This is a genomic window from Aquirufa sp. TARAVU-A1A, assembly GCF_054558675.1.
In genome coordinates this window covers 31098-88768 of record NZ_JBPXKP010000001.1, presented here as the reverse complement: position 1 = coordinate 88768, position 57671 = coordinate 31098, and the positions used below count along the sequence as shown (strand labels likewise).

Annotated in this window: 57 protein-coding genes and 1 pseudogene (1 of these 58 only partly in view); 21 read left to right on the top strand and 37 right to left on the bottom strand. The window is 41.0% G+C overall.

Annotation, left to right across the window (positions count from 1 at the left end; translation table 11 throughout):
• Both V7S75_RS00435 and V7S75_RS00430 read right to left on the bottom strand, forming a co-directional pair.
• Positions 1-1010 carry the beginning of a S8 family serine peptidase gene (locus V7S75_RS00435; protein ID WP_459510741.1) on the bottom strand. Its footprint begins 2893 nt before the window's first position, so the window shows 1010 of its 3903 coding nt (coding positions 1-1010); its start codon is at positions 1008-1010; its stop codon lies off the left edge, out of view.
• A gap of 56 nt (positions 1011-1066) precedes the next feature.
• The gene (locus V7S75_RS00430) at positions 1067-1675 is read right to left on the bottom strand and encodes a ribonuclease HII (protein WP_459510740.1); all 609 of its coding nucleotides are present in this window, start codon (positions 1673-1675) and stop codon (positions 1067-1069) included.
• Between the two features lie 81 nt (positions 1676-1756).
• Between V7S75_RS00430 and V7S75_RS00425 the strand changes: the two genes are divergently transcribed.
• Complete coding sequence (locus V7S75_RS00425) at positions 1757-2431, top strand: outer membrane beta-barrel protein (RefSeq protein WP_459510739.1); 675 nt, start codon at positions 1757-1759, stop codon at positions 2429-2431.
• Positions 2432-2436: 5 nt separating this feature from the next.
• On the opposite strand, the gene V7S75_RS00420 is transcribed toward V7S75_RS00425, so the two are convergent.
• Both V7S75_RS00420 and V7S75_RS00415 read right to left on the bottom strand, forming a co-directional pair.
• Positions 2437-3777: a dihydroorotase gene (locus V7S75_RS00420; protein WP_459510738.1), complete on the bottom strand. Its 1341-nt coding sequence runs from the start codon at positions 3775-3777 to the stop codon at positions 2437-2439.
• 1 nt (position 3778) lies between these two features.
• Positions 3779-5785 carry an OmpA family protein gene (locus tag V7S75_RS00415; protein WP_459510737.1) on the bottom strand — a complete coding sequence of 669 codons (2007 nt, stop codon included), beginning with the start codon at positions 5783-5785 and terminating at the stop codon, positions 3779-3781.
• Positions 5786-5908: 123 nt separating this feature from the next.
• Here V7S75_RS00415 and V7S75_RS00410 point away from each other — a divergent pair, with 123 nt between their 5' ends.
• Positions 5909-7519, top strand: coding sequence for a pseudouridine synthase (locus tag V7S75_RS00410; RefSeq protein WP_459510736.1), 1611 nt, complete (start codon positions 5909-5911; stop codon positions 7517-7519).
• A 61-nt stretch (positions 7520-7580) separates the two neighbouring features.
• On the opposite strand, the gene V7S75_RS00405 is transcribed toward V7S75_RS00410, so the two are convergent.
• Positions 7581-8507, bottom strand: a complete 927-nt coding sequence (locus tag V7S75_RS00405) for an AraC family transcriptional regulator (RefSeq protein WP_459510735.1) — start codon at positions 8505-8507, stop codon at positions 7581-7583.
• A 322-nt stretch (positions 8508-8829) separates the two neighbouring features.
• Here V7S75_RS00405 and V7S75_RS00400 point away from each other — a divergent pair, with 322 nt between their 5' ends.
• The 8 genes from V7S75_RS00400 to V7S75_RS00365 all read left to right on the top strand — a co-directional run bounded on the left by V7S75_RS00400 (position 8830) and on the right by V7S75_RS00365 (position 15380).
• Positions 8830-9855, top strand: a complete 1026-nt coding sequence (locus V7S75_RS00400; protein ID WP_315574959.1) for a rod shape-determining protein — start codon at positions 8830-8832, stop codon at positions 9853-9855.
• A gap of 19 nt (positions 9856-9874) precedes the next feature.
• Positions 9875-10714 carry a rod shape-determining protein MreC gene (gene mreC, locus V7S75_RS00395; RefSeq protein ID WP_459510734.1) on the top strand — a complete coding sequence of 280 codons (840 nt, stop codon included), beginning with the start codon at positions 9875-9877 and terminating at the stop codon, positions 10712-10714.
• Position 10715: 1 nt separating this feature from the next.
• Complete coding sequence (locus tag V7S75_RS00390; RefSeq protein ID WP_459510733.1) at positions 10716-11225, top strand: hypothetical protein; 510 nt, start codon at positions 10716-10718, stop codon at positions 11223-11225.
• A gap of 84 nt (positions 11226-11309) precedes the next feature.
• Positions 11310-11894, top strand: a complete 585-nt coding sequence (locus V7S75_RS00385) for a sigma-70 family RNA polymerase sigma factor (protein WP_459510732.1) — start codon at positions 11310-11312, stop codon at positions 11892-11894.
• A gap of 79 nt (positions 11895-11973) precedes the next feature.
• On the top strand, positions 11974-12246 hold the full coding sequence (locus V7S75_RS00380; protein ID WP_459510731.1) for a hypothetical protein: 273 nt from the start codon (positions 11974-11976) through the stop codon (positions 12244-12246).
• Positions 12247-12266: 20 nt separating this feature from the next.
• On the top strand, positions 12267-12833 hold the full coding sequence (gene gmk / locus V7S75_RS00375; protein ID WP_459510730.1) for a guanylate kinase: 567 nt from the start codon (positions 12267-12269) through the stop codon (positions 12831-12833).
• Between the two features lies 1 nt (position 12834).
• Complete coding sequence (nadD, locus tag V7S75_RS00370; protein WP_377974748.1) at positions 12835-13407, top strand: nicotinate (nicotinamide) nucleotide adenylyltransferase; 573 nt, start codon at positions 12835-12837, stop codon at positions 13405-13407.
• A 17-nt stretch (positions 13408-13424) separates the two neighbouring features.
• Positions 13425-15380 carry a ComEC/Rec2 family competence protein gene (locus tag V7S75_RS00365; RefSeq protein ID WP_459510729.1) on the top strand — a complete coding sequence of 652 codons (1956 nt, stop codon included), beginning with the start codon at positions 13425-13427 and terminating at the stop codon, positions 15378-15380.
• A 33-nt stretch (positions 15381-15413) separates the two neighbouring features.
• On the opposite strand, the gene typA is transcribed toward V7S75_RS00365, so the two are convergent.
• The 5 genes from typA to cysS form a co-directional block, all read right to left on the bottom strand.
• Positions 15414-17222 (bottom strand): translational GTPase TypA, encoded by a 1809-nt coding sequence (gene typA / locus V7S75_RS00360; protein WP_459510728.1) that lies wholly within the window; start codon positions 17220-17222, stop codon positions 15414-15416.
• Positions 17223-17337: 115 nt separating this feature from the next.
• Positions 17338-19296, bottom strand: coding sequence for a 1-deoxy-D-xylulose-5-phosphate synthase (gene dxs / locus V7S75_RS00355; RefSeq protein WP_459510727.1), 1959 nt, complete (start codon positions 19294-19296; stop codon positions 17338-17340).
• A gap of 56 nt (positions 19297-19352) precedes the next feature.
• Positions 19353-20207 (bottom strand): rhomboid family intramembrane serine protease, encoded by an 855-nt coding sequence (locus V7S75_RS00350; protein ID WP_459510726.1) that lies wholly within the window; start codon positions 20205-20207, stop codon positions 19353-19355.
• Between the two features lies 1 nt (position 20208).
• The gene (locus tag V7S75_RS00345; RefSeq protein WP_459510725.1) at positions 20209-20946 is read right to left on the bottom strand and encodes a rhomboid family intramembrane serine protease; all 738 of its coding nucleotides are present in this window, start codon (positions 20944-20946) and stop codon (positions 20209-20211) included.
• A 4-nt stretch (positions 20947-20950) separates the two neighbouring features.
• Positions 20951-22438, bottom strand: a complete 1488-nt coding sequence (gene cysS / locus V7S75_RS00340; protein ID WP_459510724.1) for a cysteine--tRNA ligase — start codon at positions 22436-22438, stop codon at positions 20951-20953.
• Between the two features lie 142 nt (positions 22439-22580).
• On the opposite strand from cysS, the gene V7S75_RS00335 reads away from it, so the two are divergent.
• Entirely contained in the window at positions 22581-23750 is a 1170-nt protein-coding gene (locus V7S75_RS00335) for a hypothetical protein (protein WP_459510723.1), read from the top strand.
• A gap of 10 nt (positions 23751-23760) precedes the next feature.
• Positions 23761-24669, top strand: a complete 909-nt coding sequence (locus V7S75_RS00330) for a PfkB family carbohydrate kinase (RefSeq protein ID WP_459510722.1) — start codon at positions 23761-23763, stop codon at positions 24667-24669.
• On the opposite strand, the gene V7S75_RS00325 is transcribed toward V7S75_RS00330, so the two are convergent.
• From V7S75_RS00325 to V7S75_RS00275, 11 genes are all read right to left on the bottom strand, one after another.
• Complete coding sequence (locus tag V7S75_RS00325) at positions 24666-25937, bottom strand: M16 family metallopeptidase (RefSeq protein ID WP_459510721.1); 1272 nt, start codon at positions 25935-25937, stop codon at positions 24666-24668. The genes V7S75_RS00330 and V7S75_RS00325 overlap by 4 nt on opposite strands.
• A gap of 66 nt (positions 25938-26003) precedes the next feature.
• The gene (porV, locus tag V7S75_RS00320; protein ID WP_459510720.1) at positions 26004-27185 is read right to left on the bottom strand and encodes a type IX secretion system outer membrane channel protein PorV; all 1182 of its coding nucleotides are present in this window, start codon (positions 27183-27185) and stop codon (positions 26004-26006) included.
• 104 nt (positions 27186-27289) lie between these two features.
• Positions 27290-30535 (bottom strand): type IX secretion system sortase PorU, encoded by a 3246-nt coding sequence (gene porU, locus V7S75_RS00315; RefSeq protein ID WP_459510719.1) that lies wholly within the window; start codon positions 30533-30535, stop codon positions 27290-27292.
• Complete coding sequence (locus tag V7S75_RS00310; protein ID WP_459510718.1) at positions 30507-31124, bottom strand: SprT-like domain-containing protein; 618 nt, start codon at positions 31122-31124, stop codon at positions 30507-30509. The genes porU and V7S75_RS00310 overlap by 29 nt, the downstream gene beginning before the upstream one ends.
• Before the next feature lie 59 nt (positions 31125-31183).
• Positions 31184-31357 carry a hypothetical protein gene (locus V7S75_RS00305; RefSeq protein WP_315574991.1) on the bottom strand — a complete coding sequence of 58 codons (174 nt, stop codon included), beginning with the start codon at positions 31355-31357 and terminating at the stop codon, positions 31184-31186.
• Between the two features lie 198 nt (positions 31358-31555).
• The gene (locus tag V7S75_RS00300) at positions 31556-32047 is read right to left on the bottom strand and encodes a GtrA family protein (protein WP_459510717.1); all 492 of its coding nucleotides are present in this window, start codon (positions 32045-32047) and stop codon (positions 31556-31558) included.
• Entirely contained in the window at positions 32048-33445 is a 1398-nt protein-coding gene (locus tag V7S75_RS00295; protein WP_459510716.1) for an NADH-quinone oxidoreductase subunit N, read from the bottom strand.
• Positions 33446-33475: 30 nt separating this feature from the next.
• Entirely contained in the window at positions 33476-34921 is a 1446-nt protein-coding gene (locus V7S75_RS00290) for a complex I subunit 4 family protein (RefSeq protein ID WP_459510715.1), read from the bottom strand.
• Positions 34922-34942: 21 nt separating this feature from the next.
• Positions 34943-36823, bottom strand: coding sequence for an NADH-quinone oxidoreductase subunit L (gene nuoL, locus V7S75_RS00285; RefSeq protein WP_459510714.1), 1881 nt, complete (start codon positions 36821-36823; stop codon positions 34943-34945).
• A 28-nt stretch (positions 36824-36851) separates the two neighbouring features.
• On the bottom strand, positions 36852-37181 hold the full coding sequence (nuoK, locus tag V7S75_RS00280) for an NADH-quinone oxidoreductase subunit NuoK (protein WP_377974778.1): 330 nt from the start codon (positions 37179-37181) through the stop codon (positions 36852-36854).
• A 63-nt stretch (positions 37182-37244) separates the two neighbouring features.
• Positions 37245-38054 (bottom strand): exonuclease domain-containing protein, encoded by an 810-nt coding sequence (locus V7S75_RS00275; RefSeq protein ID WP_459510713.1) that lies wholly within the window; start codon positions 38052-38054, stop codon positions 37245-37247.
• Between the two features lie 52 nt (positions 38055-38106).
• Here V7S75_RS00275 and V7S75_RS00270 point away from each other — a divergent pair, with 52 nt between their 5' ends.
• On the top strand, positions 38107-38796 hold the full coding sequence (locus V7S75_RS00270; RefSeq protein ID WP_459510712.1) for a YjjG family noncanonical pyrimidine nucleotidase: 690 nt from the start codon (positions 38107-38109) through the stop codon (positions 38794-38796).
• Here the strand turns inward: V7S75_RS00270 and V7S75_RS00265 are convergent.
• Genes V7S75_RS00265 through V7S75_RS00245 form a run of 5 tightly spaced genes read right to left on the bottom strand, consistent with a single transcriptional unit; the run spans position 38785 to position 41473 of the window.
• Positions 38785-39408, bottom strand: coding sequence for a hypothetical protein (locus V7S75_RS00265; RefSeq protein ID WP_459510711.1), 624 nt, complete (start codon positions 39406-39408; stop codon positions 38785-38787). The two genes, V7S75_RS00270 and V7S75_RS00265, sit on opposite strands and share 12 nt — an antisense overlap.
• A 10-nt stretch (positions 39409-39418) precedes the next feature.
• A complete protein-coding gene (locus V7S75_RS00260; RefSeq protein ID WP_459510710.1) occupies positions 39419-39721 on the bottom strand; it encodes a (2Fe-2S) ferredoxin domain-containing protein in 303 nt (100 codons plus the stop codon).
• Between the two features lies 1 nt (position 39722).
• Positions 39723-40493: an exodeoxyribonuclease III gene (locus tag V7S75_RS00255; protein WP_459511141.1), complete on the bottom strand. Its 771-nt coding sequence runs from the start codon at positions 40491-40493 to the stop codon at positions 39723-39725.
• 6 nt (positions 40494-40499) lie between these two features.
• Positions 40500-40859, bottom strand: a complete 360-nt coding sequence (locus tag V7S75_RS00250; protein ID WP_459510709.1) for a hypothetical protein — start codon at positions 40857-40859, stop codon at positions 40500-40502.
• A complete protein-coding gene (locus tag V7S75_RS00245) occupies positions 40859-41473 on the bottom strand; it encodes a hypothetical protein (protein ID WP_459510708.1) in 615 nt (204 codons plus the stop codon). Before V7S75_RS00245 ends, V7S75_RS00250 begins: the two co-directional genes overlap by 1 nt.
• A 206-nt stretch (positions 41474-41679) precedes the next feature.
• On the opposite strand from V7S75_RS00245, the gene V7S75_RS00240 reads away from it, so the two are divergent.
• Entirely contained in the window at positions 41680-42918 is a 1239-nt protein-coding gene (locus tag V7S75_RS00240) for a 4-hydroxy-3-methylbut-2-enyl diphosphate reductase (RefSeq protein ID WP_459510707.1), read from the top strand.
• Here V7S75_RS00240 and V7S75_RS00235 read toward each other — a convergent pair.
• From V7S75_RS00235 to rpmH, 6 genes are read right to left on the bottom strand one after another with little or no spacing between them, the layout of a single operon-like run.
• The gene (locus V7S75_RS00235) at positions 42915-43799 is read right to left on the bottom strand and encodes a fructosamine kinase family protein (protein WP_459510706.1); all 885 of its coding nucleotides are present in this window, start codon (positions 43797-43799) and stop codon (positions 42915-42917) included. The genes V7S75_RS00240 and V7S75_RS00235 overlap by 4 nt on opposite strands.
• A gap of 39 nt (positions 43800-43838) precedes the next feature.
• Positions 43839-44345: a DUF2480 family protein gene (locus tag V7S75_RS00230; protein ID WP_459510705.1), complete on the bottom strand. Its 507-nt coding sequence runs from the start codon at positions 44343-44345 to the stop codon at positions 43839-43841.
• 2 nt (positions 44346-44347) lie between these two features.
• A complete protein-coding gene (gene tsaB, locus V7S75_RS00225) occupies positions 44348-45031 on the bottom strand; it encodes a tRNA (adenosine(37)-N6)-threonylcarbamoyltransferase complex dimerization subunit type 1 TsaB (RefSeq protein ID WP_459510704.1) in 684 nt (227 codons plus the stop codon).
• On the bottom strand, positions 45028-46698 hold the full coding sequence (locus V7S75_RS00220; protein ID WP_459510703.1) for a S41 family peptidase: 1671 nt from the start codon (positions 46696-46698) through the stop codon (positions 45028-45030). Before V7S75_RS00220 ends, tsaB begins: the two co-directional genes overlap by 4 nt.
• Positions 46689-47084, bottom strand: a complete 396-nt coding sequence (locus tag V7S75_RS00215; protein ID WP_459510702.1) for a ribonuclease P protein component — start codon at positions 47082-47084, stop codon at positions 46689-46691. Before V7S75_RS00215 ends, V7S75_RS00220 begins: the two co-directional genes overlap by 10 nt.
• A 58-nt stretch (positions 47085-47142) precedes the next feature.
• Positions 47143-47298: a 50S ribosomal protein L34 gene (gene rpmH / locus V7S75_RS00210; RefSeq protein WP_127802947.1), complete on the bottom strand. Its 156-nt coding sequence runs from the start codon at positions 47296-47298 to the stop codon at positions 47143-47145.
• A gap of 154 nt (positions 47299-47452) precedes the next feature.
• Here rpmH and V7S75_RS00205 point away from each other — a divergent pair, with 154 nt between their 5' ends.
• A complete protein-coding gene (locus V7S75_RS00205; RefSeq protein ID WP_459510701.1) occupies positions 47453-48193 on the top strand; it encodes a glycosyltransferase family 2 protein in 741 nt (246 codons plus the stop codon).
• Positions 48194-48248: 55 nt separating this feature from the next.
• Here V7S75_RS00205 and rpsJ read toward each other — a convergent pair whose 3' ends face one another.
• Together rpsJ and V7S75_RS00195 are read right to left on the bottom strand one after the other, a co-directional pair.
• Positions 48249-48554 (bottom strand): 30S ribosomal protein S10, encoded by a 306-nt coding sequence (rpsJ, locus tag V7S75_RS00200; protein ID WP_315575090.1) that lies wholly within the window; start codon positions 48552-48554, stop codon positions 48249-48251.
• 109 nt (positions 48555-48663) lie between these two features.
• Positions 48664-50814 carry a tetratricopeptide repeat protein gene (locus V7S75_RS00195; protein WP_459510700.1) on the bottom strand — a complete coding sequence of 717 codons (2151 nt, stop codon included), beginning with the start codon at positions 50812-50814 and terminating at the stop codon, positions 48664-48666.
• A gap of 177 nt (positions 50815-50991) precedes the next feature.
• Here V7S75_RS00195 and atpD point away from each other — a divergent pair, with 177 nt between their 5' ends.
• The 6 genes from atpD to V7S75_RS00165 all read left to right on the top strand — a co-directional run bounded on the left by atpD (position 50992) and on the right by V7S75_RS00165 (position 56631).
• Positions 50992-52509, top strand: coding sequence for a F0F1 ATP synthase subunit beta (atpD, locus tag V7S75_RS00190; RefSeq protein WP_459510699.1), 1518 nt, complete (start codon positions 50992-50994; stop codon positions 52507-52509).
• 8 nt (positions 52510-52517) lie between these two features.
• Positions 52518-52748 (top strand): F0F1 ATP synthase subunit epsilon, encoded by a 231-nt coding sequence (locus tag V7S75_RS00185; protein ID WP_459510698.1) that lies wholly within the window; start codon positions 52518-52520, stop codon positions 52746-52748.
• Between the two features lie 4 nt (positions 52749-52752).
• On the top strand, positions 52753-53289 hold the full coding sequence (locus V7S75_RS00180) for a hypothetical protein (RefSeq protein WP_377974806.1): 537 nt from the start codon (positions 52753-52755) through the stop codon (positions 53287-53289).
• Between the two features lie 93 nt (positions 53290-53382).
• Entirely contained in the window at positions 53383-53847 is a 465-nt protein-coding gene (locus V7S75_RS00175; RefSeq protein ID WP_459510697.1) for a MarR family winged helix-turn-helix transcriptional regulator, read from the top strand.
• A gap of 2 nt (positions 53848-53849) precedes the next feature.
• A complete protein-coding gene (locus V7S75_RS00170) occupies positions 53850-55640 on the top strand; it encodes an acyl-CoA dehydrogenase family protein (protein WP_459510696.1) in 1791 nt (596 codons plus the stop codon).
• A gap of 88 nt (positions 55641-55728) precedes the next feature.
• Positions 55729-56631 (top strand): OmpA/MotB family protein, encoded by a 903-nt coding sequence (locus V7S75_RS00165; protein WP_377974812.1) that lies wholly within the window; start codon positions 55729-55731, stop codon positions 56629-56631.
• A gap of 50 nt (positions 56632-56681) precedes the next feature.
• Here the strand turns inward: V7S75_RS00165 and V7S75_RS00160 are convergent, their stop codons facing one another.
• The 3 genes and pseudogenes from V7S75_RS00160 to V7S75_RS00150 form a co-directional block, all read right to left on the bottom strand.
• Positions 56682-56993, bottom strand: coding sequence for a LytR/AlgR family response regulator transcription factor (locus V7S75_RS00160; protein WP_459510695.1), 312 nt, complete (start codon positions 56991-56993; stop codon positions 56682-56684).
• A 232-nt stretch (positions 56994-57225) separates the two neighbouring features.
• The gene (locus V7S75_RS00155; RefSeq protein ID WP_459510694.1) at positions 57226-57483 is read right to left on the bottom strand and encodes a GIY-YIG nuclease family protein; all 258 of its coding nucleotides are present in this window, start codon (positions 57481-57483) and stop codon (positions 57226-57228) included.
• Positions 57484-57582: 99 nt separating this feature from the next.
• A pseudogene (locus V7S75_RS00150) lies at positions 57583-57671 on the bottom strand (GIY-YIG nuclease family protein); the annotation flags it as partial.

Sequence of the window (57671 nt, the reverse complement as noted above, 5' to 3'; positions counted from 1 at the left end):
TTGATGCGGCCATCGTCGGTAGGTCCCCAACTTGAAAAATTACTTACGCGGATTTCAGAGGCAAGGTTAGGCGTTTGTTGGATGGATTCAATCGCTCCAACGGTCAATATGTTTTTGGCGGTTCCTGTGGTTGAAATGATATCATAGCCATCATTTTTGGCCCGAATGATATTGCTTGAATCCCGTGTGTTTTTGAGAAAATAGTATTCACCTTTGGTAAAATCAGGGCCATTTTCGGAACGGCTATTCCCTGCTGATTTAGTAATGAGGTAATAAGGAGCATTGAAAGCGATCTTGTCCAATGCTTGCGTGTTGCTGTCATAAAAGCCAAATTTATAATCCTCTAAGGTGCTGATTGCATCGTTGCCCCACCATTGCCATTTGTTTTTCGTTGAATCATAAACCCAGCCTGACTGGTATCCATAGGAGTGATTGCTGATCAATAAGTTGGGCGAAGCTGTACTGATTTCTGCATTATCATTATTATAATCCCACACTTTTAAATCGGCTCCAAATGCCATTCCACGTGCCGAAGCAATTACGCCACTTGCTATCATCGTTCCCGCTACGTGCGTCGCATGCAGGTCGGAAGTTATTGCACTCTCTTGTGATTTTATGCGACTGCCAAATTCCTGATGCGTCGTCATAGCACCTCCGCCATCCCAAAGGGCTAGTTTTCCAGCTAATGTATCTGATTTTCCTGTTAATGCTAAGCCTAATCCGCCCGTACTATATAGTTGATCGGTGCGGGTGATTTGTGCTGACCTTTTATTCGACTCAACACCTAAATAAAGTGCTTCTCCAATTGAATTAATTTGTTGAAGTGTTATTTTTCGATCACCCACTTGATCTTCGACCTTTATCCCTTTTTGTTTGGCTAAGTTCAAACTTTGGGTATAGCGATTGCTTTGTTCTCTGCTGAAATCCTCCGCATACGCTTGAATACGTCTTTTGTTTTCCGTCGTATATAAATCATGTTGGGCTTGAATCCTCAGGGAGAAAACAAGCATCACAATCAGTATCGCTCGTATGTTTTGTGGTCGCATGGTGTGGTCAAAGAACTAATTTAGGCTTTTTCCTTTAATTCTACACGAAAGGTTTTTCGGTGGATTTCTGTGGGCCCTAGGCAGAGCACAGCCTTTCGATGTTCTAAGGTTGGATAGCCCGCATTTCGCTCCCAGCCATAACCTGGGTATTTTTCTGCGGCTTTTTGCATCCATTCATCTCGGTGGGTTTTAGCTAAAATAGATGCTGCAGCAATGGAAAAGTACTTGGAATCTCCCTTCACGACACAGGTATGCTGGATAAATGGGTAGCTTATAAAGCGATTTCCGTCGACCAACAAATGCTCTGGCTTTATCCGAAGTTTGTCTACTGCTAGATGCATAGCCATCACGCTAGCTTTGTAGATGTTTATCTGATCAATCATCGCATGATCGACCTCTGCAATTGCATAGTCAATGGCATAATTTTTGACGACTTCGATTAACTGCTGACGTTGCTTCGCATTCAATTGTTTGGAATCAGTTAATAGTTTGTCATGAAAGTCTTTTGGTAAAATTACTGCCGCTGCAACAACCGGGCCCGCCAAACATCCACGACCTGCCTCATCGAGGCCTGCTTCTATCCCTTCAGGTTGAAAATAGGGCAACAAAGCATGTTTGATTCGTGACATAATTCAGGTCGAATGATGATTTTTGTTGGTGTTTCCACAAATATGGCTTAAAATTGCTAATTATTTTCAAAGATTCCTCCTATGATCAAGCACCTCGTTTTCACTTTTTTAGGTATCTGCCTTTTGGTAAACTCTGTGTCTGCTCAGAAAAGTCGAACTAAAAAGATCTTTCATTTCGAAGCGAAGTCGGCTCGATTCAGCGGTGATGGTGTGGGCGGTGAGACTTATTTTTTTAAACCCGCGTTTGAAGTTGGTTTTGGAATAAAATACCCATTAACATCCCGTGTGAGTTTTAATCCGGAATTAACCTTGGCGCAAAAAGGATTTCACGGCAAGACAAATTACTCAGATTCTACCTACACGGAACGTAATTTGTCCTTAAATTACCTCGATATTAGTCCTAATTTCGAAATAAAATTAGGTTCTGTTTCAGAGTACTCGACAGGTTTTTCAGTTTGGGCCGGCCCTTATATGGGTGTCGGATTATGGGATAATGCTTCTTATACTATCCGTACCGCGAACCCTACAAAACCAGGAGCCTATGTGTTGAACACGACTTCAGGAGAAAGTTTTTCACGTGACATTCGCCGACTGGACATGGGCTTTAAAGTGGGCGTTGGCGTAGTCTCGCAAAATTTTGTGTCGGTAGGTTTAACATACCAAGCCGGACTGATGAACATCGCTACGGATTCTAAATCCTTATATAATCAATCGCTAGGCTTCTATATGCGTGTTTTCTTTGACGATATACTCTAATTTGATTATCGTTCAAATAGCAAACGTTCTCCTTTTTTACTCATGTCAAATTGTCCATTTGCATAGGCTAAATGCCCTGAAACAATGGTATGTGTAATGCTCGCGGGGAATTGGTGCCCCTCCAAGGGTGACCAAGCGCATTGATAATGTAACGATGATTTTGCCACCTCATGCGATTGCTGCAAATCCACAATGGCCAAATCAGCCCAATAGCCTTCTCTGATGTATCCGCGATCTTGAATTTGGAAACACTCCGCCAAATTATGCGCTGTTTTTTCTGCTATTTGTGTCAAACTTAATACGCCATCTTGGCTCATTTCTAAGAGCATCAATAAGGGGTGCTGAACCAAGGGAAGGCCAGATGGTGATTTCCAATATCCTTGTTGTTTTTCTTCCCAGGTATGTGGTGCATGATCGGTGGCAATCACATCAATGGCTCCCGTTTGCAGTGCTTTTCGAATCGCCGTGCGATGTCTTGCGTCTTTAATTGCCGGATTACATTTGATTTGATTACCCAAACTTTCATAAGCAGATGCATCGAACCACAAATGATGCACACAGGCCTCAGCCGTAATTCGTTTGTCTTTCACAGCCTTCCCGGTTTCGAATAAGGCTAGTTCTTCTTCTGTACTAATGTGTAAGATATGTAATCGCGTATTTGATTTTTTCGCCAAATCTACCGCCATGGATGAAGATAAGTAACAAGCCTCTTCGTTACGAATTAACGGATGAATAAAAGCAGGCGCATCTTCACTTGGGTATTTTTCTCTGAATAATTCCAATCGCGCGCGAACGGTCGCTTCGTCTTCACAATGCGTTGCAATTAATAATTCGCTGGAATTGAAAAGAGTTTCGAGGGTTTTTGTATTATCGACCAACATGTTTCCCGTGCTGGAGCCCATAAATACCTTAATCCCACAAACATTGTTTTTGTTCGTCTTTAATACTTCTTCCAAATTGTCATTGGCAGCCCCCATGAAAAAGGAGTAGTTGGCCAATGAGCTCTCGTGTGCTATATGGTATTTGTCTGAAAGTAATTCTTGCGTCAGCGCATTCGGAACGGTGTTCGGCATTTCCATGAAACTCGTTACTCCCCCAGCAACTGCCGCGCGTGCTTCGCTCGCGATAGTGGCCTTGTGTGTTAGCCCAGGCTCACGGAAATGAACTTGGTCATCAATCATACCCGGAAAAACATGCTTGCCGTTCAGTTCAATGATCTGTTCGTTTCCTTCCGGACTTATGCTTGTTCCGATTTTCTCAATCCGGCCATTTTTGATACGAATATCTCCGGTCGTGATTTGCCCTTCGTTGACGATTTGACCATTTTTCAATAAATATGCCGACATATTATTCCTGATTTATTTGGATGATTTTAAACTCTGTCCGACGGTTCTGCTGATGCATTTCCTCTGGGCAATCTACGCCGTCTGAACATTCATTGATTAATTGGCTTTCGCCATACCCTTTCGGTTTGATTCGGTCTTTCGCAATTCCGCGTTGCAAGATGTATTTTACAGCTGATTCCGCGCGGCGTTGTGATAATTTCTGATTGTATGCTGCCGTTGCACGCGCATCCGTGTGGGCACCCAATTCTAAGTTAACTTGAGGATTGTCCAGCAAGAAATTGACGATTTTGTCTAATTCAACAGCTGCATCTGGTCGGATATCTGCTTTGTCTAAATCGTAATAAATGGAATTTAACTGGTAAAATTGACTGATTTCTTTCCCGATTTCTGGCTGGTCCATCACGATCTTAAACGCAAATGTCGTGTCCGTAAGTTCCTTTTTTAGCAAGGCTTGAGGAATTTCTCTGCCCTCCAACGAAAAGCTTGAACGTGCGGAAATATATCCATCTTTTTCAAGTTTGAATTGAATTTCATCGCCTGAATTTAGACTGAATGGATCAATATTGCCTAGCTTGTCACTGGTGAAAACCTCACTTGATTCCCCATTTCTTCGGGCACTCACCTGCACGCCTTGAATCGGTTTCCCATCAGGTTGTACGACTTGGACGGCTAGGGAATAATTAACCGTTTTCAAGGTCTGGTTGGTAGCTGTTTTTGTGCTGTCATTTGACCACCAATGATCCTCATTCCCGCTAGATTTAAAGAAATAGATGTCATCATCTCCTTTGCCTCCTGGACGATTGGAGCTGATATAGCCAGAAACTGGGTCTGAAAGATTGATGGCAAAATCATCCCCGATTGAGTTCATGGGAACGCCTAAATGTTCAATACTAATTTCATTGTCATTTCGACTCGCTACATAAAGATCTAAGCCGCCAATACTCGGATGTCCATCCGAAGAAAAATAGAGTTTCCCATTCTCACTCACAAAAGGGAATATCTCATCGCCGGGCGTATTGATGATGGAACCTAAATTAATCGGTCTGCCAAAGCGGCCTGAATTATCAATCGGTACGCGATATAGATCTAGTCCCCCTTTGCCGCCTCTTCTATTTGAGCTGAAATAGAGCGTTCGGTCATCAAATGAAAAACAGGGGCTACCATCCCATGCAATGGAATCTGAGATGGCTAAGCGTTCCGGCTCCGACCAATCTTTTCCATTTTTTTTCGAAATGTATAAGTCTACATCGGGAGAAGGGTCCTTGCTTTTGCCGGTATTTCCACGTGCGAAAACAACTGTTGTGCCATCGTGCGAAAACGCTGGAGTTCCGTCATTGGCATTTTCTTTGTAAAGTTTATCGCTAAATAAATGTGGCGTGGTGATTTCATTTTCTTTTAACAAGGGGGCGCTGTATAAACCCAAGAAAGGAAGTCCATTGTTTTTGTAAATCAAGGGTTTGCTTGAACTGGTGAAGAGCAATTCGTTGCCTATTTTTTGGGCTGCAAATTCTGTTTTAGACGTATTCCCCAATAATGGGAAGAGGGCAACTGGGCTTTGCTTTTGAACGAGGGAAGGGATTTTATCCAAATTCTCTAATTCAATTTCAGCTTTTATTTGGTAGAAGCGGTTCGGTTTGCTTTGAAGAAATTTAGTCAAATAAGTTTTGCATAGGGAATAATCTCCTAGCGATTTTGCTGCTAGTGCAATGTGATAATTGACTAAAATGTCGTCGATTCCTTTTGATTGGGCTTTTTGGTAATAAGGGAGCGACAATCCAATCCGATTAGAGAGTCGGTAAGATTCCGCCACATAATAGGCGCTTTTATCTCCTTCGATACCTTGATCTGCCAAAGGTTTGAGCGCTTGAATGGCCCATTCATATTCGCCTCTTTCAAAATATTTCAAGCCTTTTTTGCTTGTTTGACGCGTAGGATTACAGCCAAATATCGTTGTGAGAACGATAAAAAAAGCGAGTAAACGGACGATTTGAGTTGATTTTGCTAGCATGGCCCTTAAAGATCTTTCAAATGTAATAAGCTATGCTCGTTTTTTTGATGTACCTTTGCATAAATTATCAATCAGTCAAGGAAATAAATCCTTGTCAAATCCAGCAGTGATGTTGCATATTTTATGAGAAAAAGAATTCAGAAAGACGACAACCGTCGTTCAGATGCGCCACGTAGTAATTCAGGTGGTCGCTCAACAGCAAGAAATTTTAGTGATCGTTCTTCAGGGCCTAATCGGGCTTCTGCAGGTGACCGTAAACCTTTTGAAGGTGGAGATCGTCCATATACACCTCGTGCACCACGTGAAGGTGCTGAGCGTCGTCCTTACAACCGTGAAGGATCTAGTGATCGTCCATATACGCCTCGTGCACCACGTGAAGGTGCTGAGCGTCGTCCTTACAACCGTGAGGGATCTAGCGATCGTCCGTATACACCACGTGCACCTCGTGAAGGTGGCGAACGTCGTCCTTACAACCGTGAAGGATCTAGCGACCGTCCATATACTCCTCGTGCACCTCGTGAGGAGGGTGAGCGTCGGCCTTTCAACCGTGAGGGATCTAGCGATCGTCCGTATACGCCACGTGTACCTCGTGAAGGTGGCGAACGTCGTCCTTACAATCGTGAAGGATCGAATGATCGTCCATATACACCTCGTGCACCTCGCGAAGATAGTGAGCGTCGTCCATTCAATCGTGAGGGATCTAGCGATCGCCCATATACGCCACGTGCTCCTCGTGAAGAGGGTGAAGCTCCACGCGCACCTTTTAGAAGAACGGGTGGTGATTTTTCACCGCGTCCAGTACGCGATGAGGCGCCTCGTAATTTTGAAGCTCGAGAGGAACGTAAATTTACCCCTCGGGAAGATGATCGTGGACGAACAGCCAAGTTTTCGAAGCGCGATACGTTCAAATCGCGTAATCGCCATGATCAGGCACCAGCCTTTTCTCCAGCCTATAAATTAGATCGTTACAAAGAAAATGCTCCTGCTAAAATTCAAAAGAAAATTGCGCAGACTGAGCGTCGTGGTGATGAAGTTCGATTAAATCGTTTCATCGCGAATGCAGGTATATGTTCTCGTCGGGATGCGGATAAGTTGATCGAAGCGGGTGAAATTAAAGTGAACAATAAGGTTGTTACGGAAATGGGTTACCAAGTGGCTCCAACGGATGTCGTGAAATACGGTAATCGTCGTTTGAATCGCGAGAAGCCTGCCTATGTCTTATTGAATAAGCCTAAAGATTTCTTAACTACGACGGAAGATCCTCAAGATCGTAAAACGGTGATGGAATTAGTGAAAAATGCGGGCGAATCTCGTATTTATCCCGTTGGACGTTTGGATCGAAATACAACAGGCTTAATTTTATTGACAAATGATGGCGAATTAGCGGATAAATTGACGCACCCATCGAATGAAATTGAAAAGATTTACCAAGCGGAATTGGATAAGCCATTGACCGACGAGGATTTTGAAAAAATCGTTGCGGGTTTAAAATTGGAAGATGGTGAAATTAAGGTAGATGATTTGGCCAAAGTTACACCAGACGGTTATGTGATTGGGGTGAAAATTCACTCAGGTAAGAACCGTATCGTTCGTCGTATTTTTGAACATTTGGGCTACGAAGTAACCAAACTTGACCGAACAACCTTTGCGGGCTTGACCAAAAAAGATTTGCCTCGTGGCAGCTGGCGTTACCTAACAGAGCGCGAGTTAGTGAAGTTGAAATACTTGTTATAGTATTTGCAAAAGAAAAGGCCCAGTGAAAACTGGGCCTTTTTTATGTTTATAGTGGAATCGCTTAGATGTTCATCAACGATTCGCGGCGTCTCATTTTTCCTGCTGGAATTCCAAACATCATTTTGAAACGACGACAGAAATAGGCGGTGTCTTTGTAGCCAACTTCTGAACCAATCGCACGGATGGATTTCTTGGTTGTTCGTAATAAGCCTACAGCCGCTTCCATTCGTTGGTATTCGATGTAATCTTGTGGATTAATACCAGTCAACATTTTGAAATATTGACCTACATAATCTTCAGATACATTCGCGACGTTTGCTAGGACCTTGTTAGATAAGTCACCTCCGATATGATCTTTGATGTAGGCAAAAATATCGATTAAGCGAGGGTCTTTGAAATAGGTGCTGTTTGTGGCTAATTGCTCAACGAAAAGACGGTTTTGGATGATGTAACGGATGACCTCAATCACGATTTCTTCCGTTTTAATTTTGATGATACGGCCTTTACCAATCTCATCAGACATATCCTCTAACAAAATCTCTTTGATTGTTTGAGCTAATTTTTCATCCTTCTTGATTAAAAAAGGAGGGATATCTAAAGAGGTGAAGAAGTTGACAGAGTCAAATACTTTCGCTTCAAAGGCAACCATTCCGAAAGAATTTTCATGGCTACCGATATTTTGCGAATCCATGTTCAAGTCGAAGTACATTTCGCGGTGGGTCATGAACTCCTCATTGTTAACAGCTTTTGGTTTTTCAGCGTTTCCATAAGTTACGCTGACCATTTTACCTCCAGGGATAAAAAGCATGTCGCCTTCCTCTACTGGGGTATCTTCCTCACCAAAAGAAACTTCGCCTTTGTACAATATCAAGAGCGAGTTTTCCACATCGTAGTAATTCTTAATACGAATAGGTTGTAATATTCTTATGTTGCGTGCTTTGATGAATTTGACCCCAAGGGACTCAATGATCTTGTTGTAATCTTCCATTTTATTCCTGATTATCCACCGAAAAACACGGTTTTAACTTTTTAATTTGGACAAAACTAATAAATCAGATAATAATTCCAAATTATTTTATGTTAATTTTTGTCCATTTGGCGAAATGTGTCGACCAGCATTAATTGTAATATACCTATATATCCCGCTGGCGGGGTGGGAGCGGTTTGAAATTCTGTGCTAATCTGTTTTTTATAATTATTTTTAGGGAGATTAGAAATTTGATATAAAATCAATCATTAGGTCATTTTTTATCTGTAAATTTGTTTTCTAGAGCATGTATAGCTTTATTATTTCCCCTATTTGAAACACCATGGGACTATTTAATTTCCTGACCAAGGACATCGCCATTGATTTAGGTACAGCGAATACCTTAATTATTCACAAAAATCAAGTTGTTGTCGACGAGCCGTCGATTATTGCTTTAGACCGTAACACAAACAAGGTGTTAGCTGTAGGTCGACAAGCGATGATGATGCACGAAAAGACAAATGATAATATCAAAACGATTCGTCCATTGAAAGATGGAGTAATCGCCGACTTTACCGCAGCGGAATTAATGTTGCGCGGGTTGATTAAAATGTTGGATCGTGGAAATTCATTTTTCTCACCTGCACTTCGCATGGTGATCTGTATCCCATCAGGTATAACGGAGGTAGAGAAACGTGCGGTAAAGGATTCAGCGGAGCACGCAGGTGCTCGTGAAGTTTACATGGTACATGAGCCTATCGCTGCTGCGATTGGTATCGGAATAGACATTGAACAGCCCAATGGTTCATTGGTTGTAGATATTGGAGGGGGTACCACGGAGGTTGCTATTATTTCCTTGAGCGGTATCGTGGTGGAAAACTCGATTCGTGTGGCTGGTGATGAATTTACACGTGACATTAAAGATTACTTGTTGCGCGAACACAAATTGGTTATCGGTGAGCGTTCTGCAGAGCAAATTAAAATTCAAGTCGGAGCGGCATTACCTGAATTAGAAAACCCACCAGCCGATTTTGAAATTCGTGGTCGTGATCAAATGACGGGTATCCCGAAAGAAATTTTGATCAATTATTCTGAAATCGCCTATGCTTTAGATTCGTCAATCACGAAAATTGAGGTAGCGATTATGGAAACCTTACAACGAGCTCCAGCGGAACTTTCGGGTGATATTTTCCACAATGGTATTCACTTAGCCGGTGGTGGTGCGATGTTACATGGTTTAGATAAACGTATCGAAAAGAAAACGCAATTGAAAGTCCATGTAGCTGACGATCCATTGAAAGCAGTTGTACGCGGAACGGGTGAAATTTTGAAGAACCTTGAGAAATACAAACCTGTTTTAATTACCTAGTTTTCAATCGCGATAACTCATGATTCAATTGTTCCAATTTTTAGCGCGTCAAAGGGTTATCCTTTTGTTCTTGTTGCTTGAATTGGTCAATGTTTGGGCCGTATTTAAATACAATGCATACCAGCATTCGCTCTATTTTAATACGACAAATCTATGGGCCGCTTCCATTTTGTCTACGACACAAGAAGTAAAAACCTATCATCAACTGCGTATTGTTAACGGTACACTCGCCCAAGAAAATGCGCGTTTGCGGACTGAATTGTTGCGTTTGAAAAGCCAACAACAGCCATTGACAAAACTTCCCTATTATGTTTCTGAGGCGATGCTGAATCGCTATCAAGCTGTTGCCACCCGCGTTATTGATCAATCGACACGCATGTCGCAGAACTATTTAACCATAGACAAAGGGCGCGCAGATGGTATATTGCCCGGAATGGCCGTCATTTCGTCCACCGGTGTTGTGGGGAAAGTCATGTCTTGTACGGAAAATTTAGCTTTGGTTGTATCCATCCTGCATACGAGTAACTCAGTTTCGGCCAAATTAAAGCGCAGCGGGGAATTAGGCTACATTAAATGGCCTGGTTATCAAAGTGAGGTTGCGGACATGATGGATGTCTCCAAATATAAAAAAGTTGTCAAGGGTGATACCGTTGTTACCTCTGATTATAATGCCGTGTTTCCGCCCAATATTCCCATTGGTATCGTCGCGAAAGTAGGTCTCGAAAAGGACGATACGTTCCATGACATTAAAGTTATGTTGTTCACGCAGTTCGCTACGCTGCAATATGTCTATGTTATCAAGAATCGTTTGGCAGGCCAACAAGCTCAATTAGAAACGACTAAACCGAAAGCAGAATAACATGAATTTCACATTTAATTTTAAATGGTTTTTCTCGGTCGTTTTTGCGATTGCAATTCAGGTATTGTTCTTACGAGATATTGCCATTGCGAATGTAGCCTTCTGTTTTATCTATATTTGGTTTTTGGTAAAAGCGCCTATGCAAACAAATACATGGATCTTATTAGTAGGTTCAATGTTTGTAGGATGGCTAATCGATATTTTTTATAATACCCATGGCATGCATGCCTTCGCATGTGTTTTAGTGGCTTGGTTGCGTCCTGTGTATTTCCGAATTCTTACGCCGGCGAATGGTTACGATGAGCGTTCCAGCATTTCATTAGCCGAAATGAAGTGGCTTTGGTTCTTTCCTTATTTATTCCTCATGTTGATGTCGCATCATTTACTGCTGTTTATATTGGAAGCAGGAGACTGGACCCTATTGGGCTTTAGTCTGTTGAAAGCCTTATCATCTACGTTATTAGGCATGGCAGTCTTTGGAATTTTAGAATTTTTCAACCGACCGGAATAGGTCTTTTTGGCAGATTAATTTTTGGTCTTAGATTTGTAGGCATTCGTATGCACATATCAAATTCGATGTGCTTAATTGCCTACCATGGAAACACCTACAATAACAGTTTCGATGCCTCAAAATAATGCGCAAGCCTTATTTGAGAAAGAGTTTATGCCGCATCTTGATGCGATGTATAACTTTGCTCTCCGACTTACTAATGATGAGGATGATGCGCAGGATCTTGTTCAAGATACCTGCATGAAAGCCTTTCGGTTCATCGATTCATTCGAACCAGGAACCTATGCCAAAGCCTGGTTATTCAGAATTCTGAAAAATAATTTCATTAACGATTACCGGAAAAAATCGCGTGGCCCCTCAAAAGTGGAGTTTGAATGGGTTGAGCAATCCTTTTCGGGTGATGAAGATCAAGAACCTGCGATGCATGCCGACTTGCATGCGGAAACGGTTAATGAGATGCTTGGCGATGAAATTACGGCAGCCATTCAAGCCTTACCCGTAGACTTTCGAATGATTATTATTCTCTGTGATTTAGAAGAATTTAGTTACGAGGAAATGGCTCGTATATTGGATATTCCGATTGGAACTGTTCGTTCACGACTCCATCGTGCACGTGCCATTTTGAAAGAGAGTTTAGCCTCTTACGCAAAAAGTAAAGGTTATCACTGACAATGTGTCACCCGTAAGCAAATGAACTTTTTATCCCTTCCTCGTTGTTAAAAAAATAGTGCATTAAGCATGTAAACTCATGAAAAAGAATTGTAACCATCAGGCTGATTGTTTAAAGTTAATTCAACGTATCGTCGACCGTGAAGCTTCGCCCGAAGAGGAGGCAACTTTTCTAGCCAATAAGGAACAATGTATCCCTTGCCAAGAAGGATATGAACTCGAGCAATCTTTGCGTAATGCGATTAAATCAAGCTGTTCTAGCAAATGTCCTGAAGCACTTTTCGCACGCATCAAATCAAAACTTTTTGTCGTTTTAATCCTTATTTCCATACTTATTCCGTTATTTTGCTAGCTAATTAAATCAAGCTGCACTTGGAAGGTAAACTCATTATTTTTTCTGCCCCATCCGGATCCGGTAAAACAACCATCGTAAAAGAATTATTGGCCAATAATCCCAATTTAGGATTTTCTATTTCCGCTTGTACACGAGATAAACGTGGACGTGCCGAGGCGAATGGTCAGGATTATTATTTCATGACACCTGATGAGTTTCGTGCCAAAATCGATGAGGATGCATTTGTCGAGTGGGAGGAAGTTTACCCTGGCGCTTATTATGGGACATTGAAGTCTGAAATTGAGCGCATCTGGGCATCAGGAAAACATGTCATTTTTGATGTGGATGTAAAAGGCGGTCTGGCGTTGAAAAACTATTACAAGGAGCGTGCATTAGCCATTTTTGTCAAAGTTCCTACCCTCGAAATGCTCGAAGATCGTCTCCGTGCGCGCGGCACCGAAACCGAAGAATCACTTTCTAAACGAATTTTCAAGATGAAATTTGAATGGGCTTTCCAAGACAAATTTGATGTGATTCTCGTGAACGACAAATTAGAGGATGCCGTCAAAGAGGCACAAAGTTTATTCGATAATTTTACGCGATAAAATGAAGATTGGCCTATTTTTCGGATCATTTAATCCCATTCATCATGGCCACCTCATTATTGCTCAAGCAGTATTAAATCAAACGGATGTAGACCAAATCTGGTTCGTTGTTTCTCCTCAAAACCCGCATAAGCACAGCAAAACACTTTTGCACGAATTCGATCGATTGGATTTAGTCGATCGTGCCATCGCAGATAATTATCATTTTAAGAGCTCTGATATCGAATTTCATTTGTCCAAGCCTTCTTATACAATACATACGCTGACGCATCTATCAGAGAAATTTCCCAACGATTCATTTCGCTTAATATTGGGAGGTGATAACCTCGAGCAATTCAAAAGTTGGAAGAACTACGATAAGATACTTGATTATTTTGGCCTCTACGTTTATCCCCGCGGTGAGCAAAAACAGAGTGATCTGTGGCAGCATCCGCAGGTTACACGCATTGAAGCGCCATTATTGCAAATTTCGGCGACGTATATCCGGCAATGTATCCAACAAGGTCAGTCGATAAAATATCTAGTTCCTGATACCGTGGAGGAATTAATCCAATCAAAAAAATTCTACATTTAGGCCTTTTCGCCTAAGCTGTGTTTTCATTTTTTAGTCCTTTCCCTTTTCTGCGAATTTTAGGCCTGTGGATCATCGGCTTTTTGGTCGGTCCTTACGGATTGGTTGCATTGGCTTTGAGCTTACTGCTGGTCTTCCGACAGTGGAGAATTTTTAGCCTTATATTTATTATGGGCGTATCCTATGTTCGATTTGCCCAACTCGCTGAACGAAAGTCCTCTATTCCGAATCACGATTCCTTTGTATTTCAAATCGACCAGGAACCTGTTGCTGGAGCTAAATCTTGGAAAATTCGGGCGAAGGTAATTTCCGTTCGACATAAATATCAATGGATTCAAGTTCAATTTGCATCCATCGTATATGTTCCGCTGAAGGGATTTGCACCCCGGAGTGGCCAGGTATATCAAGTTTACGGAAGTTTGAAACCCATACGAGAGGCTTTGTTGCCTGGGGCATTTGATTGGAAGACTTATTATGCCCGACAAGGAATCTATGCCACAAGTTTTGTCGCATCGAAAAGTATGAACTTGTTGCGAGATGCAAAAATTCGTATCCATTTTATCGATAAGCTTAGAAATCAGGCCGTATTTTATTTGCATCAAGCATTGCCGGTAGGCGTTCATCGCAATGTGGCTGAGGCAATGTTTTTAGGAATTGGAAACACAATCGATTTTGAGACACGACAATCCTATGCGGCATTAGGGGCGATTCATATTTTGTCGGTGTCTGGCATGCACGTTGGCTTACTTTATTTGGGTTTGCAATTCTTATTTGGGTTCTTAACGCGTTTTCGGCCCTATGGCCCACATACCTATTTTACCCTGATTATGCTTGTCTTGTGGACGTATGCGGCGATGTCAGGATTTTCTGCACCCGTATTGCGTTCGGCTTGGATGTTTTCGGTATTGCTCTTTGCGCAGGTGTTTCGCTTGCGATCACATCCGTTGAATATTTGGGCGTTTTCTTGTTTAGTTATCCTCGTGATTCAACCGAATGAATTGTTTCAAGTGGGTTTCCAACTGTCTTATGCGGCCGTGCTTGGACTAATTCTATTTCAAAGCAAACTCGTCCAATTATGGAAGCCAAAAACTTGGTTAGCCCAACAAGCATGGGAGTTGACCTGTGTCGCCATTAGTGCCCAAATTTTCACATGGCCCTTAATTATCTTTTACTTTCATCAATTCCCAAATCCTTTTTATTTCTTTTTGCTCAACCCGGCATTGGTTTTGCTTTCAACACTCACCTTAGGAATGGGGTTTTTGTATCTGATTTTAGCTCCTTTCATCAGTCATATACCATTCGTTTTTTCTGCCTTAGGTCATTTGTTTTTATTCAGTTTTGAGCTTTTACATGGCCTCATGTTTTATACCACGGGGCGCTTTCAGACAGTGATTTCCTTTGTCCGAATGAATGGATTTGAATTAGGAGCCTATTATTTGGGAATCAGCTTGATTTGGTATTGGTGGGCAATGCGCAGGGTCTGGGTGATCTACCTTGGAATAGGCCTCTTGAGCTTTGTTCTGATTTATCGTTTGATGGAGCCTTGGCAGGATGAAGCCTATTTAACCGTGGCAGAAAAGCAGTTGGTATTTCTCAGAACTAAAGGGATATATGGGCAAAGCTATGGCGCAGTGAGTGAAGCATGGTTACAGGCAAATGCTAGTCCTTGGTGGGCAAGGAATCAAGTGGTTGATACCTTGTCTCGAAAATGGCCACAAGGTAGTTTTCAGTGGAAGTATCAGGGCAATGAATTTGTTTATCTGGCGAAACCGAGTGTTCAACGAAATATTCACAAAAGCAATTTGATTTTAGCCGCAGATTTAGATTTGAGAGATCCTCGATTTTTGAAATCTTGGCAGGGGGCAACTTGGTATTTTATTCGTAAACCGAGCAAATATCGAATGGCTAAACTCAAGCCTTTTTGGCCTAAAAAAGTATATTATTTAGCCGAGCAAGCAGCAATTCGTTTTCCATAAAAAAAGGCCGCCCGTTTAGGCAGCCTTCTAAGATTAGCTAGGTTTCTTCTCGTTACGTTTACGCTCGTTTGGATCTAAGAAGATCTTACGCATACGTAAAGATTTCGGAGTGATTTCTAAGTATTCATCCTTTTGGATAAACTCCATACACTCTTCTAATGAGAAGTTTAATTTCGGAGCAATTTTGGTATTTGAATCCGTACCTGAAGCACGCATATTCGTTAATTGCTTCGAAGCTTGAAGGTTCACTTCGATGTCATTTTGGCGATTGTGCTCACCTACAACCATTCCTGTGTAAACTTCTTCACCTGGATCGATGAAGAACACCCCTCTGTCTTGTAATTTATCGATTGCATACGGAATCGCAGGGCCTGTATTCATCGAGATCAATGATCCGTTGATACGACCTGGAATAGCTCCTTTGAACTCTTCGTAAGCAATAAAACGGTGTGCCATGATTGCCTCACCAAATGTAGCTGTTAACACTTTCGAACGTAAACCAATCAATCCACGAGATGGAATGTTGAATTCTAAGTGTTGCAAGTCACCTTTCGGTTCCATGATCAATAACTCACCTTTACCTTGTGTGGCTAATTCAATTACTTTACCAGCAACTTCCGCAGGTACGTCTACTACTAAAGATTCAATGGGCTCTAAACGCTCACCGTTAGGACCTTCTTTGAAGATAACTTGTGGCTGACCTACTTGTAATTCGTATCCTTCGCGACGCATGGTCTCGATTAATACCGACAAGTGGAGAATACCACGTCCAAATACCAAGAATTTATCTTCGCTTTCTGTAGGAACTACTTTCAAGGCTAAGTTTTTCTCCGTCTCTTTGAATAGACGTTCACGGATGTGACGAGATGTTACTAATTTACCTTCTTTACCAAAGAATGGCGAGTTATTGATGGTGAACAACATGTTCATCGTAGGCTCATCGATTGCGATACGCTCTAATGCCTCTGGATTTTCTGCATCAGCAATTGTATCACCAATTTCAAAATCTTCGATACCTGTTACTGCGCAAATCTCACCGCATTCTACTTTGTCAACTTTAACTTTGCCAAGTCCTTCAAATACTTGAAGTTCTTTGATACGCATTTTCTTCGTCGAGCCATCTGCTTTACATAAAGAAATTTGCATTCCTTCTGTCAACGTTCCACGCTCTAAACGTCCGATCGCGATACGACCTACGAATGAAGAGTAGTCCAAAGACGTAATCTGCATTTGTGGTGTTCCCTCCTGAACTTTAGATGCAGGGATGTGCTCGATGATTGCATCCAATAATGGGATGATGTTGTCGGTTGGTTTTTTCCAATCGTCACTCATCCATCCTTGTTTCGATGAACCGTAAACACATGGGAAATCCAATTGATCTTCCGTTGCATCTAAGTTGAACATCAAGTCAAATACACTTTCGTGTACCTCATCTGGACGACAGTTTTCTTTATCTACTTTATTCACTACTACGATAGGCTTAAGACCTAAAGCGATTGCTTTTGATAATACGAAACGTGTTTGTGGCATCGGGCCTTCAAAGGCGTCAACCAATAAAATAACACCATCCGCCATACGAAGTACGCGCTCCACTTCACCGCCAAAGTCGGCGTGACCTGGTGTATCAATGATGTTGATTTTTACTCCATTATAACGAACCGATACGTTTTTAGAAACAATCGTAATACCGCGTTCACGTTCTAAGTCGTTATTATCTAGGATCAAATCTCCAAATTCCTGGTTCTCACGGAAGATTTTAGAGGCATGAATAATTTTGTCCACAAGTGTCGTTTTACCGTGGTCAACGTGGGCAATGATGGCAATGTTACGAATGCTTTGCATAAAAATGTAGGCGTTGAATGAATTAAAATTCTCCCAAGTCGGGGAATTTAAGGTGCAAAGGTACGGATTATTTCTTTGAAAAGTGCTAATTGATTAAAAATCAGCTGCGGGGAATTTATTCCGTCAGGGCCTTTGATGCCTTGACGCTTGCTTTCGCGCCTAATTGCTCAGCTATTTTTTGTGCAATTCCGACCGAATCAATCCCACAAAGTGCATATAATTCACTCTGTTCGCCATGCTCCACAATATGGTCTGGGATTCCCAAACGGATCATGTTGGCCTGATATTGATGATCTACCATGAATTCCGCAATGGCAGAACCAAAACCGCCAACGATGGATGCGTCTTCTACCGTTAAGATGGTCTTAAATTTGCTAAAAATCTCATGCAAAAGTTTTACATCTAAAGGTTTGGCGAAGCGCATGTCATATAATGCTGCTTGGATTCCTTGATTGGCTAATAGTTCAACGGCTTTAATCGCTTCGTTCCCGATATGTCCTAAGCTTAAAATGGCGATATCTTCGCCGTTAGTAAGTTGAACGCCAGAGCCGATTTCAATTTGCTCAAAATTTGTACGCCAAGCGGGCATAACGCCCTGGCCTCTTGGATAACGAATGCTGATGGCTTCTCCTCGTTCTTTGAATGAATCTAGCGAAGCTGTGTACATGATATTTCTTAATTCTTGCTCATTGCGTGGTGCTGCCACAATCATGTTAGGTACACAACGCATCATCGCAATGTCCAAATTCCCATGGTGCGTAGGGCCGTCTGCTCCTGCTAAACCTGCACGGTCTAGGCAGAAAATTACCGGTAACTTTTGCAAACACACATCATGTACAACTTGGTCATAGCCCCTTTGCATAAAGGAACTGTAGATATTACAGAATACAGTCAATCCTTGGGTGGCTAATCCCGCCGAAAATGTAACGGCATGTTGCTCGGCAATTCCCACATCGAATGCTCGGTCCGGCATCGCCGCCATCATGATATTCAATGATGAACCGGAAGGCATCGCTGGAGTAATCCCCATGATTTTAGGGTTTTGCTCAGCAAGTTCCAATAATGTATGTCCGAAAACTTCTTGATACTTGGGTGCTTGCGGATTGTCGTAGGTCTTCTTTTCAATTTCGCCGGTTAGCTTATCGAATTTACCCGGGGCATGCCAAAGTGTTTGATCTTTTTCAGCTAACGAATATCCTTTGCCTTTCGTAGTTACGCAATGTAAAATTTTAGGGCCGGGAATATCTTTTAAGTCACGCAAAACAGTGGCTAGGTATTCTACATCATGTCCATCGATGGGTCCGAAATAGCGCAAATTGAACGACTCAAATAAATTGCTTTGCTTCAGCAAGGTAGCTTTTAACCCATTCTCGATTTTGGATACGATTTCTTGCGCCGACTTCCCAAAGCGGGACATCTTGCCTAGTAGGTTCCAAACATCATCCTTCACTTTGTTGTAAGTATGGGACGTCGTGATGTCGGTTAAATATTCTTTCAAAGCGCCCACATTGGGGTCAATCGCCATGCAATTATCATTTAAAATGATAATCATGTTGTTTGGGATATCTCCGGCATGATTCATCGCCTCGAATGCCATACCTGCCGTCATGGAACCGTCTCCTATCACGGCAATATGTTGGCGATCAAATTCTTTTTTATAGCGGGACGCTACAGCCATGCCTAAGGCGGCTGAAATGGATGTGGATGAATGTCCTACACCAAATGCATCATATTCACTTTCGGATCTTTTGGGGAATCCGCTGATTCCGCCCAACAAACGATTTGTGTGAAAAACGCCTTGTCGGCCCGTTAATATCTTATGCCCATAAGCCTGATGTCCCACGTCCCAGACTAATTGGTCATAGGGCGTGTTAAACACATAATGCAAGGCTACCGTTAATTCGGTCACACCCAATGAAGCGCCAAAGTGTCCTCCATTAACCGAGACATGATCAATGATGTATTGACGCAATTCCTCGCAAACAGCTGGAAGCTGATTGGCTTGTAACTTACGCAGATCGGCAGGTGCCTGAATCTTGCTTAGTAAGGGGCCGGCAGGGAATTGAGTTGACACAAATAATTTATTCAAGTGAAAGAAAAACTCTACAAAGGTAAAAATGTTTTTGACGCTTACTCATTTTTTTGACTTGCCTTGAACAATCTTCTTTTTTCGGTTTTGCTGAGGCTGTCGTAGCCCGACTTCGATATTTTGTCCAAAATCTGATTCAGCTCTTCTTCATCGATGTTTTCTGCTTGTTTTCTTGGCTTTTTTTCACGCGTTAAGTCGGCATGAATGAATGGGCTTTCTTTTTTTCTAAATCTTTCCCAATTTATGGGATGTTCGTGCAGATAACCCATGAAAAAGCCAACCATTGCACCACCTAAATGGGCAATTTGACCTCCTGCGTTTGTACCTACGGTCTCTAAAAGTGACCAAATTAAATAAAAGCCCGCGATGTATTTGATGCGAACGGGACCAATTAAAAATAAATGGACCTCGAAATTCGGTCGGAGGGTGGCAGCAGCCAAAACGATAGCAAAAACTCCCCCCGAAGCGCCCAATAAATAACTCCCACCTTGGCGCTCAAAAAAAGGAATGAAATTATAAGCCAACAAAAAAGCGATAGCCCCCATGATGCCACCCAAGAAAAAAGTTTGCACACTTTTATTATTCCCGATGACCTCTTGCAGAATTTTCCCGAACCAATAAAGGAACATCATGTTGAAGGCCAAATGGAAAATTTCCACATGCACAAAAAAGTAGCTGATGAATCGCCAAGGATGTAAGAGGTTGGATTGGATGTTGGCGGATAGTGTCAATTGCTCCAATAGCAATTCATAAACATAGGCTTTGCCGCTGATAATCATTACGATCCGGAACAGCATCAAGGCAAGAAATAGCAAACAATTCACTGCAATGATTTTCAACAAACCCTCGCCGGGCTGCTGAATTAAGCGTTGAAAGTCTTGCCAAAATCCGCGCATATCAATAGAAATGATTGCGTTTGGTCTTCCAAACCATCAATAAGATGACAGCAAAAATCATCCCGCCGATGTGCGCGAAGTGAGCAACATTATCCCCTTGATATTGTTGAATCCCTTGATACAATTCATAAAGACCATAAAAACTCACAAAGTATTTTGCCTTGATGGGTATAGGGAAGGGAAAAAGGAACATTTCTGAATTCGGAAACAAATAACCGAATGCCATCAAAATTCCGAAAATTGCACCAGATGCTCCAGCTAGCTGGCTCCGATTTACATATTCCGCATAATTTTCACGCGCCCATTCAATATTTACGTTGCCATCGGGTAGGGAAATAACCTGATAGTGCTGGGCATAATCGTACAAATGCATGGAACTTGGGTCGCTCAATACGATTTCTGTCGCCCGACGAAAATCCGCAAAATCGATAAAATGCTGAATACCCATGTACAATAAGCCGGCACCTATTCCGCAGAAGAAATAGAAAAATAAAAACCGCTGAGCTCCCCACATTCGTTCAAGCAAAGAACCGAACATATATAAGCCAAACATATTGCCCAACAAATGCATCAGACTTGCATGAACAAACATGTAGCTAACAACTTGATAAATATGGAAATCCTTGGCTTGAAAATAGTGTAAACTCAACAAGTCCGTGGGCAAAAATCCACCCAGCGCATAAATTGCGACGTTGATGAATATCAAATTTCGTACAGTAGGAGTTAAATTTCTAAACATAGTTTTATTCTTCGTAAGCCCAATCAATACGTGTTTTCATGTCCTTTACTAATAGACCCATCGCTTTAAAACTTGCGCGAATTTCGTCTACCTTGTCATATTCCCGCTTCTCTTTGAAGGACGCATATAGACCTAACATTCCTTTAATTAAGGCTTCTTGATTAGCTGGAAACTCCTCACGAAGCCCTAATACTTGTTCCAAGAAGTTGATGTAATTTGACTTCAATCGATCAAAAACATCCTTTCCTAATTGCCCAAATGCCAGTTGGCCCGTATGCAATTGATTAATCTTTTTCAATAACGTAAACAAGTGTGAAATTGTTACAGCCGTATTCAAATCATCGTTCATTCCATCATAGCAACCTTGAATGGCTGTGTCGATTTCGCCAACTTGTGCTTCGTCGATGGCCATTGCCTCTCCTTCAAATTCCATGCCTTTGATGATGCGCAAGCCATTCGCAATGCGCTTATAGCCTTTTTGGGCTGCTTTTAAGGCTTCGTTCGAGAAGTCCAAGGTGCTGCGATATTGCGATTGCAACATGAAAAAGCGAACAGTCATCGGGCTGTAAGCCTGCTCCAAGAGCGGGTGAGCTCCGGCAATTAATTCACTTGGCAAAAAGGAGTTGCCTAAGGATTTACTCATCTTTTGACCGTTTACTGTCAACATATTGGTGTGCATCCAATAGCGAACGGGCGCGCGCCCATGCGCTGCTTTTGCTTGTGCAATTTCACATTCATGATGCGGGAATTTCAAGTCCATTCCACCGCCATGGATATCAAATGTATCGCCTAGGTATTTATGGCTCATGCAGGTACATTCCAAATGCCATCCTGGAAATCCATCTCCCCAGGGGGATGGCCAGCGCATGATATGTTCTGGTGATGCTTTCTTCCAAAGCGCGAAATCCAAAGGGCTGCGCTTTTCCCCTACACCATCTAAATCGCGGGTTTCGGTCAATAAATCGTCTAAAACGCGACCCGATAAATGGCCATAGTCGCCACCTTGTTTGTTGTAAGTTTCAATATCGAAATAGATCGAGCCATTCGATTCGTAGGCTAAGCCCTTATCCAATAAGATTTTAGTCGTTTCAATTTGCTCCACAATGTGTCCCGTGGCTGTTGGTTCAATGCTTGGAGGCAACAAATTAAATTGAGTCAACACATCATGAAAGTCGTTCGTATAGCGTTGAACAATTTCCATGGGCTCTAATTTCTCTAATTTGGCCATTTTGCCAATTTTGTCTTCGCCTTCATCCCCATCTCCTACTAAATGGCCAACATCCGTTATGTTTCGTACATAGCGAACCTGGTAACCGATGAATTTCAGATATCGGTGTAAAATGTCAAAGGAAGTAAATGTTCTCAGGTTACCCAGGTGAACAAAATTGTACACGGTAGGTCCACAGACATAGAGTCCAACATGCGGGGCGTTGATGGGAGTAAATACTTCTTTTTCTCGGCTGAGCGTATTGTAGATTTTTAATGGCTGCATGAATCCTAGGTGCTTTTGTAGAGTCCTCAAAAAGGAATTAAAATTACGCTGATTCTTTTAATTCACCAAACATAGCATTTTGACAATTTCAAACGATTCTTTTCAGATTGTGTTATCTTTGTGTGTTTTTTGAAAATCCATCATGGTGTTAAAGGAAGTAGGCGAGGACAAATCGCTTCAACGTGTTTTTTTGCAATTCCCTGTTCGTCTATACGCGTCGGATTCCAATTGGATTCGCCCCTTGGATAACGATGTGGAATCCGTTTTTGATCCGAAGAAGAATGGGCATTTCAAACATGGCGAAGCAATTCGTTGGGTTTTATTCAATGATGCAGGGGAGGCGATAGGTCGAGTGGCGGCATTTTATGAAACGAGTAAGGATGAAGTGCCGGTGGGAGGAATGGGCTTTTTTGAATGTATTGAGGATGAAAAGGCCGCATTTTTGCTTTTCGATGCATGTAAATCTTGGTTGGTTTCCAAGGGCATGCAAGGCATGGATGGCCCGATTAATTTTGGAGAGCGCGATAGCTTTTGGGGATTGATGGTGAAAGGTTGGGAATATGAGCCTACTTACAAGATGCCTTGGACCAAAGCTTATTACATTGATTTTTTTGAAAAGTATGGATTCCGGGATTACTTCCAGCAATATGTTTATGTCTCTTCAATTACGGGAGCGAACGTAAGTCCCGCGATAGAAGAAAAGGCTAATCGCATTTACCAAAATCCAGAATATGTTTTTCGGCATATTGAAAAGTCGAATCTTTCAAAATATGCAGAGGATTTTAAGGTTATTTTCAATGCAGCTTGGGCTAAATTCCCAGGCGTAAAGGAAATGAGCTCGGAACAAGCTCAGCGCTTAGTGAAAACTATGAAGCCGATTATCGATGAGCAATTGCTTTGGTTTGCTTATACACAATCGGGAGATCCTGTGGCGTTTTTTATTGTTATCCCTGATTTAAACCAAATCATTAAACACCTGAATGGGCGTTTGAATTGGTGGGGTATGATTAAATTTTTATTATTGAAAATGCGAGGGGCTTTGACACGCGCATGCGGGGTGATATTCGGTGTCGTGCCGGATCATCAAGGCAAGGGAGTAGAATCAGCCATTGCTTTACGTTTTCGGACAGCTGCTCGGGAAAATCCATTTTATCCCTATGAGACGATGGACATGAATTGGGTGGGAGATTTTAATCCGAAAATGCTTCGCTTTGTTTCCCAACTGGGAGCGACAAACGAAAAAACTTACATTACTTATCGTTTATTTTTTAATCCAGATCAGCCTTTCAGTCGTTGTCCGAAGGTTGGTTAAATCTTTATTTATGAGCTTATTAACAATTGGAACGGTTGCGTTCGATGCATTAGAAACTCCTTATGGAAAAACCGATAAAATTATCGGAGGTTCTTGTACCTATATTGCGCTTTCTTCTGCGTTTTTCTTGCCTAAGGTAAATGTTGTCGCTGTGGTAGGGGATGATTTTCCACAAGCCTACATGGATACCTTGACTTCCAAAGGCATTGATTTAGAAGGTCTACAGATTAAGCAAGGTGAAAAATCCTTTTTCTGGGCGGGTAAATACCATAATAACATGAATTCTCGTGACACCTTGGTGACGGATTTGAATGTTTTGGCTGATTTTAAACCGGTAATTCCTGCTTCTTACCAAGATTGTGAATATTTGATGTTGGGAAACCTAACACCCCAAGTTCAAATTGAGGCAATCGAAGGCTTAGCCAAGCGTCCAAAATTAATCGTGATGGATACCATGAATTTCTGGATGGATGTGGCGATGGACGATTTGAAACGTGTCTTGAAAATGGTGGATGTGCTTTGTATCAATGATGAAGAGGCGCGTCAATTATCTGAACAATACTCATTGCGTACAGCAGCGAAGTTAATTATGGCCATGGGTCCAAAGACCTTAATCATCAAGAAAGGGGAGCACGGAGCCTTATTATTCCAAGATGAAAACATGTTCTATTGTCCTGCATTGCCATTGGAAGAGGTATTTGACCCGACTGGAGCAGGGGATACGTTCGTTGGCGGATTCATCGGATATTTAGCCAAAACAGATGACATATCTTTTGAAAATATGCGTAAGGCAATTGTTTATGGCTCTGCCATGGCATCATTCTGTGTGGAGAAATTTGGTACAGAGCGTTTGCTTGAAATTACCGATCAAGATTTAGAAGGTCGCGTAAATGAATTCCGGGAATTGGCTCGTTTTTAACGACCTCCCACAATAACTTCATGGAGATTTGTTGGGTCTAGGTATTTATTAGCTAGTTCCAGCAAATCTTCAGAAGTACAAGCAAGAATCTGAGCTTGAAACTGATCATAAAAATCCAAAGGAAGATTTTCCAATTGAATGACTTTTATCTTTTCAGCAATATCAAATGCTTGAGTAAGCTCGCCCGTAAAACTTCCCATTAGGTAATTTTTTACTAGATCAAGTTCTTCGTGAGCAACTTTTTCCGTCCGTAAGCGTAGCATTTCTTTACGAATCTCGTCACAGGTTACTTGCACTTTCGCATTGGCTACATCGGTTCCTACAACCCAATAACCCGCTCTTTGCATGGGAATGATTGATGATGAAATTCCATAGGTAAATCCTTTTTCTTCCCGGATATTCTTTTGCAAGCGAGAACCGAAAAACCCACCAAATAAGGTATTCAAAACGCTGAATTTAAAATAGTCGGGGTTACTCCGTGTCATCGAATGCATACCCAAGCGGATGGAGGATTGCAGCGCATTGTCCCGGAATTCATGAATTACTTCGGGTTTATGAGCATGTAGGTTGTAAGCTAGCACTGATGTTGCGGGCTGTGTTTGTAGTTGCTCAAATGTTTGTTGTACTGCTTCTAATTCATTCGGTCCAATGTTTCCTGAAAGGAAAATTTGGGGCATTCCCCCGAGCCAATTTTGTTGGTGAAATTGGATTAGCTCAGATCGCTGAATGGACTCAATACTCGCTTGCGTTGCAATGCGACCGTAATTGTCTCCTTCAAAGAGTTGTTTGCGCAATAATTGACTCGCCGAAAAGGCCGTTTTTTGCCAATTAAGCTTGTTTTTCTGAACCTCTATCGCGATTTCTTTCTCGAACTCTTCTGCAGGGAAAGTAGCCTCTTGAATGATTTCAAGCATATAGGGCAACAAAGATTTTAAGTGCTTGGTTAGCCCATAGAGTACAAACGTAGCATTATCTAAATTGGTTTGTACATCCCAAAATGCACCATAGTAGTCGAAAATTTGATGAATTGCTGTTGCGTCGCGTTGTTGCGTTCCTCGCTTCATGAGCGAACTCGTTAAACTTGCGATTCCTGCCTTTTCGGCTACGCTTGCTCCTGCCAGAACTGTAAATTCTAATTTAAAGACTGCTTGCTCGCCGAGTGATAAAGATTGAATTTCTATGCCATTGGTCAGGCTAGTGGTCGTGACATGTGGAAACTTAATGAGTTCAATCGGATAAGCCGCTGGGGCAATGGTTCGATTCAGCATATATAGGTCTATAAAACAAATGACATTCCAACGGAATGTCATTTGTCAAACAAGAAATCTGTTTAATTATCTTTTACCGTTGTCGTTGTTGATAGCTGCCAACAAAGTTACGCGTAATGTATTAGCCAATGGGCTACTTGTTCCTGTAGGTACTAAGTAGGCAAAATCAAAACCGTATTTTTGATCCAATTTGAAGCCAACACCCATCGTGAAGTATTTACGATTTCCTTTCATTTCGCTTTCGTTGAAATAACCACCACGAACTGCAAATGTGTTGTTGAATAAGTATTCAGCTCCAACGGAAGTAGTAATTTCTTTTAACTCTTCACCAAATCCATCTGGCGCGTCAAACAATGATCCGAAAATACCACCAATTGCGGATGTAGTAGATGGGTCCGTTCCCACTTTATTACCATTAGCATCAATCGATTGCGGCGTAGGAACCATCAATTTGTTAAAATCTAATGTGAATGTAAATTTGTTCTTATCATCGATTTCTTTCACAGCAGCAACACCTGCACGCAAGTTTGTAGGGATGAAGTTTTTCTCTGCTCCACCGTAAGAAACCTTACCTGAAATGTTAGAAAGAACTAAACCGTAAGTGTATTTCCAGTTTTTCTCAGAGTTCGTATTCCAGTAAAGAGCGATGTCAGCTGCAACGGTTTGAGCTGGCTTCATTGCCACTCCTGTACCCGAAGTTCCTTGATAGTTACCAAGTAAATTAGAGTTGATATACTTTAAATTTACACCTAAAGAAAGGCTGTTAGAAAGCTTTCTAGCATGTGTTAATGACAACGCGTATTCTTTTGAATTAAAGTTTCCTGCACTTGTACCGTTAGCTAAGGTTGCTTGAAAAAGTCCTTGGTCGAAGTAGTTGATTGAAAAACCGAACGCTTGGTCTTTAGCTGTTTTCTTGTAACCAGCAATGTTATACAAGGCCATGTCGTTTACAAGGTTACGCAACCAAGGGGTGTAAGAAATAGCAAACCCAAGGTCTTTGTCCGCGCTCGCTAATTTAGCTGGATTCCAGTAAATCGCATTTACATCGGATGAAATAGCCACACCTGCATCTCCCATAGCCGCTGAACGAGCATCTGGTGCCACATTTAGAAACAACATGGTTGGTGTTGGAATTCTGCCTGAATTTAATTGTCCAGAAACCAATGTTTGGCCATAAGCAACTGTCGCGAAGCAAACAGTTAATGCTGTATATAGCGCTTTGTGGAAAATTGAATAATTCTTTGTCATTGTATATTAATTATAAGAGAGTCTTTCTATTCAAAAAAGCTAAAGTCAAAAATAGGCAATTTTTAGGATAATGGATGTGGGATTTGCAAAAAAAATATGAAAACTTATTTTAGGGTACTTGTTTTGATTCGATGCGTTTTAATTTCATTCGTTAAGCTGTCCCATAATTGAATTTCCAAAATCAAGGATGAATTAAGTTGCTCATACTCATCTTCCTGCCATTCAAATTCGATCATGCCTTTGTTGTCTGAATAATAGTTACTTAATCCTTTTTTTGTAGTAATTAATCGGCCTAGTATATCGTAAAGTTTGATTTCATAAGGCATTAAATTCCACGGCTTTTCTTGCTTAAAAACATAGTGGAAAGTTCTGGCTAATGGATTTGGATAAACATATCCATGCAAATTTGCAGTTTCATCACCCTTTACTTGAAAACTTAACGTGGCTTCGCCGTAATTATTGTAGATATCCCAACAAAATGCTTGAATTTTATGTAAGCCAGGCGTTAGTGATTTTAATTGAATTTGGATTTCGCCATGCGTTGGATTCCCAAGGGCGGGGATGTATTTACTAGCTAGTTCAATTCGAATACTGTCATCTACGATGAGACTGGACATGTTTCCCGAGGCATTTTGCCAAAGTAGCCCTGAGCTATCAGCGATGGAAATTGTCACCCAAGGATTGGGACTCGTAGCTTTTATATCCTCATTAGGTAGATCGATATTTAGCGTTGGCGGATTTTTTTCAAGCATTTGTTTGTTTTTCCAAGATGCCAAATCTATCGCAAATGCATAGTTCTGGGCAATGTCATTCGAGCAGGCTTGTAATTGATATTTCTGCCCAGCTGTCAAATTTGGCATAGTTTTTAGGCTGATTGTCATCACATTATTTGTGCTGGATCCCGCTGACCGCCAAAGTATAGGGCTCATTTTTGTATACTGAAAGGCCGTATTTTTTGTTCCTAATGTTTTTGCCGGGTCACTTGTCCGTAGGAGCGAAAGTTGCATCTTCCCTCCTTGTGCAGGTAAGCCAGAAAGTCTAATTTCTTGCTTGGTGCTATCAAGTGTGACTTGTACGTTTTTTCTTGTCCAAGGCAATTCGAGTGTCGGATCTCCCATTAACTCGATATTGCGATTAATATCGCCCGACTGGCTTTTGTTTTTTGCATCCCGGAATAAATCGCCTAAACGATAGTTTTGGTTATCCTTGTTTTCCAACATTGCCTGATAGAAGGCCTGGCCAAAGAGGTAGTTACTGCTCTGAAATACAGGTCTTGTCGTACTGATTAATGCGATTGCACCACCTTGATCTGACATTAAGCTCACCTCGCCCCCTGAAAGAATGTTGGGGTCATCAAATCGTCCAAATTGGCATGTGGCAGTTAGTAAGATAGGTAGATGATTGCTGTTTTTAAGGTTGACAAGTTCATTCATTGTGAGAATTTTTTCATCCGTCCAACCGCTTTCAGATCCATGTCCCATAAAATGAATAAAATCCGCATTCTCATCAAAAAGCTTTAAAACAGCTTGTTTTGCGGCAGTGCTCGTATAAACTCCATTTGCTTGCTGCATGGGATATTGATCCACATAAACCTTTTCTTGTCGAACGGGTAATAGGGCCTTCTGTAGCATCGTTGAAAAATCTTCCGCATCCTGCATGTGGATGTTCGAATCTCCATCATCAGCTACCCAAGCAAATCGGGGGATGCTCGTGTTGGGTTTGGATTCAAAGTCTGCCAATTTATTTATAAACATGTTGGCTTCTTGCGGGTTTTTTGCAGGAATCCGACCAATCGCTATTGGCAAAGGTTCTGTTTCATTCCATGGCCCTTCTTGATGCGATACATTACCATAGTAGTCATCTGAAGCATAACTCATTAGCGGTTGGAAGGATTCTTCGCTTTGATAGGTTGGGACAAAACATGATTTCTCCAAAGCGGATGACACGGGATTTTGTCCTTTGTAGTCTATTGAAGCATCCCCAAAGAGAATAATGTATTTTAAGTTGGATCCTGGTTTTTGGTATTGATAACGAATGAAGTTCCTTAAGGCTGTGACATCTTGTTTCCCGCCACTGAAATCATGATAAATAGCTTGGGTGCTGATATTTTTTGATTTGATTTTTCGCTGTACGTTTTTGTAAGTCGCGAGCTTGCTAGCCGCTGTTTCAAGGACTGGACTAGAAATGATAATCAATTCCGTTTCTGCTGGTACTTCAAATGTGTCCTGATTCTTTATTAAGCCACAAAAGGCAGGCTCATTTGCTTTTTCCAAATCGGCAATGGCCAATTGACTATTGGGTCGGAATTTATAGGTGAATTCTGCATTTTTTGCGAGTTTTTGCCATGTTAGCCCGCCATTGTTTATCCATATTTGTTGGCTTGCACGCAAATTAGGAATATCAATACGAAGTAATGAATCACTTGTGTTAGGCAGTAGATACAACGGATTATCATTTTTGCCATCGAATCCTTTGGGATACATGAGGCTTATGAAATCTATGTAGCCTGTTCCGCTCGTACTTTGATAATTAATCGGCCAATTCCACGTATTGTTACTCAGCACGGGTTTGGTCCAAACACTTATTTCATTGCTGGTCGCTTTTTGATCATAACGACCTCCTAGGATAGGGGTCATATTGAGGGTTTTGTCAATCACAGGGATTGAAAAAGTACTCGGCGAAATACTGGCGGCATAGAGCTTAATTTTCAAATAGGCAGCTTGGCCTGCCATGTAATCAGAAAGCGAGTATTGAAGGATTTTGCTTGAATTGCCATAAAATGCATCGCCTAACCGAGTTTGACCTGATTGAATCAGGTTATATGTTTCAGGCTCATAATGTTTTAGTGACCAGGCGAAGGGTAAATGGGGGGCATTTGAAATCGAATTTTCAATTTCTGCGATTGGATTTGTTTTGCTTGCGTCTAGTTGGATAAAATAAAATGTAGAATCAGCGTAGCGGTTTGTTTCTTGTTGCCAAGTTACATTTTGTCGAATGCTGTGGGGTGCTTCTCCCCAAAACATAATGTTCCAAGTACCATTGGATCCAGATTGATAAAAGGAAGGGAAGGGTTTCAGTAATCCATTTTGATAGGGATCAACTGGGTTTAACATGCCCATATTTCCTGTATAAATGCAGATTTTATCCGGGCTAATGTTTTCAATATTGTGTTTACTCAGCCAGGTCTGATTGATTTGATAGAAACCTGATTGGGTGACTGCAACTTTGATCCATTTCCCATTTTTTAGGGGAGAAATGGATTGTCCGTGAACTCGAAAGATAGCTAGTAAAAGCACCAACAAAAGCAGGATTGAATAGAACTTATGCTTCGAGTGTTTGTACTTGTGCATTTTTTGCAACGAGGTATAATTTGCCGGAATGTACTTCTTGGCAAATGTAGCGTGTTCTGCGTAGTTTACCTTTCTGCAGGGTGAGGTTTTTTAATTTGAATGTTTTTCCTTCAGGAAGGTTGAAAAGTAAAATGATATCCTCATCGCTTGGGGCATCAAATTTTTTCAAAGTTTCTACTAAAGGGGTATAGCCATTGGATGTAGCTACGGGATTTTTTAAATAGGCTGTTAAGACGTTGACAAGTTCCTGGGGTAATAATTCGGGATCTAATATGGGATCAAATAATTCAAGGAATGCATCCTTCCATTCTTGTCCATGGGGATTAACCTTGTTTTTGTATTTAAGATACGTTGTGAGATGTGCAACTTCATGTAAATAGGTTACAAGAAATGCATAGGGATTAAGGTTGTTGTTAACGGTAATTTGAAATCCTTTATCTGGGGAATAACGAAAATCGCCTAATTTGGAATCCCGTTTTTTTGAGACAATAAAGTCAAATCGATGTTCATCCCACAGATTAAAGCAATATTCTGCTACTTTCGGAGGAAAGTGGTCTAGGAATGATGCTATTTTTCTGTTCTTGTTCATTTTGGGGCATAAAAAAAGTCCTTCGCATGCGAAGGACTCTTTTGTGAGACTGGCTAAAATTATTTAGCAGCAGCAGTGTCAGCAGCAGCTGTATCAGCAGCAGCAGTATCAACTGGTGCAGCAGCAGCTGTATCAGCAGCAACTGAATCAGCAGCAGCCTCAGTTTTTTTCTCACCACAAGATGCTAAAGTTACCATACCAGCAACGAAAGCTAAAGCGAATACTTTTTTCATTTTTGTAATATTTTAAGGTTTGAGCTACAAAACTACGGGATATATTTTTAATTGCAAACTATCTGGCAAAAATTTTAAGATTTTTTTAAGAATTGGATGCTTTTTTCAATAAAATGCCCTCTATTGCGCCTATTGGCCACTTCAAATCTTAAGAAAATTAAGATTAATCTAATACTTGTAGCTTGATTTAGCGAAGTGTTACTTGATTAAGTCCTTGAATCGGTCGTAAAAACCACTACTCTTAAAGGTAAAAGTTTTGTGTAAAACATAGTTTGATACAAAACTGAATCCCATGCCATTTAAGGTTGTGCTGATTTGTGTAACATTTACCTTTTTGAATGAATAAGGGATTTGAAAGAATAAATCGTTATATCCCGCGTGGATGATATGATAAGGGAGAATGCTAAATCCCCAAGTGACAAAACCTGAAAATGTTGCCACCATCATGAATTTGATCATTTCCCTTCGGGTCTGTTGGGATTGCCTTGCATTGAATGCAAATAACTTGGTCAAAATAAACCCCGCGATTAACGAAATGAAATAAGCCGGAAGAATCGTTGATTCATAGGCTAAATGAAACCAATCTTTTAGTAATGCCCCAGCTAATAACTGAATCAGTGCGCCAGTTCCCGCAATCAGGAAATAGGCGATTAAATCTTTTCGATTAAAGAGTTCTGATTTTTGCTTCAATTAAAATAGGCTTTTAACTAGGTTAGGAAATAAGCCTAGTACCAGAGTTGCTAAGGTTGTTAAGCCTAAGGCAACTTGATATAGCGTGCTAATTTCAATTTTTTGAATATCTCCTTGTTTGAAATAAACAGCAATTATTCCTTTGAAATAGTAATAAATACCTACTGCCGACATCAAAATAGCCAGGATGATTGGGTAAACAATGTTCCGATTAAATGTATCTGTAAAGACGAAGAATTTTCCCCAGAAGCCAGCTGTTAAGGGAATCCCCGCAAGTGATAATAGGGATACCGTAAAGCAAAAAGCTAGAAATGGATTGTTTTTTGCTAAACCTTCAAACGATTGGAAATTAGCAGGTTTCTCTGTTCTTCCAGTTTGGTATTCAGATACCAATTTAAATACCGCAAATGCTGTTAAAGTAGCCAATGTGTAGGCCAATGAATAAAACAAGATGCTGGAAGTGGAGCTGCTTTGTCTTGCCGATACCGTTAATAACATATAGCCGGCATGTGAAATGCTGGAATAGGCCAACATGCGTTTAATGCTTTGCTGGTAGACTGCCGTTACATTTCCAATCACTAATGTGAGCATACTGATGAAATATACGGGCATGACCCACGTCGAATAAAGCCCGCCAAATACGCCTGCAAAAATGTGATATATAGCTGCAAATCCAGCCGTTTTTACAACGGTTGACATGAACATGGTAAAGATGGTAGGGGCCCCATCATATACATCTGGTGTCCAAAAATGGAATGGAGCAGCAGATACTTTGAATAACATCCCAACTAACATTAATAAAACTCCGGCATATAAGAATGACGGCATTGACTCTGGAGCCGTATTTGCAATCGCATTCACCATGCTAGAAATGTAGAATGTACGCGTTGCGCCATAAACTAACGTTATTCCAAATAACAATATCCCCGTGGCGAATGAACCCATTAAGAAATACTTGATAGCTGCTTCATTCGAACGTAAATTTCGCTTGTCGGTTCCCGTAAGCACATACATGGCTACCGAGAGAATTTCGAGCCCTACGAATAACATCATCAAATGGTCAAATGATACCATGATAATAGCTCCTACCGTAGAGAATAACAAAATCGCATAGTATTCCGCTGGATGCGTATGCTCGTCATCTTGACCAAATGCATTCGAGAAAGCAACGACAAAAAATGCCGCAAGCTGAATAATTATACTAAAATTGATTGATGTGTTGTTGGTGCGGAACATATTTCCAAACCACAAAAACTCATGATTCCAATCCGCAATTGTTATCCCCATACCGATAGCAAGGAATAACAAAGTGATTTGTTGGATCATTTTACGCGATAACCAAAACCCTAAAAATAGGTTACTGATTCCAAATAATGATAAAGCAATGATAGCTGTCATAATTCTGCTTTGCTGTTGTTAAAATTCCACTTAGTTAAGTAATGCGACAAGTTTTTCTACGCTTGCTGCGCTAAAGGATAAGACATATTGAGGGAACAAACCGCCCAATATTACCAAGAGGATTAAAGGTATTAATACTAGTTTTTCTCCGATCAAAAGATCTTCAAAGTCTTTCGTCACTTTGGATACATTGCCAAAGATTGATTTTTGAATCAAACGCAAAGTGTAAACGGCGCCTAAAATAATCGTGATTCCTGAAATGATTCCCAAGTACATTTCTTGGTCGAATACACTTTTCAATAATAAGAATTCACCGATGAAACCATTCGTTAATGGGAGTGCTACTGAACCTAAACTCAAGACAATAAACGCGACTGTCAGTACATAGGATGATTGTGTAATGCCACCTAATTGAGCTAATTCACGAGTTTTCGTCCGACGTTCAATCACTTCAATCACAAAAAATAGACCAACTAAATTGATACCATGCGAAAGCATTTGGTATAAAGCGCCTTGAATTCCATCGACACTTTGTGTCATGATTCCAGCTGCCATTAAGCCAACGTGCGCAAAAGAAGAATAAGCAAGTAAGCGTTTCGCGTCTTTTTGTTGGATCGCAATCACCGAACCATAAATGATTCCGATAATAGCTAAAATCGATACGGTTAATCCCCATTGTGCTATACCCAATGGAAACATGGGGATAACTAAGCGAATCATACCATAGGTACCCATTTTCAACATGATACCACCTAGCAACATGCTGCCTTGAACGGGTGATGTCGTATAGGTATCAGGTTGCCAGGTATGAAATGGGAATACTGGCATTTTAATCGCGAATGCGATAAAGAAAGCTAAAAACAAGAATCCTTGGTGTTCTGCACTTAGATTACGTGCAGTCAAATAAAGTGTTTCGATGTCGGCAGAGTGTGTTTCACCAGGTGTGCGCAAGTAAACGTAGATCAAAGCAATCAATAAAAACAAAGACCCGAATAAGGTATAGACAAAAAACTTAAACGTGATGGCTGTTCTGTTTTCTCCTCCATATTGTGCCGCCAAGAAGTAAATAGGCAACAAGGATGCTTCAAAGAAGAAATAAAACAAAAAGGCATCTTTAGCTAAAAAAGCTCCTAATAGCGCTGTTTGCATAGCTAAGATTAATCCCAAATAAGAAGCATTTTCTGATTTGTCGGAGTTTGTTGTCGATGCAATAATAAAGGGAATTAATAAGCCAGTTAATCCAATTAAAATTCCATTGATACCGTCAATCCAAAGGGTAAAGCTGATACCCGCTTCTGGAATCCAAGCCTGACTAAATTGCAAGTTGGCCGATTCAGCCGGACAAAGTGCATAGGCAATTGCGATGGCCTCGATGATAGATCCTGCTAGCGCAATAGCAAATGGTTTACTTGGTTTTGCTAACAGCAAGCCAGCGCCTAGTACCAAAGGAAATAAAAGTATAAATAGTAATAACATACCTTTTTGTTCTATTTTAAATTACAAGATCCAAGTGCGTAAACTCACCGCGAGAATGACAGCAATGGATATAACCATGATGAAAATATAATAACCAACATTCCCGGTTTGAATCCGACGGAACTCCGTAGATGCATAGGCTACAATTCTGCCAACACCCTCAACGATTAAATCAATCACTAAGAATTCAACGACTTGGAAACAGAAGTTACCTAAGACTGTAATCGGTTTTACGATAATGACATCATATAATTCATCGATATAGAATTTGTTGTAAATCACCTTTTGGATTCCTGAAATAGATTCATCTTCCGCAGGAACAGATTTTTGTACACCAAATAAATAAATCGCGAAAAATGCGGGTAAAAATGCGGCTAGCAATGGTGCACCCATTTCTAAACTTAAGAAGGAAACCTCAGAAGCTTCCCCAGCTGCAGGTAAAATTGGCGCTAACCAATGCGCTAAGAATTCGTTGCCTCCCGCAAAATGTGGTAGGTTGATCAAACCACCCATAACGGATAATACAGCCAATACCATTAATGGCAAAGTCATGGAAATTGGGGATTCATGCAAATGATGTGCTTGTGCCTCCGTACCTCTGAAATCACCAAAGAAAGTTAAAATAAACACACGGAACATGTAGAATGACGTCAATGCAGAACCTACAATGGCCAAACACCACATCACAAAATCATGGTGATATAAATGAGCAAGAATTTCATCTTTAGAGAAGAAACCAGCGAACGGTGGAATACCTGCTATGGCAATAGTACCTAACAAAAAGGTGATGTAGGTAATAGGCATTTTGGATTTCAAGCCTCCCATTTTACGAATATCTTGTTCATCCGACATCGCATGAATCACAGATCCCGCACCCAAGAATAAAAGCGCTTTGAAGAATGCATGCGTCATGACATGGAAGAAAGATGCCGTGTATGCCGAAGCTCCCAAGCCCATGAACATGTAACCCAATTGGGAAACTGTTGAATAGGCTAATACTTTCTTAATGTCGTTTTGAAATAATCCGATGGAAGCTCCTAATAAAGCAGTTGCTAAACCGATCCAACCAACAAAGTGTAATACTTCTGGACTTAATTCGAAAATCACATTCGCACGAATCACCATGTAAATACCAGCTGTAACCATGGTTGCAGCGTGAATTAAGGCAGAAACGGGTGTTGGTCCCGCCATCGCATCGGGTAACCAAGTGAATAATGGAATTTGTGCTGATTTACCCATCGCTCCAATGAACAAACAAAAGGCGATTAAGCCGACGTTCTCAGGAACGTTTCCTGCTGCAATTTCTTCGAAAATAACAGAGTAGCTCGTCGTATTGAAGTTTTGAATCAATAAGAATATACCTACCAAGAACCCTAAATCACCAATACGGTTCATGATGAAGGCCTTGCGTGCCGCATCCCCGTAGCTGTTTTTCTGATTCCAGAATCCAATCAATAAATAAGAACAAAGCCCTACGCCTTCCCAACCGATAAACAATACGGTAAAATTGGCCCCTAAAACCAAGATCAACATGAAGAAAACGAATAGGTTTAAAAAGGCAAAAAACTTGCCAAAACCTGCATCATGTGCCATGTAACCCATGGAATACACGTGAATCAAAGTGCCTACTCCCGTGATTATCAATAGCATCAATAGGGATAATTGGTCGACTTGGAATTCAAATGGAATCGATAGGTTTCCTACCTTAATCCACTCTGCCAGCGTATAAATTTGCGCTTGACCATCAAAGTTCAAAAACAATTGAAGCGACAAGGCAAAAGCCACCAATGGCGGAATGGTACCAATGATACCCGCAACAGATTTACTTAGTTTTGGGAATGCTAAACCATTTATGGCGAAGCCAAGAAACGGTAATAAGGGAATTAAATAGAATAATGACATAAGAATTCTGATGGATTGTGGCGCTTAATTAATTTTTGATTTTATTAAGTACACCAATATCAATACTTTGAATATTGCGGTAAATCATCACGATAATTGCGAGTCCCACAGCTACCTCTGCTGCGGCTACCGCCATAATGAAGAACACGAAAATCTGTCCAGCTGGATCAGCATAATACGACGAAAATGCAGCTAACAATAAGTTGACAGCATTTAACATAAGTTCTATGGCCATGAACACGATAATCGCATTGCGACGTGTCAAAACCCCTAAAATTCCGATACAAAAAAGTGCAGAACTAAATAAAATGTAGTGCGTGAGCGGAATCGTACGTAATACTTCTGGAATCGATTGCATAGTTATTAGTTGGAATGCATTTATGCGAGGCAAAAATACGAATTAAACTGAATTTTTAAGCCCCTAGCGTTGAAAACCTTGTAATTTAATTTCGGTCAATTTTCGTTTCGTGTCCATCGGAAAATCTCCCTTCATCATCCAGTCATAATAGGAAGGGTCAGATTTTAATACCTCTAAAATTGGCCGACCGATATGCTTTCCGAAGTTAAACACAGCAACTTGATCTTTGTTATAAACCATGCGATTTGCAAAATCAATCGAGTTAGATGCGCTCAGTTCATGTAACTTATTAACATCATTCTGGATCGGGAAATATTCTTTACCTTCTGCATCTTTCATCGCTGTCGCTGCATAGCGTTTTACTTGCGCATTTAACACCTCAAGGGTAGCTAATACATCGGCTTCCGCACCATGGGCTCCCACCAATTCCTTATCACAATAAAAACGATAGGCTGCCGTTAAATTTCGAGGCTCCATCATGTGGAAAATGCGTTGCGCATCTACCAATTTGCGGTTTTTCATATCGAAATCAACTTCTGCACGCAAAAACTCTTCCACGAGCATCGGAACATCAAAGCGATTGGAATTAAACCCTGCCAAATCACAGCCATCTAAAAATCCCGCCAACGATTTGGCCACTTGCTTAAAGTTGGGTTCATCCGCCACATCTGCATCATAAATGCCGTGAACCAATGATGCCTCCAAAGGAATAGGAATCCCTGGATTTACGCGTCGTGTTTTGACTTCGACTGTGCCATCGATATTCGCTTTGGCAATAGAAATCTCGACAATCCGATCTTTATTCACTTGAATGCCGGTAGTTTCTAAATCGAAAAATGCTAAGGGTTTTTTTAATTGTAATTGGTGCTCCATGGCCTATCAGAAATTAATAGGGACAAAGGTAGCTTATTATTACCTTTGTTCGATGAAATTTAAACCAAAAGCCATATTTTTTGATTGGGACCATACACTTTGGGACCACGACCGAAATGCTTCCGAAGTTATCCAAGAATTATTCGGAGAATTTGCGCTTTTAGGGTCCATTTCACATAGTCAAGAGCTTATTTGGAAAGAATTCACGCGTATCAATGATGCATTGTGGGATGACTATCAGCATGGACGTATCGATCAAAAAACCTTACGTGAAACTCGCTTTGAGCTTTTTTTTGAGGCATTAGGGATTCAAGGCAATGCCACTTTATTTTCAGATAGCTACCTCGAACGAACCCCGAGGAAAACGCATCTTATCCCTGACGCCTTCCAGGTCATAGAAGCTCTTGCCTCGAAATACCCAATTTATGTGTTAACCAATGGTTTCGACGACATTCAACATGTTAAAATTGCGGGGGTTGGAATGACGCATTTTTTTGAGCGAGTCATCACCTCAGAGCTGGCTGGGTGTAAAAAACCGGCTGCAGCGTTTTTTGAATTTGCTTTGAAACAGGCGAATTGCCTGCCTTCTGAAGTAGTCATGATTGGCGATCACCCGATCATCGATGTGCAAGCGGCTGAAGCAATGGGTATTCCAGCCATTCATTTGAACTTTCGCGCAGAAGATGTTTCGGCTAACATTCAAATAAGTCAATTAAAGGAATTACTTGATTTATTCGAATAAGGATAATTGATTATCATTCGATTTACGATCAAAGATCTTTTTGTCACGAATGAATTTCTTGTTCTCTTCTAAAAAGGCTTGAAATTGTTCGATTTGGTCATACAATGGACTGAAATCATATTGATTTAAATAATAGGTTTCTTTATATACAGCCTTAAAGTCGGTAATTACATAGTCTAGTTGTTCTATGCCTAATTTTTGTAATCCCAATAAATACAGGTTTTGGTGATTTTTAGCGAATCGACCAGGTTCGTAAAAGGAGGTACTTTTCAAATCAAAGGCTACTTGATCTCCCACGCCATCCACATAGCCATAAATCAACGCATTTTTGTAACGCGATTCAACATAATACTGCGTTTTGTATTTTTCAGGAATCAATTGGCGAGCTTGGTCAATGATGCCTTCTGCAAATAATTCTTCATCCTCGCCCAAAATAACAGCACGCTCAAAATCCATGCCTTTTTGTTGGGCTTTGGTCGTTGGCTTTTTTACCCGATTAATTCGTTCGATCATTTCGATTTCATCTACAATGACTTTTCCTGCAGCGTCGCGGGATTGTTGGAGATAAAGTGAAAATGAATTCAGGAGGGTGGGGTATAAACGGTATTGCATGCGTCAGGTATTATCCGATTTGTAGGCGTGTAACAATTTCGCCTTCAATTAAATGTTTTTGGGTGAGTTCTTGTACATCTTCCATTTGCACATTGCCATAGAAAACACCTTCTGGGTAGACGACCATGCTTGGGCCTTTGCCGCAAAAATCTAGGCAGCCCGCGCGTTGGATGCGAATTTTGGCAGGGCTTCCCGCTTCCGCGTAGGCAGCCTTAAATGCCTCTACTAATTGCATGCCATGGCCAGAACCACAACATTTTTTGGGTGTATCTTTATCATTGGCACAAATGAAAACATGTTTTTCGAAATGCATCTTAAGCGGGATTTAGTTCAAGTACAATAGGACAGTGGTCTGAATGCATCGCATCAGGTAATATGTAGGCATTTGCAATACGCGGCTTTAATGCTTCGCTTGCCATGTGGTAATCGATACGCCAACCGAGGTTCTTGCCACGAGCTCCGGCTCGATAGCTCCACCAAGAATAAGCATGTACTTGTTCTGGGTTAATATGACGGAATGTATCAATGAACCCGTCTTGAACAAACGACTCCATCCACTCGCGTTCTTCCGGTAAGAAACCCGAGCTGTTCGCATTGCCTTTTGGATTATGAATATCTATCGCGCGATGGCAAATGTTGTAATCACCGGAAATAATTAAATGCGGGATTTCTTGGCGCAATGCCTGAATGTATTGTTGGAAATCAGCTAACCACTCCATTTTGAAAGCTTGGCGTTCATCCCCACTTGAACCCGAAGGCATGTACACGCTCATGACAGAGAAATTGTCAAAATCCAAACGAATCACACGTCCTTCAAAATCGTATTTTTCGATGCCACAACCAACTTCAATATGCTTGGGCTGTAATTTTGAAAATATCGCTACGCCAGAATAGCCTTTCTTTTGAGCGGAATGCCAATGCACCGAATAGCCCAATTGCTCAATTTCGCTCGTGTCAACTTGATCAAATTCAGCCTTTAATTCTTGAATGCAAATAACATCAGCTTGCTGTTCAGCGAGCCACTGTGTAAAACCTTTTTGAATGGCAGCGCGAATTCCGTTGACATTATAACTGATGATTTTGATCATGGCTTAAAATACTTCTGTTTCGAAATAATGGATGATATGTGCTTTTAAAAGAATATCCTGTTCCTTTAAATTGAGGGACGGAACGGGGGTGATCAATTTCCAATGCGGCCAGCCCGCTTCATCAAGCCCCTCCAATTCGTAAAAACCACTAAAGCTTAACACTTTACATGTGGCTATGTGCATTAAGTCTTGTTTTTCTTCTTTGGTGAAAACCTTGTGACCAATTCCCAATTCTTGCACGCCAATTAAAAATAAAATGGACTCTAAGTCGGTCGGACGTTTATGAAATTGTTTTTCGAAAAAATCAAGGACATCTTCCCAGGCGGCTTGAACCAAACTAGGTTCAAATTCGATCATTTCCATTAAGGCTGTAAGTTAACTTTGAATTTTGCGGCACCTAAAATGGCTTGCTGCCCAGCTGGGTTATTCCCAATTAAGACTAAATCACCTGCTATCTCATCTTGTGTATATGTGGTGATATTTACTCTTCCAACCCCGTTGGCGATACCTGCGGCGTTCGGCCTTGTAGCCTCGTAAAAGTTGTTTTTATTTTGGTAGTCTTGGATATCTTTGATCAAGTTACCAATGTTTGATGAAGAGCCATCACCGGGAATGAAATAGGTGCCTTCCCCTTTGAAATTCTTGATTTGCGTGTAAACCGTCTCGGAATCATTCAGACTTGTGGCGGTTATTTCTAAAATTTGTTCCCCACCTAACTGGGTGATATCTGCCTTGATTTTTGTTGTATTAATTGTGTAGGCAGGCTGTTTGTCAAATTCAACAGATCCGCTAAAATAGCCGGATTGTTTCGGGGTGTCACTGAATGAGTGTTCGATGTTGATTAAAACGGCGAATATAAAAAGCCCTAAATATAATAAGCTAATTGGATTTCGGAATAACGAAACCAATCCATTACTCAAGGGATTGGATAGAACAGAACGCCAAAATCGAAACTTGCCAGCTGTAGACTTGTTCATTTTTTCGTATTGGGTTGTTGATTTCGTTGAAAATTCAAATGTAAAATTAACATAAACAATTCATTACTACACAACATCTACCCAAATCAATTATTTAATGGTAATTGATTGCAACATGCTTATTTCCAAGTCGAGTTTTGTATTTTTGAAAACACTTAGGTCTAAAAAGTGTTTTATTCTTACATTTTATTGTCTAATTCATTCCGATGAAGTCTTTCTCAATTCCCAGTTTATTCAGTAGTTCGTTGATTGGTGCCATCAAGGAACAAAGGCGTGTTCATGATAAATTGAAGAAAGACTATCGCCCATCGCATTTTAATTTTGGGCCCGTCGAAGTGTATTTATCCCGCCATTTTGGCTTTTGTTATGGCGTTGAAAATGCCGTGGAAACCGCTTATAAAATCATTGAGGAAAATCCGGGTAAGAAAATTTATCTACTTTCTGAAATGATTCATAATCCTGCCGTTAACGCAGATTTGCTAGATCGCGGGGTTTCATTTATTCAAGATACCAAAGGTGGGCAAATTATTCCTTGGGATGCATTAAAGTCCAACGACATAGTTATCGTTCCAGCTTTTGGAACAACGCTGGAAATTCAAGCCAAATTAACATCCATCGGAATCGATACCTATGCGTACGATACAACTTGTCCGTTTGTTGAAAAAGTTTGGAATCGCGCTAGTGCCATAGGTCAAAAATCGTATTCCGTCATTGTGCATGGGAAACCCAGTCATGAAGAAACGAAGGCAACATTTTCGCATTCTCAATCCGTGACTCCTACCTTGGTGATAAAAGATCTCCAACAAGCCCAGCAATTGGCAAATTACATTCGAAAAGAAAAGCCGGCGGAAGAATTTTATGATGAGTTTGAAGGGCAATTTTCGAAGGGTTTTAATCCGGATACCGACTTAGCGCGTATTGGCGTGGTCAATCAAACGACAATGCTAGCGACTGATACACAGGAAATTGTCGATTACCTCCGGGAAGAAATTATTCAATTTTACCAATTACGTGCCGATCAAGTAACGGAACATTTTGCCGATACGCGCGATACACTCTGCTACGCGACGAATGATAATCAAAGCGCTACTTATGGCTTATTGAAAGAGGAGGCTGATTTTGCCATTGTTGCCGGAGGTTATAATTCTTCTAATACCGCCCATTTGGTGGATTTATGTGCAGAAAAATTACCTACTTATTTCATCAAGTCGGCCGACAAATTAGTCAGTCCTACGGAAATATGGCATTATAATAACCGTAGGAAAGAAGAGGTTCAAACGCTAGATTATATCCCCACTAAGCACCCGGTTAAGATTTTGTTGACTTGTGGCGCGTCTTGCCCAGACGCCGTTATGGAAGAAATTTTACGCAAACTTGTGGCATTTTTTCCCGGGGCAGCTGATACTGACGAGGTTATTCAACAATGGATTGCTGACCGCAATTAGTAGCTTGATAATATCTTAGCGACTGCCGGTAAATACCCCTCTCCAAATAAATTTACATGCACCATCAGTGGGTATAAATTGTACAAGGGAATACGTTGATGAAAATCTTTTTCGATTGGGAAAGTCCGGTGATAGGCCTCGTAAAACTCGGTAGGAAACCCACCAAACATCGTTGTGAAAGCTAATTCCGCTTCGCGAAGTCCAAAATAACAGCAAGGGTCTACGAGTGTAATTTCCCCATTTTCATTGACCATCGCATTACCCGACCATAAATCTCCATGCAACAAGGCAGAAGATTCATTTGGGATTAATTGAGGTAATTTATCGTACAGTAGATTGAATTTTTCTTCCATCTCCGCTGAAATTTTGCGGTGATAGATCGCGGCATCTACCTGTTTTTTAAGTCGATTTTGGATGAAGAATTCCACGCCATCCATTTGCCAAGTATTATCTTGTTTGGCAGCACCTAAAAAATTATCATAGTCCAGTCCATGACCTTTACTCGAATGCTGTTGATGCAAGTGAGCTAATTTACCTCCAAAGTCCGACCAATAGTTGGTGGATTTTTCTGCCGATTGGATACAATCCAGCATGAGGTATTCCTTCTCATCTAGGGTGCCTACCCCTAACACATTGGGCACGTTGATCGCGCCTGTTTTTTGAATGAGTTGAAGGTTTTTGGCTTCGGCCTCAAATAGTCCTTGGTGCTCGCTCTGCGTCCATTTGATGAAATATTCGGAAGCCCCCGTTTTGACGCGTACCGCCAGATTGAAATTCCCGCCATAAAAAAACTGAAGATCGTCAATGGCATTTCCTGGTCCTAAATGTTTTGTTAGGATGGCAGATATGAATTGATATTGTTCTTGGGATTGTTGGGACATACGAATCAGCTAAAGCGCAAATTTATGAAAAGGGATGGACTATTTTGCTTTTTTATAAATGGGTACCGTACTGCAAGGTTCCCCAAAAAAGATGCTCCGCACAATAGGGCGCAGTCGATTTGTAAGGCTAATATAGGCGTCTAGCGGCACGGCTTCTTTCGAACAACCTTTGATGACAATCTTGCCATCTTCAAATTCAGTCAAATCCATTTGTTGGATAACTTGATCAAACAAATGTTTTTCTAAATCTGCTAAGTTTCCATAAATTAATGTAGCCGCCTTTCCGCTTAATTGAGAGCCAATGAGCATGTAAGCCCAAGTAGGGATAATTGCATCGGTTGTGCAAGCGACGGCAACATGTTTACCCGTATACTGCGACCAATCGTGTTCTTTAATGAAGGTCCTGAAGTCCTTTTCGCGCAGGGCCAAGCCCATGTACAATTGGGGCGCTATGTCGAAAAATACCCGTTCACCTGTCGGGCGTAAGCTTTCTAAGTCGATTTGAATAAGCCCACTCTGTTTGACTTTGTTGACGATCTCTTCCATGCTTACAATGATTTAATTTTGGGTTTTGTGCCCATGAATTCTTTTAGATAGGCTGGTTCAGTAAGTACCAATGATGCAAATTTCTTTTCAGCAAAATCGCTCGCGGCATCTATCCCCATAAATTTGGCATGTGGAAAAGGATGCTCTTCCGAAAAAGAAATGTGCGGATTTTTGCAAGCATCTTTCCATTTTAATGCACCATTCCCAAATGCAATGCTGGGTTGATTCAACGATTCAAATGAAGTTGATTCCAAGACAATGGGATGTGTTTCCGTCATGGGAATCTTACTTTTTCCATCAAAAACGGCAGCATAAACTTCCATACGGCGGGCGTCCAGCATAGGTAATAACAGCGTGTTTTCAGGTAAGCCTGTCCAAGCATTTGCCATAACCTGCAAGGTATTCATCGTAATTAAGGGGATATCTAAGCCAAAGCATAATCCTTTAGCAGTTGCCAAACCTATCCGTAATCCTGTGTATGATCCAGGTCCATTTGAAACGGCAATAGCATCAAGTTGTTGCAAGGAAATGCCAACCATGGTACAACAGGATTCAATTAAGCGGGTTAGTTTTTTCCCATGTCCACCTTCTTCCTGCGTTTCTTGGCTTGCCAATAATTCGCCTGATCGATGCAGGGCAACCGAACATAAGGGGGTGGAAGTTTCGATACTTAAAATCAAACTCATGGTTTCTCTCGTCTACTTAAAATAGATGCAAATTTAGTCGGTTTGCTTAATAAATCGATAGCAGCTAATATACTCGGATCTTTGCGCGTGGACCAAGTATTTAATCCTTTCTGCAAATAATAGTGCATGATGATTTCCTGCTCAAGCAAGGGCGTGATTTCTTGGGCATGAAGCTTTAGTTCTCGTTCCAAATTTGTTTTCCAATGCCCGGATTGGGCTTGAATTAATTGCTGGAGTTCTGAATATTCAGGTTGGTCTCGAGTTGACTCGAGTAGTTTTTTTACCTGATTTTCTACCGGTGCTTCATATGTGAATCGAGCCTTTGTGAGCCAAACATTGAATTGGCTGAGGATTTCGGCATTTACTGCAAAGTTTTCGGCACTGCCAATTGTACTGTTTGATCCATGAAAATCGCTAGCAAATAGGAAGAACATTTCTTTACTCAACAAGGCTTGCGCAAAAGCAGATAAGGGTTTTTTATCCGTTGGCTGATCGGGCAAGATACCTCCACCATCTACGACTTTCCGCCCATTTTTTGTGTAAAAAACGTTGGCCAAAGAATCCTGAAATACTTTAGCTGTTCCATCTGCATTTTTATTTTTATAGTCCAAAGCTTGAATACAACGCCCGCTCGGGATATAATATTTGGCCGTGGTAATTTTCATTTTGGTTCGATAGGGCAAGTCGCGTGTTACTTGGACGAGGCCTTTGCCAAAACTCTTTTGTCCCATAATCACGGCTCGGTCATAATCTTGCAATACGCCTGCGACAATTTCAGCAGCAGAAGCCGTTCGGTTGTTGATTAGGACGATGATGGGAGTCTCTGTATCAATGGCTTGATTGAGTGCCTGGTAACTTTTGTTCCATTCTTCTACCTTACCACGCGTCTCTACAATCTTTGAACCTTTTGGAATAAATAAATTGCATACATCAATCGCTTGGGTTAAAAGGCCCCCCGGGTTGTTCCTTAAATCCAAAATCAATTTTTGCATACCTTGTTTTTTCAACTCAAGCAAGGCTGTTTTCACTTCCTTTGCTGCGGAGGCATTGAAGTCCTCTAGCAAGATATAGCCCACGCCAGGTCGAATGATGGATGCGTTGACCACGTTTTTTATCTGAACCGTTTCGCGTTTAATCGAGAAGGTTTGGGGGGTGCTTTGCCCAACTTGCAAGACTTCGATATTGACAATGGAACCGGCGCTTCCTTTCATGAGTACCGCGGGATCTGTTTCGGGTGTTTCCCCTAATTTCGTCCCATTAATGCTTATTATTTGATCGCCTATTCCTAAGCCAGCTTTGTTTGCCGGGCTATTTTCTTCAATAAAACTAATGCGATGGCTTTGGTTGATATCGGATAGGATAATCCCAATTCCCTGGTATTTCCCCGTGGTCATCTGGAGAAATTCGTCGATCTCACTTTCTGGATAATAGACTGTATATGGGTCAAAGCTTTTAAGAAGTGCTTCGATAGACGTTTCAATGGACTTTTTCGGGTCAACTTCATCTACGTAGTAGGTATTCAATTCCTTGAAGACGGTTGCGTAGATATCAAGGTTTTTAGCAATTTCAAAAAATCGATCACCCGGATTTGTAAAGGCGAGGAATAAGCCCGAAACGAGGATTAACCCTAGGAAAGAACGCTTAAATGAACGTGGATTTATTCGCATGGCTGAGGCGTGCTGAGTTCTTTTAAAATGCCAATGACTCTTTTTTCGATTTTCGCATAGGGTTCAATGACAGAACCAATATAAACAAAACCCAAGTATTCCGGTAATTTCTGGAATTGAGGTCCGATAAAGTGGGGTTTATTTAAGCGGTATGCCTCCCGAATTCGTCTCTTCAATAGATTTCGGTCTACCGCTTTTTTGAATTTACGTTTGGGAACTGAAATGATTATTTGGGGTGCTGGCAGATTAGCGGCCGAATTGGTCTTATACAAAACTCGAAAAGGATAGACAAAACGTTGTGAAACGCTTGTGCTATCCTTTTGGAATAACGAATCGATTACCTTGATTTGAGTTAATCGTTCGGATTTAGGGAAACTGAAATTCATGGCATAATTACTTATAGGATAAGTAAATGGCCTCAATCAGCTTGAACTAAATTATGGCTTATTTACCTCTTTTTTCGTCAGAAACAGACAACTTATGGCGACCTTTCGCGCGACGTGCTGTTAATACACGACGACCGTTTGCAGTAGACATACGCTCACGGAATCCGTGCTTGTTCTTTCTTTTACGTACTGAGGGTTGGAATGTTCTTTTCATTGCTTTATTAATTAAAATCCGATTTAGAATCGAATTGGGTTTGCAAAGGTACGGAAAAATATATTTTTGTCAAGTCTTCGCGTAAAAAAATATTATAATGTTCGAATTAAGCTTTGGGAGGGATTTTTATATCTTTGGTTTTTAATCACATCAATTGAAAGTATCCATCATCACGGTATGTTACAATGCAGCGGCTACCCTCAAGCAAACGATTGAGAGTGTTCTTGCGCAAGATTATTCCAATATTGAATATTGGGTGATTGATGGTGGATCTAAGGATGGAACCAAGGAGCTATTGGAGTCCTTCGGTCCGCGGATCAATTTTATTTCTGAATCAGATAAGGGAATTTACGATGCATTCAATAAAGGCTTATCTCGCATTACTGGCGATGTGGTGGGCGTGATTGGGGCAGATGATTTTTATCCGAGCAACGATGTAATTAGTCAAGTTGTTCAGTCGTTTGAACAAAACCACGTGGATGCTGTCTATGGGGATTTGCAATTCATTGATCCTGTTAGCCTAAAAGTCGTCCGACAGTGGAAGGCTGGGGCTTATAAGAAATCGAGTTGGTTATGGGGCTGGATGCCACCGCATCCTTCTTTTTTTGTCAAACGTTCCGTTTATGAACAAATAGGTTATTACCAAACGCACTACACCTGTGCTGGTGATTATGAATGGATGCTTCGTGCACTTTATAAGCATGGAATTTCGGTTGTCTATTTGCCCAAACTGCTTATGACAATGCGCACTGGGGGGACGAGCACAGCTTCCTGGAAACACCGCTGGGTCGCGAACCAAGAAGATAGAAAAGCATGGCGAGAGAATGGCTTAAAGCCTTATTTCTTCACCGTTACCTTGAAACCTTTGAGAAAGATTTTCCAACTATTCTCATAAAAAAAACCTCTTCGATTGCTCGGAGAGGTTTTCTTTTTGTGTTTGAAACCGAAGGTTAAACTTTGATTTCAACATCAACACCTGATGGTAATTCTAATTTCATCAAAGCATCTACAGTTTTTGCAGAAGAAGAGAAAATGTCAATTAGACGCTTGTACGTACATAATTGGAATTGCTCACGCGCTTTCTTGTTCACGTGTGGTGAACGCAAAACTGTGAATTTCTCAACTTTAGTTGGCAATGGAATTGGACCAGATACAACTGCTCCTGTAGCTTTAACCGCTTTAACGATTTTTTCAGCTGATTTGTCAACCAATGTATGGTCGAACGACTTCAACTTGATGCGAATTTTTTGATTCATCTTGTTTGGTTCATTAGGTGAATACATGTCGAAAGAACCATTGACTCCGCCATGTATGTAATTTTGGTCTGCAAAACTACGGGATAATTATCTGATACACAAGTGCTCACTAGAAATTTTGTCGGCGAATGGCTTCTTGCAATGCTTTTGCTAGTATTGCTTGATTAGCCAGATAAATCGTCGGGTTTCGTTTCTTCAACTCCTGAACTGCTTCATTTCCATAGGTGATTTCGCCTATTTGATATGCCTGCATGGCAAATATTAAATAATAAACGGGTACGCCTTCATTCCATTGAAGTGCTGCCAAAGCGGCATCATAACCCGCTTTTTCTTGCTTATTTTTGTTTAATAGTGGCAAAGCTTGTTGGAGTACATCCACCTGGAAAGGGTATTGCCTTAATGCATTTTGCGCCATTTGAAGCGTAGTGAGGGGTTGCGTGGCTTGAGGTTTAAGTAAACTTGTTTTCCAAAAGTCCAACATACTTTTAAGTCCAGTTCCTGTGGCCGTGGTATCCCGTTTAATCAGTAAGTCTAGTTTTTGCAGCGCAGTTAAAGGTTTGCCATGATGATATGCTTGCCAAGCTTCGATTAAATTGTATTCAGGGAATGCGGCGGCTGTTAATGGGTTTTTCACCCATTGGCTAATTGGGTATTCGGGAGATTGGTTTTTAGCGTATAGCTGGTAATTATAAACATATGCCCATTGGCGCAAATCTAGGCCCGGGTTTTGTGTAGTTTCAGGGGCTGGGATTTGTACGGATTTCTTTGATTTTAACGCGATAGCTAAATTATTTGCCGCAACGGCTGGATCTGTATCCTCATTGTTTTCAATCGGCATTTTCGCGCTGTAAAGCATGTTCCCTTGGCTAATGGAATTATTGGGGTGAAGCTTGTAAGCTTTTTGGTAATAATAATTCGCCGAATCGATGCTTTTTAAGGATTCAAATTGTTTGGCAAGCGAAGTTAAGATTTCTAATGATTCAGGGAATTGCTGTTGGGCTTTTTGCAACATAAACAAGGCCTCGAAAGCGTGATCATTGTTGAGGTAAATATTGGCTAGCGCGAGATAGGCGCTCTCGCTCGCATGTTTTTGTAAACTAGTCGCTAAATAGTAGGCCGCTGTTTCATAATCATTTGCTTGTAAAGCCAAAGCTGCTAAACTTAAATTACTCTTCGCATTCAATTTGCTATGAAGCATGGCTTGTTGGTAAGCAAATTCTGCCGATTTTCGGTTTTCCGCTTGGGATTCCATGTCCCCACGTTCATTGTAAAATGCGGCTTGGAATTGGTGAATCACACTCGCATTTTTGGCATACACCCAGGCGGATCCCAAGATGAAAACGCCAAGGTATATCAAGCGTAAATCGACATGAGGAGCTTTGTGAATGATTTTATATACAGGTAAGTGTTGTTGAATCGGCGTTTTAAAATTGCTGATAATGAACAATGGGAATAAGAACAGCATCACACTTTGACAAATCAGGGACCCATGGACAAAGGCGTTTATACCTGGATCATTTCCGCTGATTTGGAAATAGAGAAGTGTGCTGAGACTTAGTAGATTAATGCCCCAGCGTAACCAGGAGTTCATCGAATCTGCTTGAAATGAATAAGCGACCCACGCAATTTGGATAAAAATTAATCCTGGAATAGCGAAGGTGATATCCCAGCCTAAGAACTCCTTACCATAGGTTAGTATTAAATTTGACAAGGAAAAGCCAAAGAGAATGAGCCAATTTCGCCTACTTTGTTGGTATTGATTACTATCGCCGACCTGGAAAAGCAAGCGCGGAATCGCGGCTGAGAGTAAAATGGCGCTGGCAATCAAGCTTAAGATGCCCAGGCCGTTGAATTGTTCGATGATGATTAGGCCGATTTCACGGATGGAATGATGTAGGTTGGTTCCAACTACAAGTCCCGCCCAGACGATAAACCCACCCACAAAGTAATTTCTGGGGATTTGTGCCCATTTTTTGAGGCCAATGAGGATGAGAACAATGGCCATTAGCGCAAGGCCTGAATACAGGTACATGGGCCAAATGAGCGGATTGCTGGCTCCCGATAAAAAGGATTGTCTGACGAAATAAACCATGCCTTCGAGCTGCGTAGTGCCATTTTCATCGATTATTGCGCGATCGGGAATGATTTCACTGATGGCGTGCAATTCGATGGGAGAATACGAGAAAAACAACCACAATGCGGTGCTTGTAAGGCAGAGTGTGCCGATAAAAGCGGAAAAGGCAAATGGGGTTTTGGGCATTAAGTCATTCGTTTATTCAAAAGCCAATTTCTGCATAAACTTTAATTCATTCAAAGAATTGGGCTGATTTTGTTAAAAAAAAGGAGAAAAATACAATCTGCATTTTTGTTTATTGGAATTTCCGAACTAATTTTGCAGTCCGAATGGATATCTCATTTTTATAAATTTAATTTTCAAATGGCAAACGCAGTTAATAAAGGGAGAGTTGCTCAAGTAATTGGGCCCGTAGTCGATGTGAGCTTCGAAGGAGAAGGATCTCATTTACCAGCGATTTTAAACGCTCTTTCTGTTACCAAATCAAATGGTCAGGAACTTATTTTAGAAGTTCAACAACATTTAGGAGAGGATCGTGTAAGAACGATTGCGATGGAAGGAACAGAAGGTCTTCAAAGAGGTCAAGAGGTGATTGACAAAGGAACTCCGATGACAATGCCAACAGGTGAAGGTATCAAGGGTCGTTTGTTTAACGTAGTTGGAGATGCTATTGATGGTATTTCACAACCTAAATCAGATAAGGGTTTGCCGATTCACCGTGCAGCACCGAAGTTTGATGAGTTGGCAACAACGACGGAAGTTTTATTTACAGGAATTAAAGTAATTGACTTATTAGCTCCTTACGTTAAAGGGGGTAAAATTGGTTTGTTCGGTGGTGCCGGTGTAGGTAAAACCGTATTGATCATGGAGTTGATCAACAATATCGCGAAAGCTTACGAAGGTTTATCTGTTTTTGCAGGTGTTGGTGAGCGTACGCGTGAAGGAAATGACTTGTTGCGTGAGATGATTGAGTCTGGCGTAATTAAATATGGTGAAGAATTTAAGCATGCGATGGAAGCTGGTGAGTGGGATCTTACGAAAGTAGATCAAACGGAATTAGCGAAATCTCAAGCTACCTTGGTGTTCGGTCAAATGAACGAGCCTCCTGGAGCACGTGCTCGTGTTGCGTTGTCAGGTTTGACAGTAGCGGAACACTTCCGTGATGGCGATGGCGAAGGCCAAGGACGTGATATCTTGTTCTTTATTGATAACATCTTCCGTTTTACTCAAGCGGGTTCTGAGGTATCTGCTTTATTAGGTCGTATGCCATCAGCGGTAGGTTACCAACCAACTTTGGCAACGGAGATGGGAGCGATGCAAGAGCGTATTACTTCTACGAAGCGTGGTTCGATTACATCGGTACAAGCGGTTTACGTACCTGCCGATGACTTAACGGATCCAGCGCCGGCAACAACGTTTGCCCACTTAGATGCAACAACGGTATTATCTCGTAAGATTGCTGAATTAGGTATTTACCCAGCGGTGGATCCATTGGATTCATCATCTCGTATCCTGTCTGCAGAAGTATTAGGTGATTCTCACTACGATACTGCTCAGCGTGTGAAAGAGATTTTACAACGTTACAAAGAATTACAAGATATCATCGCGATCTTAGGTTTGGATGAATTATCAGAAGAAGATAAATTGGTTGTATCTCGTGCTCGTCGTGTTCAACGTTTCTTATCTCAACCATTCTTTGTGGCTGAACAATTTACAGGCTTAAAAGGCGTTCTAGTAGATATCAACGATACGATCAAAGGATTCAACGCAATCATTGATGGTGAATATGACCACTTGCCAGAGGCGGCTTTCAACTTAGTTGGAACCATCGAAGATGCAGTTGTTAAAGGAGAGAAATTACTAGCAGAAGCTGCTAAATAAGAAATACTATGTTTGTAGAAATTATTACACCCGACCGTAAAGTATTCGCTGGAGAAGCCTCAGTGGTGACTTTACCTGGCGTGGATGGTTCTTTTCAGATTTTGAATGATCACGCGGCTTTAGTTAGTACCTTGGAAAAGGGAACATTATCAGCTGATAAGGAGGTCTTTCAAATTGAAGGAGGAGTCGTTGAAGTGTTAAACAATAAGGTGTTAATTCTTGCCGAAGGCGTTAACTAATTCTATGAAAAAGCTCGTTTTTTTATTGCTAAGCGTAATTTTGTTGAGCTCTTGCTCTGAAAAGACGCAATTGACAGGTTCTTTGATGACTTTGATTAAAGAAAACCAATTGCCCTTGGATAAGATTCAGTTTTACAATGATAATGCGTTGTTTTTAGAAAGAGAATTGAATGCTTCGGATGCGAACGTAAAATCTGGAAAGATTACAATTGTTAATGGTAAGTCGATTAACCGCGTAAGCTTGGAGCAAGAAACGCCAGGTGTTTTGGTGAAAGAAACCAAAGATCAGTTGTTAATTTCCTTTGAGGCTGGAGCTGGCGAAGAAAAAAGTTTACACTTTGCCCCTGTATTGGGAGAACGCGGCGAATACTATTACCAATTGGTTGATGAGTCAGGAAGTCCAACTTTCTCTCGTTTAATGTATGATGGCAATAAATATTTGCTCTATAACAAAAAGAAAGTTCGTTTATTGATCATGAAGTCATCCTTTTCTGGCTTGAAAGTAAGTAGCAAGCGGATGCGCGGAAATCGAATCAAATAATTAGTCTTTTATAGAAAATTGAAAATAGGATGCTTGCATCCTATTTTTTTTTGTTTCAAATTTACAAAGGTATGCCTGCATACCTTAAGCCCTATGAAAGCAGAAAAAACCGTTGACTTCCAGATTAAATCCAGTTGGTATGCGATTAGTCGCATGTACAATACCTATTCCGCACAATTTGATATGACGATGGCCATTGGTTATGTGTTGTTACACATCGATAAGGAAGGCACTTCCGCGACCAAAATTGCGCCTGCTTTAGGCTTAGAATCGAGGAGTCTGACGCGTATGCTGAAGACGCTCGAGGATAAGAAATGGATTCGTCGGGAAGCAAATTTTGCAGATAAACGCGTAGTTAAGATTTTCCTTACCGACTTAGGAAAGCAGAAGCGAGATCAGGCGCGTCAAGGGGTATTAATTTTTAACGAGTTAATTTATCAGCGCATAGGTGAGGATAAACTTTCTTCGTTTTTTGAGGTCATTGGGTCGATAAACAAAATATTAGATGAGGAGTCTGATACGATATTTGAGTCAGTTTCAAACAAACTAAAGCAATAGCCATGAGTAGTTCAAATGCATTTAAAGGGGGTGAGTTTTTGATTCGCCCATTGTTGCCATCCGAAATTTTTATTCCTGAGGATTTTACAGAAGAGCAACGCATGATTAGCCAAACCTGTTTGGATTTTATCCGAACGGAAGTAAATCCCATTTTGGATGAGATTGATTTCGCAAAGGATTCCTCTGTGATGGTTGGCCTTTTGGATAAGGCTGGTGAATTAGGATTACTCGGGACGTCTGTGCCGGAGGAATATGGTGGGTTCGGAATGGATTTTAATACCTCGATGTTGGTTGCGGAGGCTTGCGGAGGCGGGCATTCGTTCGCTGTTGCATTGTCGGCGCATACAGGTATTGGTACTTTACCCATCGTTTACTATGGTACGGAGGAGCAAAAGAAAGCCTATTTGCCAAAACTTGCTTCGGGCGAATGGAAGGCCGCATATTGTTTGACCGAACCCGATTCGGGATCCGATGCGAATGCCGCGAAAACAAAAGCTAAATTAAATGAAGCAGGTACGCATTATGTCTTGAATGGGCAGAAAATGTGGATTACGAATGGAGGCTTCGCTGATTTGTTCATCGTATTTGCCAAAATTGACGATGATAAAAATTTGACGGCTTTCCTTGTTGAGAAATCCTTTGCTGGGATTTCGATGAATGAAGAAGAGCATAAAATGGGAATCAAGGGAAGTTCGACCCGTCAAATTTTCTTTACGGACTGTGAAGTTCCCGTTGAGAATTTATTATTTAAACGCGAAGGTGGATTTAAGATTGCTGTTAATATTCTAAATATTGGTCGGATAAAATTGGCTGCAGCCGTAATAGGAGGCGCTAAAGGGATTATTAATTTAGCGACCAATTATTCGAAAGAACGTAAACAATTTGGGAAGTCAATTCATGATTTTGGAGCGATTCAGGCAAAGCTTGCCAATATGATTGTTCGGACCTTTGCATCGGAATCTGCATGTTATCGTGCCGGTCAAAATATCGATGAATCCATTGCGAGTTTGAAGGCATCGGGAATGGCTGATGCAGAGTCGAAGTTAAAGGGCGTTGAGCAATTTGCAATTGAATGTGCGATTTTAAAGGTGCATGGGTCAGAGGTCTTGGATTATGTTGCGGATGAAGGGGTGCAGATTTATGGTGGGATGGGATTTTCAGCCGAGGCTCCGATGGAGCGCTCATATCGTGATTCTCGTATTAATCGAATCTTTGAGGGGACAAATGAAATCAATCGTCTGCTGGCTGTTGGCACCGTGTTAAAACGTGCCATGAAAGGAGAGATTGATTTAATGCCTGCAGCGATGGCCGTGGGGAAGGAAATTTTGGGCGTGCCGGATTTCTCTACAGATGTTCCTGAAGGTGTGTTTGGAAAAGAATACAAAGTCATTGCCAATGCGAAGAAGGCAATTTTAATGACGGCAGGTGCGGCTATTCAGAAATATACAACGGAAATTGAGCACCAACAAGAAATTCTGATGGGTATTTCGGATATGATGATTGAGGTGTATGTTGCAGAATCTGCATTATGCCGTGTGGATAAATTGATTCAGCGGGATGGAGAAGAAAAGTATCAAATTGCGCGGGAATGCGCTTTGGTTTATTTGCATGAAGCGATGGATAAGATTGTAAATGCTGGGAAAGAAGTGATTATGGGTTTTGCTAAAGGAGATGAATTGAATGTCCTGTTGTTAGGTTTAAAACGATTTACCAAAATTGATGCAAAGAATTTAATTGAGGCGCGACGTCAAATAGCGCAAGCCGCGATTATAAAAAACGGGTATATTTTTTAAATTTTTCGTTATTCAGGACAAAATATCTATTTTTGATTTTTACTTTTGTTAAAATACTTATTTACCATATTCCTTTAATTATACGTTTATGAAAAAATTAATTTGGGTACTGGCGATATTGCCATTTTTGTTTACCTCTTGTGCGAGCAAGAAAAAGATGACAGAATTGCAATCGCGTTTAACGGAATTACAAGCAAGCAGTGATCAAGCTGTTGCACGTGCAAAGTCTGATTTGGCTGATTGTCAATCATTAACAGCTAGTTTGCAAGGTGAAGTAAAGAAGCGTGATGCGGATTTGGAGGCTAAAAATGGTCAATTAAAATCATTGCAAGAACAATTGGATTACATGAAGAAAACGAATACTAACTTGTTAGATCGTTTATCTGACTTATCGGTAATTAATAAATCGGGTGCTGAAAGCATTCGCAAATCTTTGGATGCTTTAAATGAGCAGGGTAAATACATCAAAGATTTGAACTCTTCGATTCAAAAGAAAGATTCAGTTAATTTATCATTGGTAATGAACTTGAAGCGTTCATTGGCTGATGTAAATGATGATGATGTTTCTATCGAGGTGAAAAAAGGGGTTGTTTATATCTCAATTTCAGACAAATTGATGTTTGCATCTGGTTCAGCACGCGTAAGTACGAAAGCTGAAGCTGTGTTAGCTAAAGTTGCGAAAGTGGTTAATGATCACAAAGGTTTAGATATCTTGGTTGAAGGTCATACAGATGCTGTGCCGATTTCAACGCCAGAATTCAAAGATAACTGGGATTTAAGTGCAATGCGTGCTACATCGGTAGTTCGTTTGTTACAAACAAAATTTGGGGTAGATCCAGAGCGTATGACTGCAGGTGGTCGTGGGGAATTTGAACCACAATCAGGTAACAATAGCCGTGCAGGTCGTAAGCAAAACCGTCGTACGGAAATTATCGTAACACCTAAATTGGATCAGTTCTTTGATTTGTTAGCTGCGCCGGCTGCTAAATAATCAGCAATTTCTTTCATGAAAAAGGGCTTCCAGTTTTGGAAGCCCTTTTTTTATAGTGATTTTTTTATCTGTTCCCTCTTCCGTCTTGACACGGGCAAGATTGTGCCGTTGGACAATTGAAGGGTATTTTCAGGACTAAGTGATTGGCTTGTCAAATGCGCCTGATTAATTAAATACGACTTGTGGATGCGCAAAAATGGATGAAGCCTCAACTGTGACTCAAATTTCTTGAGCGTTTTGGCCATCGTGATCGGGTCTGCATTTGTAGTGTAAATAATGCTGTAATTACTTTTCCCTTCGATGAACAGGACATCAGCGATTAGACAGGTTTGTAAATCAGGTAGTTTTAGGGTGGTTTTCATGTGCTTTGATTAATCAAATCCATGCAAACCTATGAAATTGAAAGGCTTACCTAAAGAAAGATTTATTAAGTGGTCGATTTTTTTATGATTAAGAGCTAGCACAAGACAGGATGGGTTATTGGGTGGGAGACTTATAAAACAAAAAGACAAGCCTTTCGACTTGTCTTTTTTCTAGTAGCGGGGGCCAGACTCGAAAGACGTCCGTCAGCCGACGGATATGAGCCCAACGATTTTATATGATCTTTCTTAAAAAGGCTCTTCCCTTACTAGATTTTAGTTCTTTTTCTCTTTTCATTGCATCTGACTTGATATCGAAAAACTCAACATAAATAACTTGCCAGGGGCGGAATCGCATGGTATATCCGCTTTTTGCTAGCGAATTATGTGAATGAAATCGGCTTATTAAATCAGACGTGTAGCCGATATAAATTTTATCGAATGTAGCTGAATATAAAACAAGTAACGAACATGATTCAGTGAGTAGTGGCATATAAAACAAAAAGACAAGCCTTTCGACTTGTCTTTTTTCTAGTAGCGGGGGCCAGACGCGAAAGACGTCCGTCAGCCGACGGATATGAGCCCAACGATTTTATATGATCTTTCTTAAAAAGGCTCTTCCCTTACTAGATTTTAGTTCTTTTTCTCTTTTCATTGCATCTGACTTGATATCGAAAAACT

What these genes read in the sequence shown, in the direction of transcription:
- V7S75_RS00250 (WP_459510709.1), bottom strand. Translation starts at nt 40,859, where the DNA reads ATGGAAATGATCGAATTTGAACCTAGTTTGGTTCAAGCCGCCTGGGAA.
- porV (WP_459510720.1), bottom strand. Translation starts at nt 27,185, where the DNA reads ATGACAAAGAATTATTCAATTTTCCACAAAGCGCTATATACAGCATTA.
- V7S75_RS00275 (WP_459510713.1), bottom strand. Translation starts at nt 38,054, where the DNA reads ATGGAGCACCAATTACAATTAAAAAAACCCTTAGCATTTTTCGATTTA.
- V7S75_RS00160 (WP_459510695.1), bottom strand. Translation starts at nt 56,993, where the DNA reads ATGAAAACCACCCTAAAACTACCTGATTTACAAACCTGTCTAATCGCT.
- V7S75_RS00235 (WP_459510706.1), bottom strand. Translation starts at nt 43,799, where the DNA reads ATGTCCCAACAATCCCAAGAACAATATCAATTCATATCTGCCATCCTA.
- V7S75_RS00410 (WP_459510736.1), top strand. Translation starts at nt 5,909, where the DNA reads ATGAGAAAAAGAATTCAGAAAGACGACAACCGTCGTTCAGATGCGCCA.
- V7S75_RS00230 (WP_459510705.1), bottom strand. Translation starts at nt 44,345, where the DNA reads ATGGAAGAGATCGTCAACAAAGTCAAACAGAGTGGGCTTATTCAAATC.
- typA (WP_459510728.1), bottom strand. Translation starts at nt 17,222, where the DNA reads ATGCAAAGCATTCGTAACATTGCCATCATTGCCCACGTTGACCACGGT.
- V7S75_RS00405 (WP_459510735.1), bottom strand. Translation starts at nt 8,507, where the DNA reads ATGGAAGATTACAACAAGATCATTGAGTCCCTTGGGGTCAAATTCATC.
- V7S75_RS00270 (WP_459510712.1), top strand. Translation starts at nt 38,107, where the DNA reads ATGAAATTTAAACCAAAAGCCATATTTTTTGATTGGGACCATACACTT.
- V7S75_RS00330 (WP_459510722.1), top strand. Translation starts at nt 23,761, where the DNA reads ATGAGCTTATTAACAATTGGAACGGTTGCGTTCGATGCATTAGAAACT.
- V7S75_RS00245 (WP_459510708.1), bottom strand. Translation starts at nt 41,473, where the DNA reads ATGAACAAGTCTACAGCTGGCAAGTTTCGATTTTGGCGTTCTGTTCTA.
- V7S75_RS00165 (WP_377974812.1), top strand. Translation starts at nt 55,729, where the DNA reads ATGAAAAAATTAATTTGGGTACTGGCGATATTGCCATTTTTGTTTACC.
- cysS (WP_459510724.1), bottom strand. Translation starts at nt 22,438, where the DNA reads ATGCAGCCATTAAAAATCTACAATACGCTCAGCCGAGAAAAAGAAGTA.
- porU (WP_459510719.1), bottom strand. Translation starts at nt 30,535, where the DNA reads ATGCACAAGTACAAACACTCGAAGCATAAGTTCTATTCAATCCTGCTT.
- V7S75_RS00430 (WP_459510740.1), bottom strand. Translation starts at nt 1,675, where the DNA reads ATGTCACGAATCAAACATGCTTTGTTGCCCTATTTTCAACCTGAAGGG.
- V7S75_RS00195 (WP_459510700.1), bottom strand. Translation starts at nt 50,814, where the DNA reads ATGCCCAAAACCCCATTTGCCTTTTCCGCTTTTATCGGCACACTCTGC.
- V7S75_RS00345 (WP_459510725.1), bottom strand. Translation starts at nt 20,946, where the DNA reads ATGTTTAGAAATTTAACTCCTACTGTACGAAATTTGATATTCATCAAC.
- V7S75_RS00350 (WP_459510726.1), bottom strand. Translation starts at nt 20,207, where the DNA reads ATGCGCGGATTTTGGCAAGACTTTCAACGCTTAATTCAGCAGCCCGGC.
- mreC (WP_459510734.1), top strand. Translation starts at nt 9,875, where the DNA reads ATGATTCAATTGTTCCAATTTTTAGCGCGTCAAAGGGTTATCCTTTTG.
- V7S75_RS00260 (WP_459510710.1), bottom strand. Translation starts at nt 39,721, where the DNA reads ATGCATTTCGAAAAACATGTTTTCATTTGTGCCAATGATAAAGATACA.
- V7S75_RS00420 (WP_459510738.1), bottom strand. Translation starts at nt 3,777, where the DNA reads ATGTCGGCATATTTATTGAAAAATGGTCAAATCGTCAACGAAGGGCAA.
- V7S75_RS00415 (WP_459510737.1), bottom strand. Translation starts at nt 5,785, where the DNA reads ATGCTAGCAAAATCAACTCAAATCGTCCGTTTACTCGCTTTTTTTATC.
- V7S75_RS00400 (WP_315574959.1), top strand. Translation starts at nt 8,830, where the DNA reads ATGGGACTATTTAATTTCCTGACCAAGGACATCGCCATTGATTTAGGT.
- V7S75_RS00175 (WP_459510697.1), top strand. Translation starts at nt 53,383, where the DNA reads ATGAAAGCAGAAAAAACCGTTGACTTCCAGATTAAATCCAGTTGGTAT.
- V7S75_RS00240 (WP_459510707.1), top strand. Translation starts at nt 41,680, where the DNA reads ATGAAGTCTTTCTCAATTCCCAGTTTATTCAGTAGTTCGTTGATTGGT.
- V7S75_RS00325 (WP_459510721.1), bottom strand. Translation starts at nt 25,937, where the DNA reads ATGCTGAATCGAACCATTGCCCCAGCGGCTTATCCGATTGAACTCATT.
- rpsJ (WP_315575090.1), bottom strand. Translation starts at nt 48,554, where the DNA reads ATGAATCAAAAAATTCGCATCAAGTTGAAGTCGTTCGACCATACATTG.
- V7S75_RS00390 (WP_459510733.1), top strand. Translation starts at nt 10,716, where the DNA reads ATGAATTTCACATTTAATTTTAAATGGTTTTTCTCGGTCGTTTTTGCG.
- V7S75_RS00265 (WP_459510711.1), bottom strand. Translation starts at nt 39,408, where the DNA reads ATGCAATACCGTTTATACCCCACCCTCCTGAATTCATTTTCACTTTAT.
- V7S75_RS00295 (WP_459510716.1), bottom strand. Translation starts at nt 33,445, where the DNA reads ATGACAGCTATCATTGCTTTATCATTATTTGGAATCAGTAACCTATTT.
- tsaB (WP_459510704.1), bottom strand. Translation starts at nt 45,031, where the DNA reads ATGAGTTTGATTTTAAGTATCGAAACTTCCACCCCCTTATGTTCGGTT.
- V7S75_RS00185 (WP_459510698.1), top strand. Translation starts at nt 52,518, where the DNA reads ATGTTTGTAGAAATTATTACACCCGACCGTAAAGTATTCGCTGGAGAA.
- V7S75_RS00215 (WP_459510702.1), bottom strand. Translation starts at nt 47,084, where the DNA reads ATGAATTTCAGTTTCCCTAAATCCGAACGATTAACTCAAATCAAGGTA.
- V7S75_RS00335 (WP_459510723.1), top strand. Translation starts at nt 22,581, where the DNA reads ATGGTGTTAAAGGAAGTAGGCGAGGACAAATCGCTTCAACGTGTTTTT.
- V7S75_RS00290 (WP_459510715.1), bottom strand. Translation starts at nt 34,921, where the DNA reads ATGTTATTACTATTTATACTTTTATTTCCTTTGGTACTAGGCGCTGGC.
- nuoL (WP_459510714.1), bottom strand. Translation starts at nt 36,823, where the DNA reads ATGTCATTATTCTATTTAATTCCCTTATTACCGTTTCTTGGCTTCGCC.
- V7S75_RS00220 (WP_459510703.1), bottom strand. Translation starts at nt 46,698, where the DNA reads ATGCGAATAAATCCACGTTCATTTAAGCGTTCTTTCCTAGGGTTAATC.
- V7S75_RS00170 (WP_459510696.1), top strand. Translation starts at nt 53,850, where the DNA reads ATGAGTAGTTCAAATGCATTTAAAGGGGGTGAGTTTTTGATTCGCCCA.
- V7S75_RS00425 (WP_459510739.1), top strand. Translation starts at nt 1,757, where the DNA reads ATGATCAAGCACCTCGTTTTCACTTTTTTAGGTATCTGCCTTTTGGTA.
- V7S75_RS00385 (WP_459510732.1), top strand. Translation starts at nt 11,310, where the DNA reads ATGGAAACACCTACAATAACAGTTTCGATGCCTCAAAATAATGCGCAA.
- V7S75_RS00180 (WP_377974806.1), top strand. Translation starts at nt 52,753, where the DNA reads ATGAAAAAGCTCGTTTTTTTATTGCTAAGCGTAATTTTGTTGAGCTCT.
- V7S75_RS00380 (WP_459510731.1), top strand. Translation starts at nt 11,974, where the DNA reads ATGAAAAAGAATTGTAACCATCAGGCTGATTGTTTAAAGTTAATTCAA.
- rpmH (WP_127802947.1), bottom strand. Translation starts at nt 47,298, where the DNA reads ATGAAAAGAACATTCCAACCCTCAGTACGTAAAAGAAAGAACAAGCAC.
- V7S75_RS00155 (WP_459510694.1), bottom strand. Translation starts at nt 57,483, where the DNA reads ATGCCACTACTCACTGAATCATGTTCGTTACTTGTTTTATATTCAGCT.
- nadD (WP_377974748.1), top strand. Translation starts at nt 12,835, where the DNA reads ATGAAGATTGGCCTATTTTTCGGATCATTTAATCCCATTCATCATGGC.
- nuoK (WP_377974778.1), bottom strand. Translation starts at nt 37,181, where the DNA reads ATGCAATCGATTCCAGAAGTATTACGTACGATTCCGCTCACGCACTAC.
- V7S75_RS00305 (WP_315574991.1), bottom strand. Translation starts at nt 31,357, where the DNA reads ATGAAAAAAGTATTCGCTTTAGCTTTCGTTGCTGGTATGGTAACTTTA.
- atpD (WP_459510699.1), top strand. Translation starts at nt 50,992, where the DNA reads ATGGCAAACGCAGTTAATAAAGGGAGAGTTGCTCAAGTAATTGGGCCC.
- V7S75_RS00310 (WP_459510718.1), bottom strand. Translation starts at nt 31,124, where the DNA reads ATGAACAAGAACAGAAAAATAGCATCATTCCTAGACCACTTTCCTCCG.